The sequence below is a fragment of the Enterococcus sp. DIV1411a genome (genome assembly GCF_050531945.1).
In the GTDB taxonomy this organism is placed as follows: domain Bacteria; phylum Bacillota; class Bacilli; order Lactobacillales; family Enterococcaceae; genus Enterococcus_B; species Enterococcus_B faecium.
The window spans coordinates 1,765,344-1,823,014 of sequence record NZ_CP172892.1 but is presented as its reverse complement, the minus strand read 5'-3'; the positions used below and the strand labels follow the sequence as shown (position 1 = coordinate 1,823,014).

At 38.4% G+C, this 57,671-nt stretch carries 60 protein-coding genes, 1 tRNA gene and 1 pseudogene (1 of these 62 only partly in view); 53 read left to right on the top strand and 9 right to left on the bottom strand.

Annotated features, from left to right (window positions below):
• The first annotated feature begins 61 nt into the window (after positions 1 to 61).
• The 17 genes from IGJ87_RS08835 (at position 62) to recN (ending at position 16,097) form a co-directional block, all read left to right on the top strand.
• Entirely contained in the window at positions 62 to 2,869 is a 2,808-nt protein-coding gene (locus IGJ87_RS08835; RefSeq protein ID WP_002320929.1) for a sigma 54-interacting transcriptional regulator, read from the top strand.
• 190 nt (positions 2,870 to 3,059) lie between these two features.
• Complete coding sequence (locus tag IGJ87_RS08830) at positions 3,060 to 3,551, top strand: mannose/fructose/sorbose PTS transporter subunit IIB (protein WP_002289455.1); 492 nt, start codon at positions 3,060 to 3,062, stop codon at positions 3,549 to 3,551.
• A gap of 102 nt (positions 3,552 to 3,653) precedes the next feature.
• A complete protein-coding gene (locus IGJ87_RS08825; RefSeq protein ID WP_002289456.1) occupies positions 3,654 to 4,643 on the top strand; it encodes a mannose/fructose/sorbose PTS transporter subunit IIB in 990 nt (329 codons plus the stop codon).
• Between the two features lie 32 nt (positions 4,644 to 4,675).
• Positions 4,676 to 5,479, top strand: coding sequence for a PTS mannose/fructose/sorbose transporter subunit IIC (locus IGJ87_RS08820; protein ID WP_002294546.1), 804 nt, complete (start codon positions 4,676 to 4,678; stop codon positions 5,477 to 5,479).
• 20 nt (positions 5,480 to 5,499) lie between these two features.
• Complete coding sequence (locus IGJ87_RS08815) at positions 5,500 to 6,414, top strand: PTS system mannose/fructose/sorbose family transporter subunit IID (protein WP_002286670.1); 915 nt, start codon at positions 5,500 to 5,502, stop codon at positions 6,412 to 6,414.
• An 82-nt stretch (positions 6,415 to 6,496) separates the two neighbouring features.
• Positions 6,497 to 6,871 (top strand): DUF956 family protein, encoded by a 375-nt coding sequence (locus IGJ87_RS08810; protein ID WP_002286668.1) that lies wholly within the window; start codon positions 6,497 to 6,499, stop codon positions 6,869 to 6,871.
• Between the two features lie 138 nt (positions 6,872 to 7,009).
• Entirely contained in the window at positions 7,010 to 7,255 is a 246-nt protein-coding gene (locus tag IGJ87_RS08805; RefSeq protein WP_002286666.1) for a GlsB/YeaQ/YmgE family stress response membrane protein, read from the top strand.
• Between the two features lie 171 nt (positions 7,256 to 7,426).
• Positions 7,427 to 8,491: a M24 family metallopeptidase gene (locus IGJ87_RS08800; RefSeq protein WP_194178001.1), complete on the top strand. Its 1,065-nt coding sequence runs from the start codon at positions 7,427 to 7,429 to the stop codon at positions 8,489 to 8,491.
• Between the two features lie 245 nt (positions 8,492 to 8,736).
• Positions 8,737 to 9,162, top strand: a complete 426-nt coding sequence (locus IGJ87_RS08795) for an Asp23/Gls24 family envelope stress response protein (protein ID WP_002286664.1) — start codon at positions 8,737 to 8,739, stop codon at positions 9,160 to 9,162.
• Positions 9,155 to 9,604 (top strand): transcription antitermination factor NusB, encoded by a 450-nt coding sequence (gene nusB, locus IGJ87_RS08790; protein ID WP_002286662.1) that lies wholly within the window; start codon positions 9,155 to 9,157, stop codon positions 9,602 to 9,604. Before IGJ87_RS08795 ends, nusB begins: the two co-directional genes overlap by 8 nt.
• Positions 9,605 to 9,700: 96 nt before the next feature.
• Positions 9,701 to 10,555, top strand: coding sequence for a bifunctional methylenetetrahydrofolate dehydrogenase/methenyltetrahydrofolate cyclohydrolase (locus tag IGJ87_RS08785; protein WP_002286660.1), 855 nt, complete (start codon positions 9,701 to 9,703; stop codon positions 10,553 to 10,555).
• Entirely contained in the window at positions 10,556 to 11,893 is a 1,338-nt protein-coding gene (gene xseA / locus IGJ87_RS08780) for an exodeoxyribonuclease VII large subunit (RefSeq protein ID WP_409536734.1), read from the top strand. It begins immediately after the preceding gene.
• Positions 11,894 to 11,897: 4 nt separating this feature from the next.
• Positions 11,898 to 12,122, top strand: a complete 225-nt coding sequence (locus IGJ87_RS08775; protein ID WP_002336923.1) for an exodeoxyribonuclease VII small subunit — start codon at positions 11,898 to 11,900, stop codon at positions 12,120 to 12,122.
• Between the two features lies 1 nt (position 12,123).
• The gene (locus IGJ87_RS08770; protein WP_002286656.1) at positions 12,124 to 13,014 is read left to right on the top strand and encodes a polyprenyl synthetase family protein; all 891 of its coding nucleotides are present in this window, start codon (positions 12,124 to 12,126) and stop codon (positions 13,012 to 13,014) included.
• 8 nt (positions 13,015 to 13,022) lie between these two features.
• Complete coding sequence (locus IGJ87_RS08765; RefSeq protein ID WP_002286655.1) at positions 13,023 to 13,841, top strand: TlyA family RNA methyltransferase; 819 nt, start codon at positions 13,023 to 13,025, stop codon at positions 13,839 to 13,841.
• Between the two features lie 106 nt (positions 13,842 to 13,947).
• A complete protein-coding gene (locus tag IGJ87_RS08760) occupies positions 13,948 to 14,397 on the top strand; it encodes an arginine repressor (RefSeq protein ID WP_002286653.1) in 450 nt (149 codons plus the stop codon).
• A 17-nt stretch (positions 14,398 to 14,414) separates the two neighbouring features.
• Positions 14,415 to 16,097, top strand: a complete 1,683-nt coding sequence (gene recN / locus IGJ87_RS08755; protein WP_002326038.1) for a DNA repair protein RecN — start codon at positions 14,415 to 14,417, stop codon at positions 16,095 to 16,097.
• Positions 16,098 to 16,151: 54 nt separating this feature from the next.
• Here recN and IGJ87_RS08750 read toward each other — a convergent pair whose 3' ends face one another.
• On the bottom strand, positions 16,152 to 16,268 hold the full coding sequence (locus IGJ87_RS08750; protein ID WP_002291876.1) for a DUF4044 domain-containing protein: 117 nt from the start codon (positions 16,266 to 16,268) through the stop codon (positions 16,152 to 16,154).
• A gap of 72 nt (positions 16,269 to 16,340) precedes the next feature.
• On the bottom strand, positions 16,341 to 17,297 hold the full coding sequence (locus tag IGJ87_RS08745) for a magnesium transporter CorA family protein (protein WP_002286649.1): 957 nt from the start codon (positions 17,295 to 17,297) through the stop codon (positions 16,341 to 16,343).
• Between the two features lie 170 nt (positions 17,298 to 17,467).
• Between IGJ87_RS08745 and IGJ87_RS08740 the strand changes: the two genes are divergently transcribed.
• From IGJ87_RS08740 to ileS, 17 genes are all read left to right on the top strand, one after another.
• Positions 17,468 to 17,836, top strand: a complete 369-nt coding sequence (locus IGJ87_RS08740; protein WP_002286647.1) for a DUF3397 domain-containing protein — start codon at positions 17,468 to 17,470, stop codon at positions 17,834 to 17,836.
• Positions 17,837 to 18,005: 169 nt separating this feature from the next.
• Positions 18,006 to 18,437 carry a division/cell wall cluster transcriptional repressor MraZ gene (gene mraZ, locus IGJ87_RS08735; protein WP_002326039.1) on the top strand — a complete coding sequence of 144 codons (432 nt, stop codon included), beginning with the start codon at positions 18,006 to 18,008 and terminating at the stop codon, positions 18,435 to 18,437.
• Between the two features lie 20 nt (positions 18,438 to 18,457).
• Positions 18,458 to 19,417, top strand: a complete 960-nt coding sequence (rsmH, locus tag IGJ87_RS08730) for a 16S rRNA (cytosine(1402)-N(4))-methyltransferase RsmH (RefSeq protein WP_002297994.1) — start codon at positions 18,458 to 18,460, stop codon at positions 19,415 to 19,417.
• A gap of 4 nt (positions 19,418 to 19,421) precedes the next feature.
• Complete coding sequence (gene ftsL, locus IGJ87_RS08725) at positions 19,422 to 19,823, top strand: cell division protein FtsL (RefSeq protein WP_002294542.1); 402 nt, start codon at positions 19,422 to 19,424, stop codon at positions 19,821 to 19,823.
• A complete protein-coding gene (locus tag IGJ87_RS08720) occupies positions 19,824 to 22,016 on the top strand; it encodes a penicillin-binding transpeptidase domain-containing protein (protein WP_002286640.1) in 2,193 nt (730 codons plus the stop codon).
• A 25-nt stretch (positions 22,017 to 22,041) separates the two neighbouring features.
• Positions 22,042 to 23,004 (top strand): phospho-N-acetylmuramoyl-pentapeptide-transferase, encoded by a 963-nt coding sequence (gene mraY, locus IGJ87_RS08715; protein ID WP_002286639.1) that lies wholly within the window; start codon positions 22,042 to 22,044, stop codon positions 23,002 to 23,004.
• 13 nt (positions 23,005 to 23,017) lie between these two features.
• The gene (gene murD / locus IGJ87_RS08710) at positions 23,018 to 24,379 is read left to right on the top strand and encodes a UDP-N-acetylmuramoyl-L-alanine--D-glutamate ligase (protein WP_038809218.1); all 1,362 of its coding nucleotides are present in this window, start codon (positions 23,018 to 23,020) and stop codon (positions 24,377 to 24,379) included.
• A 25-nt stretch (positions 24,380 to 24,404) separates the two neighbouring features.
• Positions 24,405 to 25,493: an undecaprenyldiphospho-muramoylpentapeptide beta-N-acetylglucosaminyltransferase gene (murG, locus tag IGJ87_RS08705; RefSeq protein WP_002326042.1), complete on the top strand. Its 1,089-nt coding sequence runs from the start codon at positions 24,405 to 24,407 to the stop codon at positions 25,491 to 25,493.
• 14 nt (positions 25,494 to 25,507) lie between these two features.
• Positions 25,508 to 26,728, top strand: a complete 1,221-nt coding sequence (locus IGJ87_RS08700; RefSeq protein WP_002339623.1) for a cell division protein FtsQ/DivIB — start codon at positions 25,508 to 25,510, stop codon at positions 26,726 to 26,728.
• Between the two features lie 155 nt (positions 26,729 to 26,883).
• Positions 26,884 to 28,209 carry a cell division protein FtsA gene (gene ftsA, locus IGJ87_RS08695; protein ID WP_002286631.1) on the top strand — a complete coding sequence of 442 codons (1,326 nt, stop codon included), beginning with the start codon at positions 26,884 to 26,886 and terminating at the stop codon, positions 28,207 to 28,209.
• 22 nt (positions 28,210 to 28,231) lie between these two features.
• The gene (gene ftsZ, locus IGJ87_RS08690; protein ID WP_002286629.1) at positions 28,232 to 29,473 is read left to right on the top strand and encodes a cell division protein FtsZ; all 1,242 of its coding nucleotides are present in this window, start codon (positions 28,232 to 28,234) and stop codon (positions 29,471 to 29,473) included.
• A 16-nt stretch (positions 29,474 to 29,489) separates the two neighbouring features.
• Entirely contained in the window at positions 29,490 to 30,167 is a 678-nt protein-coding gene (locus IGJ87_RS08685) for a YggS family pyridoxal phosphate-dependent enzyme (protein ID WP_002286628.1), read from the top strand.
• 13 nt (positions 30,168 to 30,180) lie between these two features.
• Positions 30,181 to 30,780 (top strand): cell division protein SepF, encoded by a 600-nt coding sequence (locus IGJ87_RS08680; protein ID WP_002286627.1) that lies wholly within the window; start codon positions 30,181 to 30,183, stop codon positions 30,778 to 30,780.
• Between the two features lie 23 nt (positions 30,781 to 30,803).
• A complete protein-coding gene (locus tag IGJ87_RS08675) occupies positions 30,804 to 31,082 on the top strand; it encodes a YggT family protein (RefSeq protein ID WP_033602988.1) in 279 nt (92 codons plus the stop codon).
• Between the two features lie 48 nt (positions 31,083 to 31,130).
• On the top strand, positions 31,131 to 31,913 hold the full coding sequence (locus IGJ87_RS08670; RefSeq protein ID WP_002346598.1) for an RNA-binding protein: 783 nt from the start codon (positions 31,131 to 31,133) through the stop codon (positions 31,911 to 31,913).
• A 20-nt stretch (positions 31,914 to 31,933) separates the two neighbouring features.
• On the top strand, positions 31,934 to 32,641 hold the full coding sequence (locus tag IGJ87_RS08665; protein ID WP_002286622.1) for a DivIVA domain-containing protein: 708 nt from the start codon (positions 31,934 to 31,936) through the stop codon (positions 32,639 to 32,641).
• 261 nt (positions 32,642 to 32,902) lie between these two features.
• Positions 32,903 to 35,701 (top strand): isoleucine--tRNA ligase, encoded by a 2,799-nt coding sequence (ileS, locus tag IGJ87_RS08660; protein WP_002286621.1) that lies wholly within the window; start codon positions 32,903 to 32,905, stop codon positions 35,699 to 35,701.
• Between the two features lie 48 nt (positions 35,702 to 35,749).
• Here ileS and zwf read toward each other — a convergent pair whose 3' ends face one another.
• From zwf to IGJ87_RS08645, 3 genes are all read right to left on the bottom strand, one after another.
• Positions 35,750 to 37,276: a glucose-6-phosphate dehydrogenase gene (gene zwf, locus IGJ87_RS08655; protein WP_002286618.1), complete on the bottom strand. Its 1,527-nt coding sequence runs from the start codon at positions 37,274 to 37,276 to the stop codon at positions 35,750 to 35,752.
• Positions 37,277 to 37,290: 14 nt separating this feature from the next.
• Positions 37,291 to 37,938: a metal-dependent transcriptional regulator gene (locus tag IGJ87_RS08650; RefSeq protein WP_002286616.1), complete on the bottom strand. Its 648-nt coding sequence runs from the start codon at positions 37,936 to 37,938 to the stop codon at positions 37,291 to 37,293.
• A gap of 181 nt (positions 37,939 to 38,119) precedes the next feature.
• Positions 38,120 to 38,461 carry a DUF4828 domain-containing protein gene (locus IGJ87_RS08645; protein WP_010721704.1) on the bottom strand — a complete coding sequence of 114 codons (342 nt, stop codon included), beginning with the start codon at positions 38,459 to 38,461 and terminating at the stop codon, positions 38,120 to 38,122.
• 164 nt (positions 38,462 to 38,625) lie between these two features.
• Here IGJ87_RS08645 and sfsA point away from each other — a divergent pair, with 164 nt between their 5' ends.
• The 11 genes from sfsA to IGJ87_RS08590 all read left to right on the top strand — a co-directional run bounded on the left by sfsA (position 38,626) and on the right by IGJ87_RS08590 (position 49,031).
• Entirely contained in the window at positions 38,626 to 39,354 is a 729-nt protein-coding gene (sfsA, locus tag IGJ87_RS08640) for a DNA/RNA nuclease SfsA (protein ID WP_002286614.1), read from the top strand.
• 15 nt (positions 39,355 to 39,369) lie between these two features.
• The gene (locus IGJ87_RS08635) at positions 39,370 to 40,383 is read left to right on the top strand and encodes a Gfo/Idh/MocA family protein (RefSeq protein WP_002326049.1); all 1,014 of its coding nucleotides are present in this window, start codon (positions 39,370 to 39,372) and stop codon (positions 40,381 to 40,383) included.
• Positions 40,383 to 41,660 (top strand): DEAD/DEAH box helicase, encoded by a 1,278-nt coding sequence (locus IGJ87_RS08630; RefSeq protein ID WP_002297978.1) that lies wholly within the window; start codon positions 40,383 to 40,385, stop codon positions 41,658 to 41,660. The genes IGJ87_RS08635 and IGJ87_RS08630 overlap by 1 nt, the downstream gene beginning before the upstream one ends.
• A 62-nt stretch (positions 41,661 to 41,722) precedes the next feature.
• The gene (locus IGJ87_RS08625) at positions 41,723 to 44,425 is read left to right on the top strand and encodes a sigma 54-interacting transcriptional regulator (protein WP_010721705.1); all 2,703 of its coding nucleotides are present in this window, start codon (positions 41,723 to 41,725) and stop codon (positions 44,423 to 44,425) included.
• Between the two features lie 151 nt (positions 44,426 to 44,576).
• Complete coding sequence (locus tag IGJ87_RS08620; protein ID WP_002286606.1) at positions 44,577 to 44,894, top strand: PTS sugar transporter subunit IIB; 318 nt, start codon at positions 44,577 to 44,579, stop codon at positions 44,892 to 44,894.
• A 29-nt stretch (positions 44,895 to 44,923) separates the two neighbouring features.
• Positions 44,924 to 45,244 (top strand): PTS lactose/cellobiose transporter subunit IIA, encoded by a 321-nt coding sequence (locus IGJ87_RS08615; protein ID WP_010721706.1) that lies wholly within the window; start codon positions 44,924 to 44,926, stop codon positions 45,242 to 45,244.
• A gap of 107 nt (positions 45,245 to 45,351) precedes the next feature.
• Positions 45,352 to 46,812, top strand: coding sequence for a PTS sugar transporter subunit IIC (locus IGJ87_RS08610; protein ID WP_010721707.1), 1,461 nt, complete (start codon positions 45,352 to 45,354; stop codon positions 46,810 to 46,812).
• 67 nt (positions 46,813 to 46,879) lie between these two features.
• The gene (locus IGJ87_RS08605) at positions 46,880 to 47,101 is read left to right on the top strand and encodes a hypothetical protein (RefSeq protein WP_002286598.1); all 222 of its coding nucleotides are present in this window, start codon (positions 46,880 to 46,882) and stop codon (positions 47,099 to 47,101) included.
• A 30-nt stretch (positions 47,102 to 47,131) separates the two neighbouring features.
• On the top strand, positions 47,132 to 47,314 hold the full coding sequence (locus IGJ87_RS08600) for a DUF3188 domain-containing protein (RefSeq protein ID WP_002286596.1): 183 nt from the start codon (positions 47,132 to 47,134) through the stop codon (positions 47,312 to 47,314).
• Positions 47,314 to 47,727: a DUF3284 domain-containing protein gene (locus IGJ87_RS08595; protein WP_002286592.1), complete on the top strand. Its 414-nt coding sequence runs from the start codon at positions 47,314 to 47,316 to the stop codon at positions 47,725 to 47,727. The genes IGJ87_RS08600 and IGJ87_RS08595 overlap by 1 nt, the downstream gene beginning before the upstream one ends.
• Positions 47,728 to 47,849: 122 nt before the next feature.
• Positions 47,850 to 49,031: a GNAT family N-acetyltransferase gene (locus IGJ87_RS08590; protein WP_002297967.1), complete on the top strand. Its 1,182-nt coding sequence runs from the start codon at positions 47,850 to 47,852 to the stop codon at positions 49,029 to 49,031.
• Positions 49,032 to 49,188: 157 nt separating this feature from the next.
• Here the strand turns inward: IGJ87_RS08590 and IGJ87_RS08585 are convergent, their stop codons facing one another.
• The gene (locus IGJ87_RS08585; RefSeq protein WP_002286676.1) at positions 49,189 to 49,353 is read right to left on the bottom strand and encodes a hypothetical protein; all 165 of its coding nucleotides are present in this window, start codon (positions 49,351 to 49,353) and stop codon (positions 49,189 to 49,191) included.
• Positions 49,354 to 49,506: 153 nt separating this feature from the next.
• Between IGJ87_RS08585 and IGJ87_RS08580 the strand changes: the two genes are divergently transcribed.
• Positions 49,507 to 49,580, top strand: a tRNA-Arg gene (locus IGJ87_RS08580).
• Positions 49,581 to 49,625: 45 nt separating this feature from the next.
• Here the strand turns inward: IGJ87_RS08580 and IGJ87_RS08575 are convergent.
• Positions 49,626 to 49,739 (bottom strand): annotated as a pseudogene (locus tag IGJ87_RS08575) (tyrosine-type recombinase/integrase); the annotation flags it as partial.
• A 382-nt stretch (positions 49,740 to 50,121) separates the two neighbouring features.
• Positions 50,122 to 51,354, bottom strand: a complete 1,233-nt coding sequence (locus IGJ87_RS08570; protein WP_010721708.1) for an aminopeptidase — start codon at positions 51,352 to 51,354, stop codon at positions 50,122 to 50,124.
• A 257-nt stretch (positions 51,355 to 51,611) separates the two neighbouring features.
• Here IGJ87_RS08570 and IGJ87_RS08565 point away from each other — a divergent pair, with 257 nt between their 5' ends.
• Positions 51,612 to 52,181, top strand: a complete 570-nt coding sequence (locus tag IGJ87_RS08565) for a TetR/AcrR family transcriptional regulator (RefSeq protein ID WP_002286467.1) — start codon at positions 51,612 to 51,614, stop codon at positions 52,179 to 52,181.
• A 177-nt stretch (positions 52,182 to 52,358) separates the two neighbouring features.
• Here IGJ87_RS08565 and IGJ87_RS08560 read toward each other — a convergent pair whose 3' ends face one another.
• The gene (locus IGJ87_RS08560; protein WP_430609157.1) at positions 52,359 to 52,799 is read right to left on the bottom strand and encodes a flavodoxin; all 441 of its coding nucleotides are present in this window, start codon (positions 52,797 to 52,799) and stop codon (positions 52,359 to 52,361) included.
• Positions 52,800 to 52,956: 157 nt separating this feature from the next.
• Between IGJ87_RS08560 and map the strand changes: the two genes are divergently transcribed.
• The 6 genes from map to IGJ87_RS08530 all read left to right on the top strand — a co-directional run.
• A complete protein-coding gene (gene map / locus IGJ87_RS08555; RefSeq protein WP_002294533.1) occupies positions 52,957 to 53,721 on the top strand; it encodes a type I methionyl aminopeptidase in 765 nt (254 codons plus the stop codon).
• Positions 53,722 to 53,752: 31 nt separating this feature from the next.
• Complete coding sequence (locus IGJ87_RS08550; RefSeq protein WP_002286461.1) at positions 53,753 to 54,676, top strand: YihY/virulence factor BrkB family protein; 924 nt, start codon at positions 53,753 to 53,755, stop codon at positions 54,674 to 54,676.
• Between the two features lie 75 nt (positions 54,677 to 54,751).
• On the top strand, positions 54,752 to 55,891 hold the full coding sequence (locus tag IGJ87_RS08545; RefSeq protein ID WP_002286457.1) for an MraY family glycosyltransferase: 1,140 nt from the start codon (positions 54,752 to 54,754) through the stop codon (positions 55,889 to 55,891).
• On the top strand, positions 55,884 to 56,684 hold the full coding sequence (locus tag IGJ87_RS08540; protein ID WP_002377108.1) for a glycosyltransferase: 801 nt from the start codon (positions 55,884 to 55,886) through the stop codon (positions 56,682 to 56,684). Before IGJ87_RS08545 ends, IGJ87_RS08540 begins: the two co-directional genes overlap by 8 nt.
• Positions 56,684 to 57,511 (top strand): glycosyltransferase, encoded by an 828-nt coding sequence (locus IGJ87_RS08535; RefSeq protein ID WP_010721709.1) that lies wholly within the window; start codon positions 56,684 to 56,686, stop codon positions 57,509 to 57,511. Before IGJ87_RS08540 ends, IGJ87_RS08535 begins: the two co-directional genes overlap by 1 nt.
• A 4-nt stretch (positions 57,512 to 57,515) precedes the next feature.
• A protein-coding gene (locus tag IGJ87_RS08530) for a glycosyltransferase family 2 protein (protein ID WP_010721710.1) crosses the window boundary here: on the top strand, positions 57,516 to 57,671 show its 5' portion. The gene runs 552 nt beyond the window's last position; the window shows 156 of its 708 coding nt (coding positions 1–156); the start codon lies at positions 57,516 to 57,518; its stop codon lies off the right edge, out of view.

Genomic DNA, 57,671 nt, shown 5'->3' with positions numbered 1-57,671 from the left:
AAGTACAACAGTCTATAGAAAAGGAGCGATACCATTGGCAAAACGCATTGACCGAATTTATATGTATGTCAAAGAAAAAACCGCTCATTTAACAAAGGCAGAATATGATCAAGGAGTAACAACACAGGAAATTGCTGAAGTGTTAGGGATTCAGCGAACAAATAGCAGTAAAGATCTGAATCAGCTAGTGCGCGAAGGAAAACTGATAAAGACAGACGGACGACCAGTACGTTACATATATCAAACACTCGTTACGCACGTAAAGCCAGTTACAAAACATGTAGTCAGTTACAAAGAAACGCCGGTCTCTGAAGAAAAAAATACACTCCAAATAGATACTAAGGATATCTTTGCAAAAATCATTGGAGCTAACGGCAGCATGAAAAATTCAGTGGAACAGGCAAAAGCTGCGATTTTGTATCCGCCAAGAGGATTAAATTGTTTGATTACAGGACCTACCGGATCAGGAAAAACTTATTTTGCACACGCGATGTATCATTTTGCAAAAGCGCATCATGTAATAGATGAGGAAACGGAACTGATTGTTTTCAATTGTGCTGATTATGCCAATAACCCTGAGCTTTTGATGAGTCATTTATTTGGGTACGCAAAAGGTGCTTTTACAGGCGCAGATGAAGAAAAAATGGGGATTATCGATCAAGCGGATGGCGGTATGCTGTTTTTGGATGAGATTCACCGGTTGCCGCCTGAAGGTCAAGAAATGATCTTTTACTTTATGGATCATGGAACTTACAGTCGTCTTGGGGAAACAACGAAATCCCATGAAGCAAATGTACGGATCGTAGGTGCGACCACAGAAGACCCAGGTTCTTCTCTATTAGAAACTTTTGTTCGGCGTATCCCAATCAATATCAAACTTCCGGCTTTTGAAAAACGTCCTGCAAATGAGAAAGTCGATTTAGTAAAAATCATGATTGCCCACGAAGCAAACCGCACGCAGCGAAAGATTTCTTTGACAGAAGATGTAGCAAAAGCATTGATCGGCAGTGTGACCTATGGAAATATAGGACAATTGAAGTCAAATATCCAGTTAGTATGTGCACGAGGATTTCTAAATCATATGCAATCACCCGAAATCTCGATCACAATCGATGATTTGACAGAAGGGATTCGTAGCGGATTGATTCAATTAGCAAGCAACCGCAGTGCAATGGCAGAGCTTTCTAAAATATTGGAGCCAAAGATAACTGTAGCACCAAATGATACGATCATGAAAATCCAATCGGACTCCTATGAGTTACCTTATAATCTATATGATATCATCGGAGATAAAGCAGCTTTACTGAAGTCGGATGGTTTGGATCAAGAAGCAATCAATCATTTCATTTCTACAGATATCAACATCCATCTGAAGTCTTTCTATAAAGACCATGGTTTTTCTTTTAATGCAGACAGCAAATTAGCAGAATTTGTAGATCCGAAAATCATAGAAGTGACCAATCAGATTTATGTAATGGTCAAAAGATCTTTACCATATGAGTTTCAGCAAAACTTTATTTATGCTATGAGCTTGCATATCAGTTCTTTTTTGAAAAAAATCAACTTAGGAGAAGAACGGCATACGAATGATAACATCCGTGAGATGGCTTTTGATTTTCCAGATGAATATGCTGTTGCGAAAGAAGTGCGTAGTTATATCGAAACGTATTTTCAAGTGGAGATTCCAGAAAGTGAAGACTATTACTTGACCGTTCTACTCGTCTCGTTACGGGCAAATCAAGCAAGCGGCAGAATCGGTGTAGTCGTTGCAGCTCACGGAAACAGCACAGCAAGCAGTATGGTCCAAGTTGTCCAACAGTTGTTAGATGCAGAGAACGTACGAGCAGTAGACATGCCTTTGGATATGGATCCGAAAACAGCATTGGACCGAATTGAACGCAATGTACAAGAAGTAGATGAAGGAAGCGGGGTCATACTCTTAGTAGATATGGGGTCCCTTGCGTCGTTTAATTCGCAAATTCAAAGAGACACTGGAATTCCAGTACGTACTGTTGATATGGTAACAACTTCTCTAGTTTTGGAAACTGTACGAAAGGTCTCAGTATTAGGGACAGATCTAGATATGTTGCATGAATCATTGAAAAATTTTCGAGGTTACGCAGAAATATCTTCTGTAGAATCTGTTCAGGAAGCAAAACCTATTCATAAGAAAAAAGCTGTTTTGGCTATCTGCGCATCTGGCGAAGGTACAGCACAAAGAATCAAAGAATTGATCGAACGAGCGGTAAACAAGCGTCAAGAAACAGAATTAGAAGTTCTAGCTTTGTCGATTGTGGAAGTGAAAGAAGAACTGCCAGTTATCCAAAAAGAATATCAGATCATAGCTACTACTGGGATTACTGATTTGAATATCCAAGCCCCATTTATTCCTTTAGAACGTTTTATTGATCAAAATATCGAAGTCATTTTGGATCAGTTGCTGATGGAATCAGAATTGGAGGAAACTGAATTCATCTCCCTAGATGAAGAGTCAGCTAAAAATACGTGTGTTGAGTTTATCTCTGATAACTTCATCTTTATTAATGGTAGTAAGTTAATCGATCCAATGTGGCAATTTTCTACACAAATCTCTCAGACGACGGGAATCGGCGATGAAGAATATGGATTCAAAATCAACCTAGTGATGCACACAGCAGGAATGATCGAACGTATTATTCGGAATGAACCATTGACTGTGGAAGAAAACGAATTGACAAATACAACGAATGATCCTCTTTATAGCCAATTGGCAGCCTCAGTTGTTCTGTTGGAAGATCAGATAAAAGTAAAAGTGCCGATAGAAGAAATGTATTATCTGCTACGTCTAGTCCATAATCAGTTAGATAAAAAAGAATACACTGTGCCATGAATACACAAAAACGATACACTTTTATAGTGTATCGTTTTTGTGTATTGGTTAAGAATCCTTTAAATTCAATTAGTGTATCGTAAAAAAGTTGGCACGCTTTTTGCTTATAGTAGTGTGTGCTAGGAGGTGGTTGTTCACACAGAAATGATAGGGGTTTCTGTGAAGTAGTGAGGAAGAAGGAGTTTTGCAGATGGATATTCGATTGGCACGTATAGATGATCGTTTAATCCACGGGCAAGTCGCAACAGTTTGGTCGAAGCAAACAGGTGTTGAACGTATCATTGTGATCAGCGATGTAGTCGCTCAAGATAAATTGAGAAAGTTTCTACTAAAAGAAGCTGCACCGCCGGGGATCACAGCAAATGTAATAACCGTGCAGAAAATGATTCAAATCTATCATAGTGGATTATTATCACGAGCAAAAGTGATGCTTTTATTCACCAATCCCCAAGATGTTGAAGCGGTTGTCCGCTGCGGTGTACAGTTGAAGTCGTTGAATATCGGCGGTATGAGTTTTACTGAAGGCAAATCAATGATTACCAATTTTGTTTCAGTAAATCAACAAGATATTGATTCCTTTCGTTACTTGAACAGTCAAGAAGTGGAGTTAGAGATTCGAAAAGTACCTGCTGACAGGAAAATCCTTTTGATGGAACTACTAGCGAAAATCAAAAAGGTGTAGCAAGAATGGTTGTTGGAAAAGGTCAAATAATTCTGTTGTAATGGTTAGCAATTATTAATATTTTTGAATTTGTTACAACAAAAGTAAATAGGAGGTATAAATATGGTAGGGATTATCCTAGCAAGTCATGGACAATTTGCTGAAGGAATCTTACAATCCGGTTCAATGATCTTTGGCGAACAAGAAAACGTCAAAGCCGTGATTTTGAAACCAAGTGAAGGTCCAGATGACTTGAGAGCCAAATTGGAAGAAGCGGTTGCTTCTTTTGATAATCAAGACGAAGTGTTATTCTTAGTTGATTTATGGGGCGGAACACCGTTCAATCAATCAAACACATTATTCGAAGAGCACAAAGATAAATGGGCAATCGTCAGCGGTTTGAATTTACCAATGTTGATTGAAGCCTACGCATCACGGTTTTCAATGGAATCTGCTCATGAAATTGCAGCACACATCATTGAAACAGCAAAAGACGGTGTAAAAGTAAAACCGGAAGAATTAGAACCGGCAGAAGCACCGAAAGCAGCAGTTGAAGACGCACAACCTAAAGGAGCACTTCCAGAAGGAACTGTGGTCGGAGACGGAAAAATCAAATATGTATTAGCACGTGTTGACTCACGTCTGTTACATGGACAAGTTGCGACAGCTTGGACAAAAGCAGTGCAACCAAACCGTATTATCGTTGTTTCAGATGCAGTATCAAAGGATGATCTGCGTAAGAGACTAATCGAACAAGCTGCTCCTCCAGGTGTAAAAGCAAATGTTATTCCTATTAGCAAAATGATCGAAGTAGCAAAAGACCCTCGTTTTGGAAATACCAAAGCATTGCTTTTATTTGAAAATCCTGAAGACGTATTGACAGCTGTTGAAGGTGGCGTAGACATCAAAGAATTAAATGTTGGGTCAATGGCGCATTCGGTTGGTAAAGTCGTTGTAAGTAAAGTATTGTCTATGGGACAAGAAGACGTTGAAGCGTTTGAGAAGCTTGAACAAAAAGGTGTGAAATTCGATGTACGTAAAGTACCTAATGATTCACGCGATAACATGGATGATATTTTGAAAAAAGCAAAAGCTGAATTAGCAAAAGCGTAATAAATAATATTAAAATTTATAGGAGGCTTATCATGTCTATTATTTCAATAATTTTAGTCGTATTAGTTGCCTTTCTAGCTGGTATGGAAGGTATTCTTGATGAATTTCAATTTCATCAACCACTAGTGGCATGTACATTGATCGGTTTAGTTACCGGTAACCTCGAAGCTGGTATCGTACTTGGCGGTACGCTTCAGATGATCGCTTTAGGTTGGGCAAATATCGGTGCCGCTGTAGCACCAGATGCTGCATTAGCATCAGTAGCATCAGCAATTATTTTAGTTTTAGGTGGACAAGGTGTTAAAGGTGTTCCTTCTGCGATCGCGATTGCCGTTCCTTTGGCTGTTGCAGGGTTGTTCTTAACAATGATCGTACGTACAATCGCTGTTCCAATCGTTCATTTGATGGATGCGGCTGCTGAAGAAGGAAACATCCGTAAGGTTGAAATGTGGCACATCATTGCTGTATGTTTACAAGGGGTTCGTATCGCGGTCCCAGCAGCAGCGTTGCTATTTATCCCAGCACAAACTGTGCAATCATTCCTTGAATCAATGCCAGCATGGTTAACAGATGGTATGGCTATCGGTGGGGGAATGGTCGTAGCTGTAGGTTACGCTTTGGTAATCAACATGATGGCTACAAAAGAAGTATGGCCATTCTTCGTTATTGGTTTCGTTGTAGCTGCAATTTCTCAATTAACATTGATTGCTCTAGGTGCTTTAGGTGTTGCATTAGCTCTTATTTACTTGAACCTTTCTAAAATGGGTGGTTCATCAAATAATGGAGGCGGAAGCAACTCTGGTGACCCTTTAGGCGACATTTTGAATGACTATTAATCTTGAAGGAGGAAAATAAAATGGCAGAAGAAAAAATCAAATTATCAAAAAAAGATCGTTTAGCTGTTGCGTGGCGCTCTACCTTCATTCAAGGTTCATGGAACTACGAACGTATGCAAAACGGTGGCTGGGCATTTTCTATGATTCCAGCAATCAAAAAATTATACAAAACAAAAGAAGAACGTTCTGCAGCATTAAAACGTCACTTGGAATTCTTTAATACACACCCATACATTGCTTCTCCAATTTTAGGGGTTACATTGGCTCTGGAAGAAGAACGTGCGAATGGCGCGCCTGTTGATGATGTAGCGATTCAAGGGGTTAAAGTAGGTATGATGGGTCCTTTAGCTGGTGTTGGTGACCCAGTGTTCTGGTTTACAGTACGTCCAATGCTAGGTGCACTAGGTGCTTCATTAGCTATGGGAGGAAATATCCTTGGACCAATCATCTTCTTCTTAGGTTGGAACATTATTCGTTGGGCATTCATGTGGTATACACAAGAATTTGGCTACAAAGCTGGTTCTAAAATTACTGATGACCTTTCTGGCGGATTGTTACAAGACGTAACAAAAGGTGCTTCAATTTTAGGGATGTTCGTATTAGCTGCCCTTGTACAAAGATGGGTATCAATCAAATTCTTACCAGTTGTATCAACTGTAAAATTAGATAAAGGTGCTTACATCGAATGGGATAAATTGCCTTCAGGTGGTGAAGGAATCAAGAGTGCATTTGAACAAGTTAATAATGGCTTAGCCCTTTCTCCTGAAAAGGTAACAACATTACAAGACAACTTAGACCAATTGATTCCTGGTTTAGCTGCATTAGGATTAACATTGTTATGTATGTGGTTGCTTAAGAAAAAGGTTTCTCCAATCGTTATCATCCTTGGTTTATTCGTAGTCGGTGTTGTTGGACACGTCATCGGACTTTTATAATCCATAAAAATATAGCTCGGGCGTTGTCCCGAGCTTTTTTTATATAGTATACTGTTCATAAACAAATATCTGGAGGGAGAAAATGGTTCAATCAATCAATACAAAAGTAGACTTGGTAATTGATGCTACTTCGTTTACGGGTCTGACAGATTACGGGCAAATCATGATAGGTGATAATGGTTTTGAGTTTTACCATGCGCGAGATAGACGCAAATATATCCAAATTCCATGGGAAGAAGTGGATTATGTACTAGCATCAGTCATGCTAAAGGGAAAATGGATTCCTCGATATGCCATTCAAACGAAAAAAAATGGTACATACACATTTTCTTCCAAAGAACCTAAAAAAGTGCTTCGTGCGATCAGAGAATATGTAGATGAAGATAGAATGGTACAATCATTGAGTTTCTTTGATGTAGTGAAACGTGGTATTCGTAGTATGTTTAAACGCAAGTAAAAAATAAAGAAAACTTCTAAGAGGAGGTTTTCTTTATTTTTTTACTTTGCAGAAGAAAATATGAAATAGCAAAACCAATTATTTGTCCCCTTTAAATCCCATATGCTAAAATTGATTAGCAAAGAAGGAGGTTATATTATGAGTTGGTTATGGACATTGATTGTTGGAGCCGTGATCGGAGCAATTGCAGGTGCGATCACCAGTAAAGGAAATTCGATGGGCTGTGTAACGAATATCATTGCTGGACTAGTCGGTTCAAGTATTGGACAAGCGATTTTCGGCGAATGGGGACCAAAAGCTGCAGGTATGGCACTTATTCCATCTATTTTAGGCGCAGTGATTTTGGTAGCAGTTGTCTCATTTTTCTTTGGAAAACGATCATAAGTTTTTACAAAATAGTAAACTAAAAGGAGTTGCAGCGAGACTGTGACTCCTTTTTGGCTTTATTTATTTAAAATAAAAAGAAGTTTTCCGGAAATTTTTATTTAACTGTCGTGTACGAAGAAAAGTTTGCTATAATGGAAAAAAGCGTGCAAAGAAAGAGGGAGTTTCATTATGATGCTACGTGTAGAAAAATTGCGCAAAAAAATGCAAGAAGAAAATTTGGATTCATTTTTGGTTACCAGTCCGTACAATCTTCGTTACTTAACGAACTTTACAGGTACGACAGGATTAGCTGTTATTACTTTGGAAAAAGCATTTTTTATTACTGATTTTCGTTATACCGAGCAGGCGGCAGCGCAGGCTCAAGGGTTTGAAATTATTAAAAATGTCGGACCTATTTTTGATGAGGTAGCAAACTTAGTACGCAAAGAAGAACTGCACTCATTAGCTTTTGAGGAAACAACAGTCTCATTTTTAGAATATTCGGTTTTAGAAGAAATCATCGATGCGGAATTAGTACCTGTTTCACAGATGATCGAAGAACTCAGAGAAGTGAAAGATGAAGAAGAAATCGCTATTATCGAAAAAGCATGTCATATTGCGGATATGGCATATAATCACATCCTGAAAATGATCCAACCGGGCATGACTGAGATTGAAGTCGCAAATCAACTAGACTTTTATATGCGTTCTCTTGGCGCTTCAGGTGTTTCTTTTGATACGATCGTTGCTAGCGGATTGCGTTCGGCTATGCCGCATGGTGTAGCAAGCAAAAAAATCATCGAACAAGGCGACTTGATCACATTGGACTTTGGTTGCTATTACGAAGGGTACGTTTCCGATATGACACGTACATTCGCTATTGGTGATCCTGGGGAAAAATTAAAAGAAATTTATCAAATAGTCTTAGATGCTCAATTAGCAGTTATTGATGCTGCAAAACCAGGAATGACTGGTGTCCAATTAGATGCAGTTGCTAGAGATTATATTTCAAAACATGGTTACGGGGAAGCATTTGGACATTCTACAGGACATGGGATCGGTTTAGAGATCCACGAAGGACCAAACGTTTCTTCTCGTGCAGAAAAGCAATTTGTACCAGGAAATGTGATCACTGATGAACCAGGGATCTACTTACCAGGAATCGGTGGAGTACGTATTGAGGATGACTTGTTGATCACAGAAGATGGAAATCGTGTGTTGACTCGTTCACCAAAAGAATTGATCATCTTATAGTTTCATCAATAGAAGAAGTAAGCGTAAAAATCAGTGTTCACAGACTTTGTTATAGAAAATCACTCGATTTAATGATACACTATAGAAGAACTTTTAAGCTGTAAGAGATAATAAAGTTGGGTGTTTTCTCCAATTCATAGCAGTTTGCAGCTGATCGGCGGCAGTTTTCTTACCACGTGATCACTATGCCGCATCATAGAGAATTCGGATGTATCTCGTGCTTAGGCAAAGGGAGGAATAAATAAATGGCAGATGAAAAAAATTTGATTTTAAACGCAAACCAAGATTTAGGAGAGATCGTGATCGCTCCTGAAGTCATCGAAGTAATTATCGGGATTGCAGCTTCTAAAGTAGAAGGCGTATACGGAATGCGCGGAACTTTTGCCAGCAATGTCACTGAATTATTAGGACGTGCAGCTCACGGAAAAGGTGTTTACTTAGCAAACGAGGAAGATGGCTTGAAAGTAGATCTTTACTGTTATCTAGAATATGGTGTTTCAGTTCCTAAAGTAGCAATGGAAATGCAGGAACGGGTCAGCCAGCAAGTCCTTTTCATGACGGATATCGATTTATCTGAAGTCAATATCCATGTAGTAGCTGTTGTTCCTGAAAAATTAGAACAACCAACAATCGAAGAACTTTTTGAAGATGAAGAGGAAGAGAATGAATAAAGAATTATCAAGACACGAGATTCGGGAAATGGCATTGCAGGCTTTATTTCCATTAGACTTCAATGCAGACCTAACAAAAGAAGATGCGATTTTCAACGCAATCGAATTAGACCACCGCGACATGATCAACGAAGATGAATCAGAGTTTGTTCCTGTTTATCTTGATACGCTAGTTGGCGGTGTCTGTGCAAAAAAAGATGAATTGGATAAAGTGATTGAAAAACATTTAAAAAACAATTGGCACATCAATCGGATCTCAAAAATGGATTTGGTGATCTTGCGTATCGCGATTTTTGAAATGACTTATGTGACAGATGTACCAGCGGCTGTTGCTTTAAATGAAGCAATCGAGTTGGCAAAAACATTTAGTGATGACCGTTCACGTAAATTCGTCAACGGTGTTTTATCCAATGTATTGAAAGAATTAGAAGCTGGGGCGTAAGTCCTAGCTTTTTTCTATGAATCATCATAAACCTGTTATAAATCGGGAAAATTCTATGGTAGAATGAAAACACAAAAAATATCTGGGAGTGGTTAGATGGCAGAATTGATTAACGGAAAAGAATTAGCTGAAAAAATGCAGGCAGAGATTGCTGAAAAAATCCAAAAATTGAAAGATAATGGTATCCATCCCGGATTAGTCGTTTTATTGGTAGGGGAAAATCCAGCCAGCCAAATCTATGTAAGAAATAAAGAACGTGTAGCAAAAGAAATCGGAATCCATTCATTGGTAGAGCGTTATCCTGAGACGATTTCTGAAGACGAACTACTTGCAGAAATTGAAAAATACAATCAAGATCCTAGTTTTCATGGTATATTGGTCCAATTACCATTGCCAAAGCATATAGATGAAGAAAAGATCCTGTTAGCTATCCGCCCTGAAAAAGACGTAGACGGTTTTCATCCGATGAATTTAGGCAGACTCCTTGCGGGTAAACCGGACAAGATTCCTTGTACTCCATACGGCATCATGAAAATGTTTGAAGCTTATTCTATCGATCCGGCGGGTAAACGAGCAGTAGTTATCGGACGAAGCAATATCGTCGGTAAACCGATGGCTCAGCTACTCTTGATGGCAGATGCAACTGTTACTGTTGCTCATTCTAAAACCGAAAATCTGGCTGAACTGGCACAAGAAGCAGATATTTTAGTCGTAGCAATAGGACGTGGACATTTTGTCACAAAAGAATTCGTAAAACCAGGTGCTGTAGTGATAGATGTAGGGATGAACCGTGATGCTAACGGTAAGCTGATCGGTGATGTGAAATTTGATGAAGTGGAGCCTATTGCAGGCTGGATCACTCCTGTGCCAAAGGGTGTAGGGCCAATGACTATCACGATGCTGATGTATCAAACCGTAAAATCTGCCGAAGCTTTTGGAGCAGGTGAATAGATGGCACAAGAATATTTAACTGTCACTACATTAACGAGGTATTTGAAACGTAAATTTGATGCCGATCCTTATTTAGAACGCGTATATTTAACAGGCGAAATATCGAATTTCCGTTTACGTGCCAATGCCCATCAATATTTCAGCTTAAAAGATGACCATGCAAAAATATCTGCCATTATGTTCAAAGGAGCATTCCAAAAATTACGATTCCAGCCAAAAGAAGGAATGAAAGTCCTTGTCGTTGGGCGTATTTCATTATATGAAGCGGGAGGTTCTTATCAAATCTATGTAGAGCACATGGAGCCTGATGGAATAGGTGCTTTATATCAAGAATTGGAAGAACGAAAAGAAAAGCTGATGAAGGAAGGCCTTTTTCAAGGGCCTAAAAAAATGCTGCCACGTTTCCCAAAGCGAATCGCGGTCCTTACCAGTCCAAGCGGAGCGGTTATCCGCGATATCATCACGACGGTGAAAAGAAGATATCCAATTGTCCAATTGGTTTTGTTCCCAACAGTTGTACAAGGAAACCAAGCAGCGGACAATGTTGTCAGGAATATCCAGAGAGTAGAAGAGATGGGCAATTTCGATACAATGATCATCGGTCGTGGGGGTGGTTCGATTGAGGACTTATGGCCGTTTAATGAAGAGCGGGTTGCTCGGGCGATTTATCAAGCTAATACGCCGGTGATTTCATCTGTAGGACATGAAACAGATACCACGATCGCTGATTTAGTAGCAGATGTTCGGGCTGCCACTCCAACAGCAGCTGCAGAATTAGCTGTTCCTGTTTTGTCAGAAGAGTTGATGCGCATTCAAGAACGGCAAGCTAGATTGCAGCAGGCGTTTGTACGCCAGATCCAGCGCAAACAAGAACGGTTCGAGCGTGCTCGACGTTCCTATGTATTTCGGCAGCCTGAAAGATTGTATGAAGGTCAGACCATCAAATTAGACCAGTTGAAACAGCGATTATATCAAGCTACACAGCAAATTTATCATGCGAAAGAAAAACAAACGATCGCATTAAGCCACCAATTGGAACAAGTGGCTCCGCTTTATCGAGTTAAAGCAGCTCGCCAAGAAACTGCTTATCTAGAAAAACACTTAGAAGAGAAAATCCAACAATATATGAAACAACAGCAGCAGCGTTTTGCTCAAGCTGTTCAATCTCTTGATTTGTTGAGTCCATTGAAAATCATGGGAAGAGGCTACAGCTATACGACGTTAAATGATCAAGTAGTAAAAAGTGTCTCCGAGATTCATCAAGGGGATTTGCTGACGATCCATTATCAAGATGGAATCGTTAAAGGACAAGTACAAGAGATAGACAAAGGAGAATAAAAATATGGAAAATCCAACTTTTGAAGAGTCACTGCAAGAATTAGAAAAAATTGTCATGCAGTTAGAACAAGGAGACGTTCCATTAGAATCAGCTCTAGATTCGTTTAAACGAGGAATGGAATTAAGCAAACATTGCCAAGATACATTAGCTAAAGCAGAAGAGATCTTGACGAAAATGATGACAGAATCAAATGAAGAAGTTGATTTTGACGGAAACGAGGAAAGCTGAGATGAGATTAACTGACTTTTCAGCTATTCATCTACCTGCTGTAGAAAAAGAAATCTTGTCTTTTTTAGATGAACATACAACGGATAGAGGACTCTATGATGCGATGAGTTATTCAGTGAAAGCAGGCGGGAAAAGAATACGTCCCTTATTACTTTTAACGGCCGTTGCTTCCTTTGATGAGCCTATCGATGTTCCCGTCTATCAAGTAGCAGCTGCTTTAGAAATGGTGCATACGTATTCCTTGATCCACGATGATTTGCCTGCGATGGACAATGATGATCTTCGTAGAGGAAAACCTACCAATCATAAAGTATTCGGCGAAGCATTAGCTATATTGGCCGGAGATGGTTTGCTTACAGGAGCATTCCAGCTAATCAGTATGGCACACTTAGGTAATTCTCCTAAGCTTCTGCTGCTTCAGCAATTAGCTGTTTGTGCGGGATCACAAGGTATGGTTGCTGGGCAAGCTGCAGATATCGAGGGCGAATCGAAAAAGCTTTCTTTAGAAGAATTAGCATTTATTCATGAAAGAAAGACAGGGCATTTGATTCGTTATGCCTTGCTGGCTGGTGGCATATTAGCGAAGCAACCTGAAGAAATCTTATTGCTACTTCAACGATTAGCCGAACATTTAGGTTTAGCTTTTCAGATAAGAGATGATCTACTCGATGTGATTGGTACAACGAAAACATTAGGGAAAACAGCTGGTAAAGATGAACGTATGGAAAAAAATACTTACCCGCGTTTATTAGGCCTAGAAAAGACACGTGAGGCGTTGGAGATTGAGCTGTTATCCGCCAACAAGATCATAGACAAATTAGAAGAGGACGTTTTTTCTTTTGATGGCGGGCTGATGCGCCAGATGATCAAGCAATTTGATGTGGAGAAATGAGGGAAAGAATGGAAAAAGAACGCGTAGATGTATTAGCGGTCAAACAAGGATTATTTGAAACAAGAGAACAAGCCAAACGTTCAGTGATGGCTGGTTTGATTTACAACGAAAAAAACGAGCGGTTTGATAAACCGGGAGAAAAAATTCCAGTGAGTAGTGAATTAAGAGTCAAAGGTAAAAAACTTCCTTATGTTTCTCGGGGGGGATTAAAATTAGAAAAAGCACTCAAAGCATTTGATCTATCTGTTGAAGGAAAAACATTGTTAGATATTGGTGCTTCCACTGGCGGATTTACTGATGCAGCTTTGCAAAATGGCGCAAAAATGAGTTATGCTTTAGACGTTGGCTACAATCAGCTAGCTTGGAAAATAAGACAAGATCCTAGAGTCGTCGTAATGGAAAGAGTGAATTTTCGTTATGCAAAACCCGAAGACTTTACCTTAGGAATTCCAGAAGTTGCTGTTATCGATGTTTCTTTTATTTCACTAAAACTGATGCTGCCTCCATTACATGCTATTTTAAAAGAAGAGGGAGAAGTGATTGCTTTAATCAAACCCCAATTCGAAGCAGGCAGAGAAGCTGTAGGGAAAAACGGAATTGTTCGTGACCCTCAGACCCATCAAAAAGTTTTAGAAGACATTTTGTCATTTGCGGCACAAGGTGGATATGATGTGCTGGAATTAAGTTATTCTCCGATCACGGGGGGAGAAGGAAATATCGAGTTCTTGGCTCACTTGAGGAAAGTACCCGAAAGCGGAACAATCAATTCAGCTATTAATATGGCAGAAGTGGTTTCAAATGCACACGAACAGTTTGACCATAAATAAATTGTAACTGTGAAAGTCAAGTGAGAAGTATGCGGATTCTTCTTTATTATACCAAGGAAATAAGCTATCATTGATTAAGAAGAATATGCTAAGGAGCGAAGACGTAATGAGAAAAAAAGATCGGCATCGTTTGATTACTCGATTGTTGAGTGAGCAAGATATCCGAAAGCAGGAAGAATTTGTTGAAATCCTGAAAAGCAAAGGAATATCTGTTACTCAAGCTACGATTTCCAGAGATATAAAGGAGCTGAAACTGATCAAGGTACCGGCCTCAGATGGCGGCTACCGTTATAGCATACCAGCTGAAACAAACGAAGATGTAAATACTAAATTGGAAAAACTATTAAAAGACGCTTTCGTGGCAGTTGACCAAATGGAAAAATTTGTTATTTTGAAAACATTGCCGGGAAATGCTTCGGCAGCAGCAAATTTGATTGATAAACGTTACAAGAAAGAATTATTTTCGATTATCAATGATGACGATAATGTTTTGATGATTACACGAACTGAAGACCAGGCAGTTTTATTGAAGAAAGACTTCCTGCATTACCTTTAAGTTGAGGAGCGAATGTGATGCTACAAGAAATCAGTATTACTAACTTTGCGATTATTCCCGAATTGCGGCTTTCTTTTCACGAAGGAATGACCGCGCTGACCGGAGAGACTGGTGCGGGTAAATCCATTATTATCGATGCTTTAGGTCTGTTAGCAGGAGGAAGAGGTTCAAGCGATTATATACGTCAAGGAGCAGAAAAATGTGTGCTTGAAGGGTTGTTTGAACTACCAAAACAAGAAGGATTCTCTGAACTGATGGTTGAATTAGGGATCGAAACAGATGAGGACAATCTGATTGTTCGACGGGATATGTCCTTAACTGGAAAAAATGTTTGTCGAGTGAATGGTCATATCATCACATTAGCTAATTTAAGAAGAATCGGCAGTTATTTAGTAGATATCCAAGGACAAAACGAACATCAGGAACTGCTCCAGCCTGAATCACATCTTGCTTTATTGGATCGTTTTGGAGATGTAGCTTTCCAACAGAAGAAAAAGAGTTATCAGCAAGAATATATCTCTTATCGTGAGCTGGAAAAAAGGGTACGAAAAGTGCAGCAAAATGAAAAATCCTATGTTCAGAGAATAGATATGCTCCATTTCCAGCAAGAAGAAATAGCTTCTGCTGATTTGCAAGTCGGAGAAGAAGAGAAATTAAAAGAAGAAAGAGAAAAACTTAGCAATTATCAAAAAATTGCTGATGGATTAGCTGCAGGTTACGGAGCACTGACGAATAATGAACAAAACAGTGTAGATGGTGTTGGCTTGGCCGTTTCAGAACTGCAAGGGATCGCCCATCTAGATGTGGAGTATGAAGCAATTTATGAAAATATCCAAAGTGCTTACTATTTGCTGCAAGATGCAATCGGCGATATGAGTCGTCAGATTGATTTATTGGAGTTAGATGAGAGTCGTTTAGAAGAAGTGACGCAACGTTTAGAATTAATCCGACAGTTGAAACGTAAATACGGCGAATCCATTGAGTCAATATTGGCTTACTATGACGAAATCACCGAAGAGCTAGCTTCTTCTGATTTTTCAGAAGGTCAATTGGACAAAATGAAAGAGGAACTAGAGCAAAAAGAGCTTCTACTTCAGCAACAAGCCGCAGATCTTCATGAAGCGCGTAAAAAAATCGCAAAAGAATTGGAAAAATCCATTCTGCATGAATTGAAAAGTCTGTATATGGAAAACACTGAGTTTGAGGTACGTTTCTTAAAAGAAGAAAATAGACAATTGAATCATGATGGATTTGACCAAATCGAATTTTACATTACGACCAATCCAGGAGAGCCACTGAAGCCTTTGGTGAAAGTCGCTTCTGGTGGCGAACTGTCTCGGATGTTGCTTGCTTTGAAAACTATTTTTTCTTCTGAGCAAGGTGTGACAAGTATTATTTTTGATGAAGTGGATACAGGTGTGAGCGGAAGAGTTGCACAAGCCATCGCAGATAAAATTTCTCAAATATCGAAATACTCTCAAGTTTTGTGCATCACTCATCTGCCTCAAGTTGCTGCAGTCGCCGACTATCAATATTATATTGTGAAAGCAGTGATTGATGGACGTACGCAAACTTCTGTTTCAGAGTTGAAAACAAAAGAAAGAGAAGAAGAAATTGCACGTATGCTGGCTGGAAGTGAGATTACAAAACTCACACTCGAACATGCAAAAGAACTATTGAAACTCGCAAAAAGGACCTGAGCCACCTCGCAGTGGTTCAGGTCCTTTTCAGCAGCTGATAGCTATATTTTATTTTTACATGACACTCATTACAGCAGTCAATACAACAGATCCAATCGTTAAAATCAGCATTGTCCAAATGACAAATTTTGTTACTTTAGCAAAAGTACTTGTTTGTTTTTTTTCACGCATTGTTTTCAACCTCGTCATTAATTAGTTGATTCAAGTGTACAATCTTTTTGCCATTTCCACAAGAGGGCTTTTTTATAAAAACTTCCCTTTTTTTAAATAATAGGTAGTTACGATACAAATAAATAATGTTAATAGAACTAGCCATATAAAGGCATCATCCCTTTCAGCAATAGGTAACTTAATGTTCATTCCATAGATACTGCCGACGATTGTCGGTATAGTTAAAATAATCGTTAAAGAAGTTAAAATTTTCATAATATTATTCAGATTATTCGATACGATTGCTGAAAAAGTCTGATTCATTTGTTCTACTAGTTTTAATTGAATGCGAGAAGTAGTCATTGCCTGCTCTGTTTCCACCAATACATCACGTAAATGATTTTTCAAAGCATGATTTTCTTGGAAAAGTTTATTTTGCGCTAGTTCTTTCAATGCATCTAAATTAGCAGAAGTCGCTTCTCTGAAATAAACGAGGCTTTTTTGGATATCCATGATTTGATAAAGTTGTTTGTTTTCAGTGGATACTTGAAGTTTGGCTTCCAAAGTATCGCATTGAGATTGAAGCGTAGCTAAATAACTGTTGTAAGAGAGTGTGACCTGCCAAATGAATTGAAAGAAGATATTGAGATTAGGTGAAATATCACTTTTTGGAAAGGTCTGGCTAAAGACTTTCTTTAAAAACAGTGGTTCATGATTCGTAATTGTGATAAGCTTCTTTTTGGGCGTCAAAATGATAGAGAGCGGGTATGTATCCACTTGAAAATAACCGCTAGGACTTGTTTTAGCAAAAGGATATTGTAACAATAATAACGCTGGCTTTGTCAACTTTGATTGATTGAATTCTTCTGTACGGGAATTTTCTGCATCGTCCAATATGGAAGTGATGTAATCTGACGGAATTTCAAATTGATGTGTCAGCTGATGAATCTCTTCTTGATTAGGACGTTCTACACAATACCAGATCGTTTGGTCAGTTTCCTTTCCGGTATTACGCAGTTTCTCATTATCTAATGTAAAATATTTGATCATGATTTTCCTCCTGTTGCCTGTTTCTTTTATTATAACGGATAGGGAATTGGAATACATGGAATGTGTTTGTAAGATATAGAATATAACTGCATAAATTTAAATAAAATGAAACAGTTGTGTAAAGTATATACAGTATACTTGAAGCAACGATAAAAAAGGAGTTTACGTTCATGGGCACATTCACACCACTTATCTTGTTTTGGTATATTTACCCGGTAATCGTTTTGTTTGGTTGCCAATTTCTTGTAAAATTATTTTCGTTAAATCGTCGTTTTAAAATAAAAGCCCCTGATTTGGCGATTCCTTTTTTGTGGGGCGGTATGCATGCATTGTCTAGAAATACAGGGACAATTTCTATCTTGCCGTTTTTCTTTATTTCTGTTTTGCTAATGGGAATTTGTATTGCTGTTTTTCAAGCATATTATTATGAAGAAATTATTTATCCGCGTTATTTCAAGATGACTTGGCGTTTGGTTTTTCTGTTGACAATCGTCTTGTACGCTGTCTTGATCATTGTGAACATACTTTCTTACCTATGAAAAAAATAGAAAAGCTGTAAAAAGTCTTTTAAAAGGCTTTTTGCAGCTTGATTTTTAAAAAAATGTTTATGAATAAAAAAAGTTGTTCCCGGATTTCCCAGAAAAGGTGGTAGAAAGTGGGGGATTGTGGTAGACTAATTTTAGTTAGTGGAGGAATGGGGGGCTTTCAATGTTGATGGGTGAATTCCAACATAATATTGATGCAAAAGGACGTTTAATCGTTCCCTCAAAACTTCGTGAAGAACTTGGCGAAAAGTTTGTTCTGACACGCGGATTGGATGGTTGTCTTTTCGGCTATCCGATGAGCGAATGGGAAAATCTGGAAGCTAAGCTGAACGAAATGCCGTTGGCTAAAAAAGACGCACGTACTTTTGTGCGATTCTTCTATTCGGCTGCCACTGAATGCGAACTTGATAAACAAGGACGAATCAATATACCCAGCACGTTAAGAAATTATGCAGCTTTGACAAAAGGTTGCGTAGTCATCGGTGTATCTAACCGAATTGAAATTTGGGATGAGACACGATGGCAAGATTTTTCTGCAGGAGCAGAAGAGAACTTTGACGAAATTGCTGAAAGTATGATTGATTTCGGACTATAAGAATAGGAAGAGGCTGACTAATGACTGAAACATTTCAACACTATACAGTCATGTTGAAAGAAACGGTAGATGGATTGAACATCAAACCGGATGGCGTTTATGTAGACTGTACACTCGGCGGTGCCGGACATAGTGAATATTTATTAAGCCAACTAAGTTCTAAAGGGCATCTGTATGCGTTTGACCAAGATCAAAAAGCAATCGATCACGCCAAGCTGCGTTTAGCTTCTTATGTCGAACAAGGTATGGTCACATTTATCAAAGCGAATTTCAGAGAATTAGAAGAACGCTTGAGTGAGCATGTAGATAAGGTAGACGGCATTTTGTATGATCTAGGGGTTTCCTCTCCTCAGCTAGATGAAGCAGAACGTGGATTTAGTTATCATCAAGATGCACCGTTGGATATGCGCATGGATCAGTCAGCTCCTTTATCCGCTTATCACGTAATTAATGAATATTCCTACCATGAATTAGTAAAGATTTTCTTCCGCTATGGCGAGGAGAAATTTTCCAAACAAATTGCTCGTGAAATCGAACGAGTACGAAAAACAAAACCAATCCAAACAACTGGTGAGCTTGTCGAAATCATTAAACAAGTCATCCCAGCTCCCGCAAGAAGAAAAGGCGGGCATCCTGCAAAAAGAATTTTTCAAGCTGTGCGGATTGCAGTAAATGACGAACTCGGTGCCGAAGAGGCCTCTTTAGAACAGGCAATCCGGTTATTGAAAGTCAATGGAAGAATCAGCGTAATCACATTCCATTCATTGGAAGACAGAATTGTCAAAAGTATGTTTAAAGAATATAGTACGGTACAAGATCTACCACCGGGACTTCCTGTCATACCTGACGAATTCCAACCAGAACTGAAAGTCATTACTCGTAAACCAATCCTTCCTTCAGAGGAAGAGCTAGCAGAAAACAATCGATCACGCAGTGCAAAGTTACGTATTGCAGAAAAAATAAGAATGAAAGAGGAGTAGAATGATGGCAGAATTAAAGAAAATGCAAGATTACGAATATGATTTACCTGAATTGGTGGATCAGCCAGAACAACAAATGCCTGATTCTTCTTCGAATCAAGAAATCATTCTTCCACAATCACCGGCAAAACGATTGAAGCAGATTTCTGCTTTGGAAAAAATTGCTGTGGCAAGCGTGGCGATTGCTATTGTTGCTTTATGTGTTTTAACAGTTATGCTGCGCACAAATATCAGCGGAGCTGAAAAAGAAATCACGTCAATACAAACAGAAATCAATGATAAAAAGCAAGAAAAAACGAGTTTAGAACAAGAAAAAAACGAACTTTCTCGTACTGAACGGATTAAACAAATCGCAGAAGAAAAAGGATTGTCTATTAATGACGACAATTTAAGGAAAGTGAAGTAAATGAGTCTTAAAAATAAAATTCGGCGGTTTATGGAAAAGAAAAATCTAAATCCGATGAACAATCGCAAAAAAGTAGGTATCATTTTATTTGCTACGAGTATTGGATTGTTCTTTTTATTTGCCGTCCGTTTCTCGTATATCGTTATTGGAGGTCATGTTGCTGGTACCTCGTTAGCTGAAAAAACAAAACAGTTGTACCAAGGAAGTGAAGTAGTAAAAGCAAAAAGAGGAACGATTTATGATCGTAACGGTGTGGCGCTCGCAGAAGATGCCTCCTCTTATTCAATTAAAGCGATACTCTCAAAAACATATACCTCTGGGGATAAAAAACTGTATGTTGAAGAAAAGAATTTTGATAAAATAGCAGAAATCCTGCATAAGAATCTTTCTATAGACAAAAAAGATGCACTGAATATTTTAGAAGACGGCGCAAAAAAAGAGCTGTATCAAGTTGAATTTGGTAGCTATGGGAAAAATATCTCCCAAGAAACCAAGCAAAACATCGAAGCGGACATGAAAAAAGAAGGTGTCGCTGGTCTTTACTTTGTCGACCATCAGGCTCGGATGTATCCAAATGGCGTCTTTTCTTCTCATTTTATTGGATACGCAGTTCCAGACAAAGATGAGAATGGCTTAGTTGGTAAACTAGGTTTGGAGTCTGCTTACAATGATATCTTGAGCGGTAAAGATGGTAAGATTATTTATCAAAAAGATAATTTTCAAAATCCTCTGCCAGGTACAGTGGCAGAAGAAGAAAAAGCTGTCGACGGACAAGATATCTACACGACTTTAGACAGCAGACTACAAAGTTATTTAGAAACACTGATGGATCAAGTAAATGAAGAATATCAGCCAGAAGAATTGACAGCAGTCCTGATGAAAGCAAAAACCGGAGAAATCTTGGCAATGGGACAACGACCTACTTTCAATCCTGAAACAATGGAAGGATTGACTGGAAAAGATGCTATCTGGCGTAATTTCTTGGTACAAGATAGTTATGAACCAGGATCAACCATGAAAGTTTTCACTACTGCAGCTGCTATCGAAGAAGGAGAATTCAACGAGAATGAAACCTTCCAATCTGGAAAAATCCAAGTAGAAGATGCTACGATCAATGACCATGACTTTGGTGAAAAAGGTGTGCTGACCATGCGTCAAGCTCTTTCATGGTCAAGTAACGTCGGGATGGTCATACTGGAACAGCGATTAGGCGGACGATGGTATAACTATTTACAAAAACTGGGATTTGGACAAAGTACTCATTCTGGATTAGATGATGAAGTAAACGGTGCTTTACCTACATCAAATATTGTCGACCGAGCAATGAGTGCTTATGGACAAGCGGTAGGTGTGACGAATTTCCAAATGATGAAAGCTTTCACTTCTATTGCGAATAACGGTACAATGATTCAACCTCGATATATCAGCAAAGTGGTGGATCCCCAAACTGGAGAAGAGCGAACAACTCAAACAGAAGTTCTAGGGCAACCTTTTTCAAAAGAAACAACAGAAAAAGTCCGTGAATATATGAGAGATGTTGTCGAAAGCGAAAACTACGGTAGTGCTTATGGTGTATATAGTGTACCTGGATACAATGTATCGGCAAAAACCGGAACAGCCCAAATCGCTTCTGATACAGGGGGATATCAAACAGGAGATACAGCCTACCTGTATTCGATTGTGGAGATGGTTCCTTCTGAAGATCCAGACTATGTCTTGTATCTAACAATGAAACACCCTAAGACATATGATCGAATGGCCTTGGCTAAAATCGCAAATCCATTGATGAAACGGGCAATGGATTTTAAAGAAACTGAAGAAGATTCAGATACAGAAACAAAAACAGAAAAAGTATCCGTAGCCGATTATCGTAATCTTGAAGCGGACGTTGCAGCAGCTGATGCTCAAAAAAGTGGACTGCAACCTGTAGTGATCGGTAATGGTAAAAAAGTACAAAAACAATCTACTGCCAACGGTGATCAGTTGATCTCTGGAGAAAAACTGATCCTATACACTGGTGGTGATAAGCTGATGCCTGACGTAACAGGATGGTCAAAAGCAGATATCATGAAGCTGGGGAAAATCCTCGGTATTGAAGTTAGTTTTGATGGAGATGGTTATTGTGTCAAACAAGAACTTGCTCCATATGAAAAAATCACTGAAGACAAACTTAGTTTTACTTTAGAAGAATAAGAAGAGAAATAGGAGAGAAAAGAGCATGGAATGGACACAAGCATTGATTCCCATTGTCAGCAGTTGTGCAATGACAATTGCCGCAATGCCGCTATTTATTGGTTACTTTCAAATGAAAAAGCAAGGTCAGGCGATTCGTGAGGAGGGACCAAAGTGGCACAATAGCAAAGCCGGAACTCCTACAATGGGCGGCTTAGTGTTTCTGATCGGCTCTATTTTGACAGGAATTTGGGTTGGAGCTTGGCAAAAACAGCTAACTCCTACTCTTTTCATCTTGCTTTTTGTATTAGCGTTATACGGAGTAATCGGCTTTCTTGATGATTTTATAAAAATATTCAAGAAAAGAAACATGGGACTGAACTCGAAGCAGAAATTGATTGGACAAATTCTAGGGGGAATCATCTTTTATCTTGTTTACCGTTCTGAAGGTTATCCAGGTGTATTGAATTTCTTCGGACTAGATCTACCTTTAGGAATCATTTATGGTATTTTCGCTCTCTTCTGGCTTGTTGGATTTTCAAATGCAGTAAATCTGACAGATGGCATCGATGGATTAGTTGCTGGCTTAGGAAGTATCTCTTTTGCAGCTTACGGTCTAATTGCTTGGCATCAGCATCAGTATGATGTATTAATCATTTGCTTAAGTGTTTTAGGAGGTTTACTGGGTTTCTTCGTCTACAACAGAAAACCTGCCAAGATTTTTATGGGAGATGTCGGTTCATTAGCGTTGGGCGGACTTTTAGCGGCAATTTCTATAATGCTAAACCAAGAATGGACATTGCTTTTGATTGGTTTGATCTATGTTATGGAAACAGCAAGTGTGATGCTTCAAGTTACTTCCTTTAAGCTTACAGGAAAACGAATTTTTAAAATGTCTCCAATTCATCATCACTTTGAAATGTGCGGATGGTCGGAGTGGAAGATTGATACAGTTTTTTGGTTGATCAGCATTGTGACTTCGTTGATCACATTATGGATCGTTTGGTAGGAGATGACGGGAAATGAAAAAAATATCAACATATGAAAATAAGAAAGTGCTTGTCTTAGGACTCGCAAAAAGCGGAGTAAGTGCGGCCAAATTATTACATGAATTGGGCGCACTTGTCACCGTTAATGATGGAAAACCTTTTGACGAAAATCCGGAAGCACAAGAGCTGCTTTCTTTAGGGATAAAAGTAATAACAGGCAGTCATCCAATCGAATTGTTGGATGAAGAATTTTCATTGATGGTCAAAAATCCAGGGATTCCCTACAGTCATTCTTTAGTAGCAAAAGCCCAAGAAATGGGTATTCCGGTAATTACGGAAGTTGAGCTAGCTTACGAAGTAGCGGAATGCCCAATTATTGGGATTACAGGAACGAACGGAAAAACAACGACAACAACGATGACAGGACTACTACTGAATGCAGGAGCAGATCAAGGAATTGCACGTTTAGCAGGAAATATTGGGTATCCAGCAAGTGGTGTCGCGCAAGAAGCGAAACCAGAAGATAAAATCGTGATGGAGTTATCTAGTTTTCAACTCATGGGAATCACAGATTTCCGCCCTCATATAGCGGTGATTACCAATATCTATGAAGCACATATTGATTATCATGGTACAAGAAAAGAATATGTCAAAGCTAAATGGAACCTTCAAAAAAACATGACAGAAAAAGATTATCTGATCCTTAACTGGAATCAGTCAGAACTACAAGAATTAGCGCAAAGAACAAAAGCACGTGTACTGCCTTTCTCGACAAAAGAAGTGTTGGCAGACGGTGTGTATGCTGACGATTACTCAATATACTATAAAAAAGAAAAAATAATGGAAATATCTGAACTTGGCGTACCAGGTAAGCATAATGTAGAAAATGCACTAGCTGCTATTTCTGTAGCAAAATTGTATGGTATATCAAATGAAGCTATACGAGAAACGTTGAATTTATTCCATGGCGTACCACATCGTACGCAATATGTAGGAGAAATCCAAGGCAGAAAATTTTATAATGATTCAAAAGCAACCAATATTTTAGCGACTAAAATGGCTCTAAGTGGATTTGAAACGTCTAAGGTCGTGTTATTGGCTGGCGGATTAGACAGAGGAAATACATTTGATGAATTAATTCCTTCATTAAAAGGAATCAAAGCAATGGTCGTATTTGGCCAAACAAAAGAAAAGTTGATGGATGCTGGAAAAAAAGCAGGCATCGAGACAATAGTAACAGCCGATTCTGTAGAACAAGCAGTTCCTTTAGCATTAGAAAACAGTACAGATGGTGATGTAGTTTTATTATCGCCAGCGAATGCCAGCTGGGATCAATACCCAAATTTTGAAACTAGAGGAAACAGATTCATGGAAGCTGTGAACCGATTAAAATAGAAAAAGTAGAAGCGAGCGATAAAAAATGAAAATTTTGGTTACAGGCGGAGGAACAGGGGGACATATTTATCCAGCTCTTGCCTTTGTCAATTATGTAAAGACTCAAGAACCGAATGCTGAATTCATGTATGTGGGAGCAAAACGAGGTCTAGAAAACAAAATCGTCCCTGATACAGGAATGCCTTTCCATACCTTGGAGATTCAAGGATTTAAACGAAAAATTTCCATGAATAACATCAAGACGGTCCGATTGTTTCTTAAGAGTATCCGTCAAGCAAAAAAAATCCTCAGTGATTTTCAACCAGATATCGTTATCGGTACTGGAGGATATGTTTCCGGAGCGGTAGTGTACGCTGCAGCCAAAATGGGTATTCCAACAATTATCCATGAACAAAACAGTGTACCAGGTGTTACCAATAAATTTTTAAGCCGATATGTGGATCGGATCGCTCTTTCATTTAAAGATGCGGCTTCCTTTTTTCCTGAAAACAAAGCAGTTCTTGTAGGTAATCCTCGAGCACAAGAAGTAGCAGATACTAAAAAATCAGATATTTTGAAAACATTTGATTTGGATCCAGAAAAGAAAACAGTCTTGATTTTTGGCGGTAGTCAAGGAGCACTTAAAATCAATCAAGCAGTATCAGTTTTTTTAAGTGAATATATTCCTTCTTCTTACCAAGTTTTGTATGCTTCAGGAGATAGATATTATGAAGAGATCCTAAATAAAATAAATCCTGAAATACAAAATATTAGTGTCCAGCCTTATATCAAAAATATGGCAGAGGTCATGGCTTCCAGTGATCTGCTGGTGGGGCGTGCTGGTGCAACTTCGATCGCAGAATTCACAGCTCTGGGGTTACCGGCAGTGTTGGTTCCCAGCCCATATGTTACGAATGATCATCAGACTAAAAATGCAATGAGTCTTGTTCACGCAGGAGCAGCAAAAATGATTGCAGATAATGAACTAACAGGTGAATCACTAAGTCAGACAGTCAACGAAATCATGGGTGATGAAGAATTGCAAAAGCAAATGTGCCGAGCTTCTAAAGAACAAGGAATCCCTGATGCTTCAAAACGTCTTTATGACTTAGTAAAACAAATAATCAAAAAATAAAGGCGGTGGTCTTAGTGAGTAAGAAAAAAGAACCAAAAAAATTGTCTCATCCGTCTTCTGATGAAAACAATTTGACTCCTTGGCAAAAGGCTAACCGAAAATATCTGGCAGAACAAGAGATGAAAAACCAAGAGCCAAAAAAAGAAGACATAACATTAGATACACCCCTTTCAGATTCTGAAGAAGAAAAAACGGTTCAAGAGGAACAGCAAGAAGAAAGCCAGTCCGAGAAAAAAATCGAATTTTTTGAAGAGATCAAGCAAAAGAAAAACGGTGGACCATATAACGGTTCTTTTTTGAACCGGCTGCCCAATTTAAAAAGTCAACGGCACAAAGTACTATTTCGTCGGTTAGCTTTGATCATCACTGTATTGGGTATACCGCTGATTTTTTTGATCTATTATGTTTCTCCTTATAGCAAATTACAAGCAGTTGCAGTATCAGGCAATAAGACAGTCAACAGCCAAGAAATCATCTCTGATACAAAATTGTCATTAGGAGAAAATGTTTGGGGACAGTATTTTCATCGATCTACTTATATCGATCGCCTTAAAAAAGCACAGCCAAGAATCGAAACAGCAAATATACATTTCAAAGGAATGAATGAATTCGATTTGGATGTAACAGAATATAAAGAGATTGCTTTGATCGCAAAAAACAATCAATACTACCCAGTGATTGAAAATGGAACAGTATTAGATGAAAAAGTAGCAAATCCTACAAAAAATCTCCCTATCTTGGAAGAGTTCAAAGACTCTGCAAAAATCAAAGAATTAACAAAGCAATACAATCAGTTATCATCAGAATTACAAAAAGCAATTTCTGAAATCAAGTACACGCCAAGAGCAAGCAATAAAAATCTGATCCAATTGAATATGAATGACGGCAATCAAGTTATTGTAAATATCAATAATCTTGCGAACCAAATGAAATATTATTCGCAAGTAGCCAAAGATATGGATGAAAAAGGTGTGATCGACATGGAAGTTGGTATCTTCTCGCATCCTTACGGTAGCACTCAAGAAACGGAAGAATCGGGCCAATCGGAAGAAACAACTGAAAGTGAAGAAAATGCGGATCAAACAAACGAATCAAGTGAAGAGGCAGAAACGCAAGCAGCACAAACACCTGGATCGTCTAACACAAACGGATCATCTGATTCAAATGATTCAAGTGAAACAAGTCAAATAGAAGATAATCCAAGTACAACTCCGTCAAGTTTAAATGAAAATTGATAAAACAACTTTAAAAAGTAAGAATGTACTTTCTAAAAACCAGTAATTTATGGTAGAATTGGAAGCAGTGAATATATCTATTAATAAGTATATTTTAAAACGGACGCTAGTTGTTCGCTTGTATATGGAATAGTAAGTAGGAGGGAATCCCATTCATGGCAAAAACAGGAATGTATGTAGGCCTTGATATTGGAACGACATCTGTTAAAGTTGTCGTGGCTGAATATATCGACAGCCAAATGAATATTATTGGAGTAGGAAACGCAAAATCAGAAGGGATTAACCGAGGCATTATCGTTGATATCGATAAAACGGTCCAAGCGATACAACGAGCAGTACGACAAGCAGAAGAAAAAGCAGGTATCCAGATCAAAGGCGTAAGTGTCGGTTTGCCAGCAAACATGCTTGAAGTAGAAAATTGCCAGGGAATGATTGCAGTTAACGGAGATTCAAAGGAAATCACCGATGAAGATGTCAGAAATGTGGCTTCAGCTGCCCTTGTTCGTTCAATACCTCCTGAACGTCAAATCGTGTCAATATTGCCACAAGATTTTACTGTCGATGGGTTCGAGGGAATCAAAGATCCTCGTGGAATGATCGGCGTAAGATTAGAAATGTACGGTCTGTTGTTTACAGGACCTAAAACGATCATCCATAACATACGTAAATGCGTGGAAAATGCCGGATTAATCGTCAACGAAATGGTGATTACTCCTTTAGCGCTGACTGAATCAATTCTTTCTGACGGAGAAAAAGATTTTGGTACGATCGTCATTGATATGGGTGGCGGCCAAACAACAACGGCTGTTATGCATGATAAGCAATTGAAGTTTACCAATCTTGACCAAGAAGGTGGCGAATTTGTCACTAAAGATATCTCTATTGTATTAAATACGTCATTTAACAATGCAGAAGCGTTGAAAATAAACTACGGTGATGCATACCCAGAACGGACATCACCAGATGAAGAATTTCCAGTAGATGTGATTGGTCAGTCAGAACCAGTGAAAGTCGATGAACGCTACTTGTCAGAAATTATTTCAGCTCGAATGGAACAGATTTTCAACAAAGCAAAAGATGCATTGGACCAAATCGAAGCATTAGAGTTGCCAGGTGGCGTCGTATTGACAGGCGGAGCTGCTAGTCTTCCTGGTGTTGTGGACTTGGCACAAGAAATCTTCGGCGTAAATGTAAAATTGTATGTTCCAAATCACATGGGACTGAGAAACCCGGTATTTACAAATGTAATAAGTATCGTGGATTATTCAGCAAACTTGAGTGAAGTGTATCAATTGGCAAAAATTGCTGTTACGGGTGAAACCTCAGCAGCTCGTCAAATGGTAGTTGAACAAGAAACAACAAACACATATGAGAGCTATGAAGCACCTGAAGAAACAATCTACGATGAGCCGGAACCAAAAGAGTCCGGAGAAAATGTAAAAAATAAAATCAAGGGTTTCTTTACAAATATTTTTGATTAATTCATCCTGGGAGGAATAAGATATGGAATTCTCAATTGATAATAATATCAATGACGGCGCAGTAATCAAAGTCATCGGAGTCGGTGGTGGCGGTGGAAATGCTGTAAACCGAATGATTGAAGAAAACGTTAAAGGTGTTGAATTCATTACAGCCAACACAGACGTGCAAGCATTAAAAAATTCAAAAGCTGAAACAGTTATCCAATTAGGCCCCAAATATACTCGTGGTTTAGGTGCTGGTTCTCAGCCAGAAGTTGGACAAAAAGCGGCAGAAGAAAGTGAACAATCCTTACGCGAAGCTTTAGACGGTGCAGATATGATTTTCATCACTGCAGGAATGGGTGGAGGAACCGGTACAGGTGCTGCACCAATCGTTGCAGGTATCGCTAAAGAATTGGGCGCATTGACTGTTGGTGTCGTGACACGTCCATTCACTTTTGAAGGACCGAAACGTGGCCGTTTTGCTGCAGAAGGTATCGCTCGTTTGAAAGAAAATGTGGATACATTATTAATTATCTCAAATAACCGTTTATTAGAAGTTGTAGATAAAAAGACACCGATGCTTGAAGCTTTCCGTGAAGCAGATAATGTTTTACGACAAGGTGTACAAGGTATCTCTGATTTGATCACAGCGCCAGGTTACGTTAACCTTGACTTTGCTGACGTGAAAACAGTGATGGAAAACCAAGGTACAGCATTGATGGGGATCGGTGTGGCTAGTGGAGAAGATCGCGTAGTAGAAGCAACGAAAAAAGCAATCTCCTCTCCATTGCTTGAAACATCTATTGATGGAGCTGAACAAGTACTTCTTAACATCACAGGCGGTTTGGATATGACATTGTTCGAAGCACAAGATGCTTCAGATATCGTAGCAAATGCAGCAACTGGCGATGTAAATATCATTCTAGGTACATCTATCAATGAAGAAATGGGCGATGAAATCCGTGTGACGGTCATCGCAACAGGTATCGATGAATCAAAAAAGGAACGCAAGTCTAGCCGACCAGCTAGACAAGCACAAATGCAATCACCTGCTCAAAAGACTGTATTAGATATGGATCAAGCTAAACCAACTTCTTCAGAAGAAGAAAACAGTTTTGGCGATTGGGATATCAGACGTGAACAAAATGTTCGTCCTAGAGTTGATGATTCCAATTTTGACAATATCGAAAAAAAAGAATTTGATACATTCAACCGCGAAGAAACAAAATCTCATGGCGATGATGAATTAAATACGCCACCGTTTTTCCGTCGTAAAAAATAAAGGAGAGGAAGAGCACATGATTGCTGACAACTTGCAGAAAATCAAGCAAGAAATTCAGGATTCGTGTGCTCTTGTTCATCGTGATCCGAAAGAAGTTACATTAGTAGCTGTAACAAAATCTGTTGAATCCGCTCAAGCTGAAGAATTGGTTAGAGCTGGCGTTATGAATTGTGCAGAAAACCGAGTAGATAAATTATTAGAAAAGAAACAAGATTTATTTGATTTTCCTGAAATAAAGTGGCATTTAATTGGTAATTTACAGCGCAGAAAGGTAAAATTGATTGTAAATGAAATTGATTACTTTCATGCGTTGGACAGTTTAAGATTAGCAGAAGAAATCCAGAAGCGGTTAGAGAAAGAATTATCCTGTTTTATTGAAGTAAATGTTTCTGGTGAGGAATCAAAACATGGAATTTCACCAGATGAGCTTTTACCGTTTGTGGAATCTTTAGCTGCCTGCACAAAAATCAAGGTTGTTGGGTTAATGACTATGGCGCCTAAAGAAGCTTCTGATGAGCAAATCCATAAAGTGTTTGGTACGCTGAAAGAATTGCGTGATCTTGTTCAAGCAAAAGGTTATGCCCATGCACCATGTAGTGAATTAAGTATGGGGATGAGTCAAGACTTTCAAATTGCGATTGAAGAAGGTGCAACATTTATCCGTGTAGGAACAGCGCTATTCAAAGACGAATAAAGGAGGAACAAAAATGCCGCTTTTAAACAGAGGAGCAATTGCTAATTTTTTCGGATTAGCTGATGAGGAAGAGTACGAATACCAAGATTATCCTGAAACAACAAAAAAGGCTGTACAGCCAACTAAAAAAAATACAACACAGAATCAATCAACTCATTCTGTATCTGCTGCGAATACTCATGAAAAACAAAAAACGGCGACTTCACGTCCTGTAACGCATGAAAGTATTCAGCCGGCTGAAAAGAAAAAAGTAATTGAACTACATCAATCACCTACAAAAACTGTAGCGAAAGAAAGAACAGCTTCAAGAACCTCTACACAACCTAAAGCAAATCTTGCTGGAAAAATCACTGTAATGGAACCAAGAGCTTATTCTGAAGCTATGGCGATTGCTAAACGAATCATTGCTGGAGAAGCAACCTTAGTGAATTTTCATTTAGTAGAAGAAAAACAAGCGAGAAGAATCGTTGATTTTCTAACAGGAACAGTTTATGCACTAGATGGAGATATCAAACGTGTTGGAGATGAGATTTTTCTTTGTACACCGACTGGGATGGAGATTGACAGTTCAACCGCTCAATCTTTTGCAGATGCGAATTTGTTTGATCTGTAAGAGGAGGAACTACGATTTATACTATTGTACTATTACTTCATTTACTTCAACGGGCAGCCTATTTCTATAGCATTATCTTGATGGTATATGCATTGCTCTCTTGGTTTCCAGGCGGGTATCAATCAGGGCTAGGACGATTATTAGCTAAGATCTGCGAACCGTATATCAGTTTGTTCGATCGTCTGCCTTTGAGGATTGGACCCTTGGATTTCACAATTTTAGGGGCAATCCTGATCTTGAACTTAGCCGTACAAGGTTTAGCACAGATCGTTATATGGATAACTGTCCATTTAGTTTATTGATTGAAGCAACAAAATCTTTATTCTCAGAATAGATAGGAGGGGAAAATTTTGGATGCAAATGTATACCAGCACTTTCGGGCAGATGAACGTACATTTATCGATTCGGTAGGCGATTGGATTGAACAAGTTCAAGGACAATATGCACCCTATCTGACCGAATTTCTTGACCCAAGACAATCCTATATTTTAGAAACACTGATTCGACAAAGCAGTGATTTGCGTTTCATGTTTTATGGCGGATATGAACAGGCAGAAAGAAAAAGATGTTTGATTTTCCCCGATTATTACGAACCTGTAAAGGAAGATTTTGAAACAGCATTGTATGAAATCCATTATCCTAGCAAATTTGCCAGCCTAAGTCATGGGAAAATCCTTGGAACTTTAGTGGGAACGGGGATCAAACGCTCTTACTTTGGCGATATCATCTCGGACGGTGATCGCTGGCAAGTATTTATTGCAAATGAGGTGGATCATTTTGTTGCTGCACAAGTAACAAAGATTGGAAAGGTTGCTGTACGCTTGGAACCAATCAAATACACAGAAATGATTATGCCGAAAGATAGCTGGACACAAGAAAGAGGAACAGTTAGTTCCATGCGACTAGACAGTGTGATCTCTGAGATTTATAATATTTCCAGACAGCGGTCCAAGCAGCTGATCGAAGCTGGTAAAGTAAAAGTGAACTGGACAGAAAATACAAGACCTGATTTTGTACTTGAACTATTAGATATTATTTCAGTCAGAGGTTATGGCAGAGTCCAGATCCAAGAACTTGAGGGGAAGACGAAAAAAGAAAAGTACAGGGTACTGTTCGGTGTATTACGTAAATAAAATAAAAAGGTGGTTTACTCATGGCTTTAACTCCATTAGATATCCAAAATAAGACATTCCCGACAAAAATGCGGGGATATAATCAAGACGAAGTAGATGATTTCTTAGATTTAGTTGTTCGTGACTATGAGGAATTGACTCAAAGAAATCGAGAATTAGAAAAAGCAGTCAAACATTCTGAAGAAAAACTTGAGTACTTCAATGAATTAAAAGATGCTTTGAACCAATCAATCATCGTAGCTCAAGATACGGCTGATAAAGTAAAAACAAGTGCAAGCAAGGAATCCGAAGTGATCGTTACTTCTGCACAAAACAAAGCAGATGAGTTAGTTGCGAACGCTGAAAAACGTGCACATCAATTAACAACTGATGCAGAAGAAAAAGCAAGAAAAATCTTGACAGATGCAACAGAAAAAGCAAGACAGCTTGCGACAGAAACTGAAGATCTTAAGAAAAAAACACGAGTATTCCATCAACGTATCAGCTTGATGCTTGAGTCTCAATTAGAACAAGTGAAAAGTCCGGAATGGGATGAAATTTTACAACCATTCTCCAGCTACGTGACTGACAGCCATGAAGTGATCAAAGAAGTTTTAGCAAAACAGCTTGACAATGAAAATGATACTGATGTAAACTCAGACACAGGAGTCATAGAAGCACCTATGACGGCATTTGATACACAGGCTATTGATATCTCGATCGTGCCTGGTGAAAATGAAAACGAGTAGAACAGAAAAGCACTTTGTTATTCTTAAAGCGAGCCGATGAGGGTGGAAGTTCGGTAAGACACTGCATGGTGAAAGATCCTCTACTTGAGACCTGCTTTTCCGAAATTAGAGTAAGAAGCAGCGGCTGACCTCGTTATTGGTCACAGAGAGTTTGCACTAGATAGATGCAACTAAATTTGGGTGGTACCACGGCATGTTCGTCCCTTGCGGCTGAACATGCTTTTTTGTGTCCGGAAAACAAATAAAGGAGTGTATGGTTGAATGAAAATGAAAGAAACCTTGCAATTAGGAAAAACAAAATTCCCTATGCGTGGTAATTTGCCAAACCGAGAAGGCGAGTGGCAAAAAGAATGGGAAGAAAATCGAATCTACCAAAAAAGACAAGAGTTGAACGAAGGAAAACCTAGCTTTGTTCTTCATGATGGACCTCCATATGCCAATGGTAATATCCATTTAGGACATTCATTGAATAAAATCAGTAAAGACATTATCATTCGTTCAAAATCAATGTCTGGCTATCGTGCACCATATGTTCCAGGATGGGATACACATGGATTGCCGATTGAACAAGTATTGGCTAATAAAGGCGTGAAACGTAAAGAAATGTCCATGGCAGAATACTTGGAAAAATGTCGTGAATATGCACTTTCCCAAGTAGATAAGCAACGAGCAGATTTCAAACGCCTAGGAGTTGCAGGAGATTGGGAACATCCTTATGTTACATTAGATCCTTCTTATGAAGCTGCACAAGTACGCGTATTTGGTAAAATGGCTGAAAAAGGCTATATTTACAAAGGATTGAAACCAATTTACTGGTCTCCGTCAAGTGAGTCTTCTTTAGCGGAAGCTGAAATTGAATATAAAGATGTAAAATCTCCATCTATTTTTGTAGCTTTCAATGTCAAAGACGGCAAAGATATTCTTGATGAAGATACAGCTTTTGTCATTTGGACGACAACACCATGGACATTGCCAGCAAACCAAGGTATTGCTGTAAATCCAAAATTTACGTATGTATTGGTGGAAGCCGATGGCCGTAAGTTTGTCGTAGCGAAAGATTTGCTAGAAACAGTCCAATCAGAAATCGGTTGGGAAAATGTAACAGTTCTAAAAGAATTTGCTGGACAAGAAATGGAATATATGACTGCAAGTCATCCATTCTATGAACGTGAATCACTTGTGATTTTAGGCGATCATGTTACTTTAGACGCTGGTACTGGATTAGTCCATACTGCTCCAGGACATGGGGAAGATGACTATATCGCTGGTAGCAAATATAAACTATCTGTAGTGTCACCTGTAGACTCAAAAGGATTGTTTACAGAAGAAGCACCTGGATTTGAAGGAATCTTTTATGACAAAGCAAATCCTATGATCACTGATCTATTAAAAGAAAAAGGAGCTTTGCTGAAGCTAGATTTCTTTACTCATAGTTATCCTCACGATTGGCGGACGAAAAAGCCTGTGATCTATCGGGCAACTCCACAATGGTTTGCATCTATCGATAAATTCCGTCAGAATATTTTGGATGAAGTAGAAAAAGTAGAGTGGGTTATCCCATGGGGTAAAACACGTTTGTATAATATGATCCGTGACCGCGGCGATTGGGTAATTTCCCGTCAGCGTGCATGGGGAGTACCACTTCCGATTTTCTATGCTGAAAATGGAGAAGCAATCATCACACCAGAAACAATCGAACATGTGGCAAAATTATTTGCTGAACATGGATCAATTATCTGGTTTGAAAAAGAAGCGAAAGAACTTCTTCCTGAAGGATTTACCCACCCAGGTTCTCCTAATGGCGAATTTACAAAAGAAAAAGATATCATGGATGTCTGGTTTGATTCTGGTTCTTCTCATGAAGCTGTTTTACGTCAGCGACCAGAATTATCATTCCCAGCAGATATGTATTTAGAAGGATCAGACCAATATCGTGGCTGGTTCAACTCAAGTATCACGACTAGTGTGGCTATCAATGGTGTAGCACCATACAAATCAGTTATTTCTCAAGGATTTGCTTTAGATGGTGAAGGCCGTAAGATGAGTAAATCTTTAGGAAACATCATTGCACCAGAAAAAGTGATCAAACAATTTGGTGCAGATATCCTTCGCTTATGGGTATCTAGTGTAGATTATGAAGCAGATGTTCGTGTTTCTATGGATATCTTAAGTCAAGTGGCAGAAGTATATCGTAAAATCAGAAATACGATGCGTTTCTTATTAGCGAATACAGAAGATTTCGATCCTAAAAAAGATACTGTTTCTTACAATGATTTACGTTCTGTAGACAAATATATGACCGTTCGATTGAACCAAGTAATCAAAGAAATCCGAGAAGAAGGGTACGACAAATATAACTTCATGCATATTTACCGTACAGTTATGAACTTCTTGACGGTTGATCTATCGTCATTCTACCTGGATTTTGCTAAAGATGTAGTTTATATTGAAGCAGAAGATGATTATCAACGTCGTTGCATGCAAACTGTTTTCTATCAAACAGCTGTAGCTTTGACAAAATTATTGACTCCTATCATTCCGCATACAGCAGAAGAAATCTGGTCATTCCTGAAAGAAGAAGAGGAGTACGTTCAGTTAAGCGAGTTTCCTGGTTATGAAGAGTTTGCAAACCAAGAAGAATTGATGGATACCTGGACTGCTTTCATGGACTTCCGTGATAATGTCTTAAAAGCATTGGAAGAAGCAAGAAACAGCAAATTGATTGGTAAATCTTTGGAAGCAAAACTAACTGTTTATCCAAAACAACAAGTTCGTGAAATGTTAAAAGCTTTGGATGCAGATATTGCACAATTATTGATCGTTTCACCAGACTACTTTGAAGTTATGGCAGCAGATGAACAAGTGCCAGATAACGCTATGGTATTTGATGATGTTGCTATTACAGTGGAAAAAGCAGACGGGGAAACTTGCGATCGCTGTCGCCAAGTTCGTAAAGATGTAGGAGTAGATGAAAAACTTCCTCATCTATGCGGTCGTTGTGCAAAAATCGTTGAAGACTTCTATCCTGAAGCTGTAGCTGAAGGATTCGAAGAAAAGTAAAAGGGAAAAGGGGGTGTGACATGTTCTTTGTCACACCCCCTTTTGTTATCAATCGTTTAATTTTCCACGTTCACGATACCAGTTATCTGGTTGCCAGATCCATTCGAATCCGTCTTTTTCAAGTAGTTCGAAAGCTGCTTTAGGTCCCATTGATCCAGCTTTGTAGTTGGGAAAATCCGGTTGTGTTTGGTCCCAAGCTTTTCGAATGACATCCACGATATGCCAAGATTGAGCGACTTCTTCCCAATGAGAGAAGTTCGTTCCATCACCATTCAACGCATCTAATAGTAATTTTTCGTAAGCTTCTGGGCTATTTTCAACCATTTCTGCACTATTTCTAAATTCCAATTTGATTGGTTCCGTTTCAAATCCTTGCCCTACTTCTTTCCCATTCAAGGATAAAGAAAATCCTTCAGTTGGCTGAATATAGATCGTTAGAACATTAGGTGGAAGTGTCGTATCGTCACATGGTTCATCGACAGATGTTTTGAATACATTAACAGGAACTTGTTTGAATACGATGTTGATCCGAGTCCCTTTTTCAGTCAAACGTTTGCCTGTACGTACATAGAAAGGAACACCTGACCAACGGAAGTTATCGATAGTGAATTTGCCTGCGACGAATGTTTCAGTCTCTGATTGAGCATCCACTTTGTCTTCTTCGCGATAGCCCTTGAATTGTACACCATCCAATTCACCTTGAGCATATTGCCCGCGAACGAAGTTTTCTAACACTTCTTCTTCGTTATAAATGCGGATAGCTTTCAATGCTTTGATCTTTTCTGTACGGATTTCTTTTTCGGAAAATGCTACTGGCGGTTCCATTGCAAGTAATGCTACAACCTGTAAAATATGATTTTGCACCATATCTTTAAGTGCGCCACTATGATCGTAGTAACCCCCGCGATCTTCTACACCGAGGTTTTCGCCAAAAGTAATTTGGATATTGTCGATATAGCGATTGTTCCATTGAGCCTCAAAAATATTATTGGCAAAACGGATAGCTGAGATGTTTTGGATCATTTCTTTTCCTAAATAATGATCAATCCTAAAAATATCTTGTTCTGGGAATACTTCTCTGATTTGCTGGTTCAATTCAAAAGCAGACTGGTAATCAGAACCGAACGGTTTTTCTATGATCAAACGATTGAAGCCATTTTTTGTCATAATATTTTGTGATTTCAAATGAGAAACGATCGTTCCAAAAAATTGAGGTGCCATAGCCAAATAATAGACACGATTACCGTTTAATTGATAGTGTCCATCTAATCGGTCAGACAATTCTTTTAATGTCTGATAATGCGTTGAATCATTTACATCATGGGATTGATAGTAAAAATGGCTTGCAAAGGTAGTTGCTTCTTCATCTGAAGGATTCAATGCACGGATTGTTTCTTTGACAACTTCACGGTAGTGCTCATCGCTCCAAGGACGGCGAGCGGTTCCGATTACAGCAAAATGCTCGCCTAAATTTCCTTTTCTGTAAAGGCGGAACAAAGACGGGTACAATTTACGCTGGGCTAGGTCACCTGTACCGCCGAATATCGTAAACAATACATTTTTTTCATTAGACATGTGGATACACTCCTTTATATTTTATCGACAAAAATCGTGCTGGCCGCCTTGAAGCTGACGGGGATTTTCTTTCTATCATTTTGGATAGTGATCGGTCCTTCATAAGCTGCGATGTCAACGATCTCATATTCTTCGTTGATATTCAGGTCAATAGTGACTAAGTAATCCAACAATTCTTTTTCATCAAGCACTCGTGCGATACGCACTTTTGTACCCACAGGATAGGACTCCAATGTTTGTCGGCGTTCTTCATGGACGACTTCCTCTTTTTTAGGAATCGATCCTCCATGAGGACAATGTTCAGGATGATTCAAATAGTTTTCTAAATGATCTGCAAGATGTTCCGAAGTCACATGTTCCAATACTTCAGCATCATCATGGACTTCATTCCAGCTATAGTCTAAATGTTCAACTAAAAAAACTTCCCATAAGCGATGTTTGCGAATCAGACTGCTAGCTTTTTGCAGTCCGCTTGCAGTCAATTGTACACCTTGATAAGGGGAATGTTCTACAAGCTCTTCTTTCACAAGTTTAGAAATCATTTCACTGACAGATGCAGCTGAGACATCTAGACTAGATACGATTTGTTTATTGTTGACTTTCGTTGTATCTCCACCTAGTTCTAAAATGATTTTCAAATAATCTTCTCGATTTGGTGTCATATTCGATCATCCTTTCATGGTAAAAAACCATCATTAGTAAGTGTAACAAAAAAAACGTTAATTGACTATTTTTCTAAATAAAAAACAAAGGATTTTTAGACGTTTTTACAACAAAAAACGAAAGATGATAGAGAAGACTCATTCTTTCGTTTATAAAGGATATATATACATTGGGAGGGATCTATTTTTCAGATAACAACTTATATGAAGTGTCTGCAGATTCGTCATAAAGAGTTTGTTCGGGACAAGAAAAGATAAGATAAAAACCATACTGATCACGTACGACTAAACGATATTCATCTATTTCTACCACAGATGTGCCAAGAGACTGACCGTTGATCAAAAACGTGTAATCAGATGTAATCTGTAATTGTTGTTTTTGCTGGCTATCACTAAAGAACCATGTACCTTGATACTTTGAGAGTCCTTCTGACTTTTCCGCTTGTTTTTTCTTTTTCAAGTAAATAAAACTTGAGAGAACGGTAATGAGTGAACCAAGAAAATAGATCATTTTTTTTATCACCAAATCACTCCTTTATGAGAAAATAATCGCATAGACATATTCTTTCTTCTTTATTTCATTGTACCGAATAAAAGCTAAAATTTCTCTAAGACTTTCGACTGGTTTTTTTACTGTTTTTCTACAAATTATGATAGGATACATAGTAGGAAGAAAGGTGACATAATTTGAAGTATCAGCAAGTGGAAATAGCTTTTTTTATTGACCGCCCGAATCGGTTTATAGCACATTGTATGAAAAAAGACGGAGAAATAATTATTGCGCATGTCAAAAATACAGGTAGAGGAAAAGAGGTCCTGATACCAGGCGCTGAAGTGGCTATTGTATTTGCTCCTGGACCTAAACGGAAAACCGCCTATGATCTGATTGCTGTAAAAAAGAAGGGTGACTGGTTTAATATCGATAGTCAATTGCCTAATCGGCTGGCAATTGATGGTATTTTAGACGGCACGATCCTTTTACCAGGATTAACTGGTCCATTTACGGTATACAAGCGTGAAGTAACTTATCTTCACTCCAAATTTGATATTTATTTAGAGACGGTGGTCGGACAAAAAGCATTTGTTGAAGTCAAAGGTATGACACTTGAAAATAAAGCGATTGGTGCTTTTCCTGATGCGCCCACACTCAGAGGATTGAAACATATAGGAGAATTAACGTATGCCGCACAAGATGGTTATGCCGCTTATGTCTTGTTTATTGCTCAATTCGAACATCTTCATCTGGCAACGATCCATGAAGAAATGCAACCAGCACTAGCTGATATGGTTCGACATGCGCAGCAAAGCGGAGTTCAAATCCTCGCCTATAATTGTCAAGTATCGGCAGATGAGGTAACTGTCAAGCAGGCCATTCCATTTGATGTAGATATCCCTTTTGAAGATCCTATACAATAGAAAGAAGGTAAAATAATGATCAACTTAGGTATTATCGGAACAAATTGGATTACTCATCAATTTGTCCAAGCAGCTTTAAGCACAAAAAAATATGAATTGACAGCGGTATATTCTAGACATTTGGAAAAAGCACAGGAATTTGGTTCTCATTATGAAGGGGATATCGAATTCGCAACAGATTTGAAGACTTTTTTCAATATTACTCATATGGACACCATTTATATTGCTTCTCCGAATAGTCTTCACTTTAGTCAAGCTAAGCAAGCAATTTTGGCAGGAAAAAATGTGATAGTTGAAAAGCCAGCTTTTTCGACGCCAAAAGAAATGGATGAAATCATCCATTTGGCAAATGAACACAATGTGTATTTTTTTGAAGCAGCAAGAAATATCCATGAATCAGGTTTTAAAAAGATTGCCGATTACTTACCATTAAAAGACGAGATAATCGGTGCAAATTTCAGCTATATGAAATATTCTTCGCGCTATGACCAGGTATTAGATGGAGAAGAACCGAATATCTTCTCGACTCATTTCTCAGGTGGTGCATTGATGGATTTAGGTGTTTACCTTGTATATGCAGCTGTTGCTTGGTTTGGAATGCCAAAAGAAGTCCATTATTTCCCAAGAAAGATTTCTACTGGTGTAGATGGTCTTGGATGGGGGATCTTACGTTATGAGAATTTTGATGTATCGATCCAGCCAGGTAAAATCGGTGATTCTTATTTACCGTCAGAGATTTATTTTGACTCAGGAACGCTAGTGATGAATGGAGTCAATGCAATTGAACAAGCACAATTTCATGATCGCGCGCATAAAGAAATCATTGGTTTGGCGGTAACAGCTGCAGAAAATCCAATGGCAGATGAAGCAGAGGATTTTGCCAATGTCATGGCTCATCCGAAAGATCCAGCTTGGGGATTGTTGTATGAAGAGTGGATCGAGCTAGCTAGAAATGTGAACCAAGTGATTTATGATTTAAGAAAAAATGGCGGCATCAAATTCGATGCAGATAATGAGGAAGATTTTTAATGAACGAATTTGTACAAGTATTTCCCGAAAATTGGCAGAAAAAATATGAGGATAAAGGGTTTGTCTCACCTTCTCTTATTCAACGAGCAGTTTTTCAGCCACTAAGTAATAAACAAAGTATAGTAGCGGTTTCTCCTACAGGTTCAGGTAAAACACTGGCTTATCTTTGGCCTCTACTACTAAACGTGGAACCAGGTGAAGCAAGTGCGTTGGTCATTTTTGCTTCTTCTCAAGAACTAGCTATTCAAGTAGCAGATGTTGCACGTGAATGGGGAAAAGACAAAGAGTTGAAAGTCCAATCTTTGGTGGGCGGAGCCAACGTCAAACGTCAGATTGAGGGGTTGAAGAAAAAACCAGAAATCTTGATTGGTACACCAGGAAGAATATTGGAATTGATGAAAGCAAAAAAAATAAAAGCACATCAAGTGAAAACAATGGTATTTGATGAAGCAGACCAGCTATTTGACGCTGGGAACAGCCAAATCATTGATCAAATTCTTCATCAAGCTCCAACAGAGTATCAGCTAGCTTTTTTTTCAGCGACAGCAGATCGTTCCCTTGAAAGCATTGAAAAAATCACTGGGAAAACGTTTGAGACAATTGACGTGACAGCAGAGGACGATTCTCGAAAAGGACTGAGACATTACTTTTTACGTGTACCGATACGAAAGAAAGATGACTACTTGAGACGTCTCACGCATATAGAAGATTTTCATGGTCTGATTTTCTTTAATCAACTGACTGAATTAGGCGTGATGGAAGAAAAATTGCTGTATAGAGGTGTACCGGTAGGAAGTCTGGCCTCTGATCAGAACAAGCTACTCCGAAAAGCAGCGCTAGAACAATTCAAAAAGAAAATGGTCAGAGCACTTTTGACCACAGATGTGGCGGCTAGAGGTTTAGATATTACAGGTCTTCCTTATGTAGTGAATGCAGAAGTTCCGTTAAGTGAAGAAGCTTATTTGCATCGTTCGGGAAGAACTGGTCGAATGGGTAATGAAGGAATAGTAATTACACTCGTACAAGATAATAATCTAAGAGATTTAAAACGGCTTTTACGTCCATCAAATATAACACTTGAAGAGATTTTTTTATACGGAGGTAAGCTGCAAACTGAGCAGCCAACCAAAGAAGATGCAGCTCCTGCAGTAAATAAAAAGTATGCGAAAACTTTTTCTGGAAAGGAGCAGAACCCAGAATATAACAAAGAAAAAATAAGAAAAAAAGTTAAAAATAAATCAAAAAAAGAGAGAAATAAAGGAGCAAGGCGCAAATAGGCGCCTTTTTATGCTATGATTATGAAAACGGGAACAAAATTGGTTGCCAGAGGAGGGGTTATGTGAAAGAACGTCAAGAAGAGATCTTGCAGCTATTGACAGAAAACCAACAAGGATTGACAGCAAGTGATGTAGCTGAGCGCTTAACTATCGATCGAAGCAATGCAAGCCGATATTTAAGTGAACTATACAAGGCCCATCATATTGTAAAAACCGCTGGCCGACCAGTCGTTTACTCTTTGCCAACGGAAAAGTCAAAATCTGATGAAGTGCATGTCGACTCTTCTACGCAAGTGACTTTTGAAACACTCGTTGGAGAAAATGATTCTTTAAAAGTCAGCATACAGCAGGCAAAAGCTGCGATTCTTTATCCACCGCGGGGGTTGCATACGATTATTTTTGGAGAAACTGGTACAGGGAAGTCGATGTTTGCTGAATGTATGTATCATTTTGCAATCGATTCAGAGATGCTTTCTGCAGATGCGCCATTTGTTTCTTTCAATTGTGCGGATTATGCTCAAAATCCGCAACTGCTCTTTGGACACATCTTTGGGATCAAAAAAGGGGCTTACACAGGAGCAGCTCAAGATAGTCCCGGTCTAATAGCCAAAGCAGACGGCGGTATATTGTTTTTAGATGAGATCCACCGTTTACCGCCGGAAGGGCAGGAAATGCTGTTTACTTTCATTGATAAAGGTATTTACCGTCCGCTTGGAGAAAGTGCACAAGTACATGAAGCATCTGTTCAGATCATTGGGGCGACGACTGAATCTTCAGAAAGTTTCTTATCTACGTTCAATCGACGGATTCCTATGGCAATCACCTTGCCGAATCTTGCTTCACGTTCACTGGATGAGCGTTATGAAATCATCTCTCTTTTTATCAAACAAGAAGCGAATCGTTTGAATCAACGTATCGATATCGAAAAAGAAGCGATTATTGCCTTCATGCTTTATGATGCGGAAGGAAATATCGGTCAAGTGAAACGAGACTTGAAACTAGTCTGTGCAAAATCTTTTTTACATTACCGTACTCATCATGAGAAAAAGCTAATCATTCGAAAAGAAGAACTTTCCCTTCAAGTACAAAAAGGATTACTGAAAATCAAGGAAATACCGGAACGTCTCGACCGATTCATGGACAGCAAAAGTCAGTATTTGACATTTGAACCAGGATTTGCTGATGTTGTCTGGTCACAAGATCCAGAACGAAACATGCAGGTCTATAACGATATTGAGGAAAAAGTCACTTCTCTTTCCGAAACCGGTGTGGAGAACATTGATCTAGAGACCCTCATTTCAAAAGATGTGGATGCTTATTTCCAGACATATGTCAAAGAATTGACTAAAAGTTCGATTCCCAAAGATCTTTTGCCAGATGAAATCTGGCGGTTAACCAATCAATTGTATGATGTGGCTGAAAAACGGTTAGACCGTATTTATAATGAAAAAGCTCGTTTTGCTTTTGCTTTGCATCTGCAAAGTACATTGGATCGTGTGAGAGAAGGTCATATGATCGTCCACCCAGATTTGAATAACGTACGGAAAAATTTTAAGAAGGAATTTCAAGTAGCAATCGATCTTTCAACGATCATTGAAGAAGAAGAACAAGTTGAGATTCCTTTTGATGAAATCGGCTTTATTAGTATGTTTCTTTCTATCAATCTAGGAGAAAGTGAGCCTGTTAAAGAAAACAAAGTAGATGTTCTCGTATTGATGCACGGCAGACAGACTGCTTCAAGCATGTTGGAGATGGCACAAGAACTATTAGGAACAAAAGTAGGGAAAGCTTTTAATATGCCACTGGTTATGGAAGTTCAAACAATGTATGAAGAAGTGTTACAATATGTCAAAAACTATCAAGAGCATTTGACGAATGGCCTACTCTTGTTAACAGATATGGGATCATTAAACACCTTCAGTGATTTGATTTATGAAGAGACTGGCATTCGGACGAAAGCTATCACGATGACAAGTACCATGATTGTGATAGAAGCGATACGGATGGCAAGTGTTGGAAGAAGCTTAGAAGACATTTATCAAAATATCCAGCTTTCCTTTGAATCGATCGTACGTGATCAGTTCAAAGCGGAAAAATCTGAAACTTTACAGCGTAAAAAAGCCGTAATCGTGACATGCTTTACTGGTGAAGGAGTAGCTGCCAAATTATATCAGCGTATTATGCCAGTGATTAATCAAAATAAGGTAGAACTGATCCAGATGCAGTTTTTAGAACGTGAATCATTCAAAAAACACATCGATGCCTTATTGGAAGAATATGAGATCAAAGCAATTGCGGGAACAGTTGATGTTGATTATCAAAATATCCCATTTTTTTCAGCCTATGACGTTTTTGATGATGAAAAACTAAATATTTTAAAGCGTATAGCTGATGATGAGATCCCGACAGCTAAAATTGTCGATTCACTTTCTGGATCATTAAGCGATGTCTTTTCTATTGATGAACTGATCCGTTCATTGCAAAAGACAGTTCAGCAGATCCAGACCGATTTGTCGATTATCGTGGAACCTGGAGTAGATACTGGAATCGTTATCCATTTAGCCTTCATGTTAGACGGATTGATCAAACAAGAAAGCCATCGGCAATTTGAGAAACTGTCTATTTTCTCAAAAATTTATCGTTTGGAAATGGATATCGTTCGGGCAAACTTGATGGCACTAGAACGAAAATATCAGGTAAAAATTCCAGAAGATGATATCGCATTTCTTACACAAATGTTTCTTGAAAATAAAATAAAAAAATGAACACACTAATCATACTGATTACACACTAAACATCTGTGTGCGCACTATAAAAAAGAGCTAAAAAGCATGAAAACGCTATTTCAGCTCTTTTTTTTATTGGCATGCTTCTTGCGTTATATAAAAGTGTAAAAAAATAAAAGGAGTGTTAAAAATGGCAAAAAAAACAATCATGTTAGTTTGTTCAGCAGGGATGAGTACGAGTTTATTGGTCACAAAAATGCAAAAAGCAGCAGAAGAAAAAGGGATGGAAGCCGATATTTTTGCGGTCTCTGCCTCAGATGCAGATAATAATTTAGAATCTAAGAATGTCGATGTATTATTATTAGGTCCTCAAGTACGTTTCATGAAAGCTCAATTTGAACAAAAACTTGCGCCTAAAGGTATTCCATTAGATGTCATCAATATGCAAGACTATGGCATGATGAACGGAGAAAAAGTTCTTGCACAAGCAGAAAATCTAATGAAATAAATCAAGTATGCAGTTGGGGGTATAACAACGTGGAAGATCAACAAAATCTAGAAGCCATCATGGGGTTAATCATGTTTGGCGGTAATGCAAAGAGCGATGCAATGGAAGCGATTGCGGCTGCTAAAATCGGTGATTTTGAGTTAGCGGATAGGAAAATCGCTGATGCAGAAGAATCACTTATACAAGCGCATCATGCACAAACAGACATGTTGACACAAGAAGCACAAGGAAATTATATGCAAGTGACATTATTGACTGTTCACAGTCAAGATCACTTAATGACATCTATTGCGTTTACTGATTTAGCAAAAGAAATCATCGAACTTTATCGTCGCGTATACAGCGAATAAATACAACTTCTTTTTTGAACGGAAGAAGAAAAATTTTTGAACGGATTTTTTATTTTGTTATAAGGAGAACTCTCTTTATATAAAAAACTTATAGGAGGAAGTAAAAAATGAACGGACTATCAAGTTGGATGGAGAAATACATCCTGCCGGTTGCCGCAAAAATCGGAGCGCAAAAACATTTAGTTGCTTTGCGTGATGCTTTTATCGGCACACTGCCCGCAACAATGGCGGGATCAGTCGCTGTAATGATCAATGCAATTATTCGTGATTTACCGCAACAGTTTAACAGTACCTATGCTGACAGTTTAGCAGCAGACAAAGGAATTTTTGCCGTATTGAATGTCATCATCGGAATCAATGGTTTTGTCTGGAACGGTACACTAGCAATCGCCGGATTGATCTTTGCCTTTTCTTGGGGGTATAATCTTGCCCGAGCTTATGGAGTAAATGATCTAGCTGGGGGGATCGTTGGTTTAGCTACCTTGATTCAAGGTATTTCCTTTGGTCCAGCATTATCAGCAGCATTAGATGTGAATGTTCCTTCAAATGTCGCAGATGCAATCAATAGTTCTGAGATTGGTGCAATGATTGCAGATGGCACACTGTCAGTTGGATTATGGGGTTGGCTAAAACTAGATCATTTGAATGGAAACGCTTATTTTACAGTTATGATCATGGGAGCTATTTCAGTCATTATTTTTTGTAAATTGATGCTTGCCAACATTACGATCAAAATGCCTGATTCAGTACCACCAGCAGTATCTAAAGCATTTGCAGCCATTTTACCAGCGACGATCGCTTTATACGTCATTGCTATTATCAATTATATCGTAGGTCGTGTAGCTGATGGACAACTGATCATTGATTTGGTGCAAAAATATATTGCAGAACCATTCCTAGGATTATCTCAAGGGTTGGGAGCAGTATTGATCGTCACAGTATTTGTTCAAGTATTCTGGTTCTTTGGTATTCATGGACCAAATGTATTGGCACCAGTGCTAGAGGGAATCTGGGGACAAGCACAACTAATCAATATTGATATTTTCCAAAAAGGTTATAACGGAAAAACTGGTACACCAGCCGTGTTAGATGCAATCGAAGATGGAAAAGCTTATATGTGGGTCCGCGGATCGTTCGATGCTTTTGCATGGTTTGGCGGATCAGGCGGAACGATCGTCTTATTGATAGCTATCTTGATTTTCTCTAAACGTGCAGATTATCTAACAGTAGCTAAATTATCCATTGGGCCTGGTATCTTCAATATCAACGAACCAGTGATGTTTGGTCTGCCAATCGTATTGAATGCAATCATGTTTATCCCATTCTTGATTGCTCCAGTGGTAGCAACAGCAATTGGATGGACAGCTACTTATCTTGGCCTAGTCGCTCCGGTATCGCAGCAAGTCACATGGGTAGTACCGCCGTTCTTATTGTCATTCTTAGCAACAGGAGCGGATTGGCGGGCACCGATCGTAACATTAGTATGTATGGTCGTGACTTTCTTGATTTGGGCACCGTTTGTCATTTCTGCAAACAAAATGGACCCTGCCGCAGGCGAACAACAATAAGATGAATCTGAGGAGCGGGACGCTTTAAGTTTCGTTCCTCATAATGAATTTTCGAGGAGGAACTGAAATGATTACAATTGCCAGTGCAATGCAACAAGATGAAATCAAAGAATTGTTAGAAGGATACAATGAAGAAGGAATGACTTTTACATTTAAAGAAAAACAAGGAATCAAGCTGTTCTTTGAAACAAGTGCAGAAGATCCGGAAGTTGCGGCTAAAAAAGCAAAGGAACTAATCAAAGCACAGCCTTGGGGAACAGTCCTTTATTTTCAATCGACAGCTGTTTAGAAAATGGTTTAAAAAGATAGGATGGTTGAGATGATAAAAAACGGTTTATTTTTATGTAGTATTGGTTCTTTGATCGTGTTGTATAGTTTGAATCCACATTCGCAAAGGTATGATTTGTATAGTATGGTCACAGGTCTTTTTCTAACAGGATTAGGAATCTATTTCTTCATGAAGGGAAAAAAAAGAGAAGAAGCAAAGGAGAAAAATAACTAATGGAAATCACGAAAAAATTAAATATTCCAGCATCGTTTTTTTACGATAAAGTTATGGACTCTGTCCTTTTCGATGTACGTAAAGCGACCGGCAAATCAGTAACTAGAAAACAGCTGAAAAATTTGGAGTACGTCAAACAATTCTCGCAAAATAACCGGGCTCGCATAAAAATCGAAGAAGTCATTGAAAACCAGTCTTATAAGTTTCGTACATCGACAACGAAGAATGAATTCGTCGTTCATTATCAAATCAAACCATTGGACGATTCGACCTGTGAGGTTCATTACACAGAAAAAATGGAGTCTTATGGCATGCTTCAAAAGTTGAATGATATGCTTTTAGGAACAATCTTGATGTATTTTAAACGGAGACGTTTCAAAAAAATGCTAGATATGATCGAAGCAACGTATTAAATCAATGAAGCATGGTACTATTTAGTTATTGAAAAATGAAGTAAGCTAGAAGGAATTTTTCATAGGAAGATAGATCTTTCCTGCGAATCCTCACTAGCTTTTTTGTAGGAAGGGGCAGCAAAATGACAAACAAAGTAAGAGAGCTAGGTGTATCTTCGATTGAGGAAATGTTTGATTTAGCCACTTATGCATTTAATGGGGCAGATACACCTGAAAGGCGAGAACGTTTTCGTACACTTGCGGAGAATTCTTGGAATTACGGATTTTTTGATGAGGAGGATCGGCTAACAAGTCAAGTCATGGCGACCCCTTTTCCAGTGAATTTTTACGGACAAGAGTACCTAATGGCCGGCATTGGCTATGTTGCTTCTTATCCAGAAGCAAGGGGACAAGGCGGGATCAATCAGATCATGGAAAAGATCCTTGAAGATTGCCGTGATCGTAAAGTAAGCTTATCTTATCTGGCGCCATTCTCCTATCCCTTCTATCGGCGCTATGGCTATGAACAATCATTTGATAAAATCAGTTATCAACTAAACAGTCGTGATGTGCCGCTTATCAAAAAAAAATCTGGAAAAATAAAGCGTATGGATTTTGAAGATGCAAAAGCTGCAATCAGAAGAATTTATGAACAGATGCCGGAAAACCAACGAGCTGGTCTGAAGCGCGAAGACTGGTGGTATACGTATAAATTCAAGCAAAAAGGCAATTACCAGTTTGCTTTGCATTTTGATGATAATGAGGAAGCAACGGGATATATAGTTTATCAGCTTGCAACGTCTTCCTTTATTATTGCGGAGTGGGGATTTTTGGATCATGATGCTTTTTGCAGCCTTGTTCGCTTCGTAAGTTCTCACAATGGTGCTTTTGAAACATTTGAATATTCATGCGGCTACGGCGGTAATGATCAAAATTATCTATTAGAAAATCCATTTGCTTCTGTAATGATCACACCTTATATGATGGCGAGGATCGTAGATATTTCTTTGTTTTTGGAAAATTATCCATTTAAAAAGAGACAAGCTGCATTTGCCCTACAAATAGAAGAAGATCATTATGCGAAATGGAATGAAGGAATCGTGGAAGTAACAATCGAAAATGGAAAAAATCATCTCTCAAAAGTAGAACAAACAAAACTCCCAATCGTTCGAGGAAGTATCCAACATATCACGCAGCTATTATTAGGGTATCGTAAAGTGGAAGAGTTGGTATTCCAAGAAAGAATACAGGTGACAAAAGAATATGAAGAAACGTTAAGCTCAATCTTGCCACAGCAACAGCCAATTCTTAATGACTATTTTTGATAAAAAATAGAGCTTGTGGCAGAAATTGTATTCACTAAATTTTGTCTTATTTTTCGAAGAAGTTGCTTCTGAGACGCTTTTTATACGAAAAAAAGGGTTGTGACAAGACTTATGTCACAACCCGTTTGTTTTTTCGCTTGGCATTTGAAGGAAAGTGTTAAAGTAAATCCTCTTTTTTCGTAAATTTGAATTTTTTGTTTTCTTTTGTTTTAGGGTTTTCTTTTTTGTGGTCTTGGATTGCTTCTTTCGTAATCTTTTCCCGATTTTTTTTAGATGAATCTAAGCGTTCTGCGTATACTTTTTCTTTTGGCTTATCATTCATTGGAAAGAACCTCCCTGCATTATTTCATTCTACCTCTAGTTTATCATCTGTTAAGGACTAGTGGAAACGTTTTGCCTAACCTATAAGCTGATTTTTTTAGCAGATAAGCTTGCAAGTAAAAAACAAACAAGCTACAATTGATTTATTGAAATTGTTCCTGTAGCTCAGTAGGATAGAGCAATCGCCTCCTAAGCGATAGGTCGCTGGTTCAATTCCAGTCAGGAACGTACAAATAACCCCTGTATCCTTTGCGGTACAGGGGGTTATTTTGTATAAGTAGACATTGTAGTTTCTAAACTGCTATGTCCTAAACGTTTCGATACGCTAAGTATATTTACTCCTTGATAAAGTAAAATAGATGCATGCGTATGTCTTAGTCCCTCAATAAACAGTCGAAGAGAAAATAGGCAAAAATTGATTACTAAAGAAAAACTTACTAGGTCGACGGTGTAGTTGATTTTCATACTTCAACAGATTCGAATTAAACGATTTCGATTGGCTTATACCAGTCCTATCCGACGAAAGATATATCGTTCTTAACTCTAGCGGTATAACTTGAAGCTTTACGTAAAGCCAATGGGAATGAACTGGAGATGACTTTTTATTATTTTTAGTAATAGCTGATGGGTTAATACTTACAACTTTCCTTTTCAAAGTACCATATAAAAAAACGGTGGGGTTGTTTAGCGAAATAAAGGATCTAAGCCAATAGCTTAGATCCTTTATTCTATGCTTTATATTATTTTTTGCATGTGTGCGAAAGTATACTCAAGCCCAATCGCCATTTCGGAAAATCGGTACTGTAGAGCCATCTTCACGGATTCCGTCGATATCCATCTTGTCAGATCCTACCATGAAATCTACGTGGGTTTGACTTCTATTCAATCCAGCTTCTGCTAATTCTTCATCGGACATTTCTGTACCGCCTTTCACACTGAAGGCATAAGCAGAACCTAGTGCTAAGTGATTCGATGCGTTTTCATCAAATAATGTATTGAAAAAGATGATGCCAGATTGAGAAATAGGTGAAGGGTCAGGTACAAGTGCGATTTCTCCTAAACGACGCGCACCTTCATCTGTATCAAGCAGTTTTGCTAAGACATCTTCTCCTTGTTCGGCAGAAAAATCAATGACTTTTCCATCTTTAAAAGTAAATTTCATACCCGAGATGATGGTGCCAGCATAACTCAGTGGCTTTGTACTTGAAATGTAACCATCTACTCGATGACTGTCAGGTGCTGTGAACACTTCTTCCGTCGGCATATTTGCCATGAATTTTTCTCCACGAGCATTATAGCTTCCAGCGCCTTCCCAAAGATGGTTTTTAGGCAATCCGATAGTGATATCTGTACCGGGAGCAGTATAGTGCAGGGCAGAAAATTGTTCTCGATTCAATTCTTCTGCTTTTTTTGCTAATTTTTCATCATGCTTCTTCCATGCTAAGACAGGGTCTTCTTCATAGACACGAGTCGTTTTGAAAATCTGATCCCATAATGCCTCAACTTGTTTTTCTTCTGGCAGTTCTGGGAAGACTTTTGCTGCCCATTGTTTACCAGCCGCAGCCACGACAGTCCAACTGACTTTATTTGCTTGAGTTGCCTTGCGTAAATTCATTAGTGCTTTGCCAGCCGCTGATTGATAAGACGCTACTCGATGGCTATCTACACCAGCAAATGCATCGGGATCGGCAGAAACAACACTGATCCTGTTTGCTCCTTTTTCAAGCCATTCATCCGCTTGATCGATTTTAGATTGTGGTACATTCTCAATACGATCCGTTGCAGCATGTAAAAGAAATTCTCTTTGGATCTGGTCGTCAGTCCATTGAACGATAACCTCAGCGGCTCCTAGTTTATAAGCTTCTTGTGTGATCAATCGAGCAAGGGGTGCCTGTTCCACGCTGATCTGTAAAACAACTGTGTGTCCTTTTTCTGTGGCTACGCCAGTTTCTGCAATTAAGCGTGCATATTTTTTTAGAAGTTCATTAAAATCAGATAACATAATAAAAATTCCTCCTCACCATTTTTTTCTGGTAACTATTAGCATGATACCATTTAATTATGATTCAAACAATGAGGCCTTTAAATAAAAAAAGGAGGTTATTTTTTTAAGGTTAAGTTTCATGATATATGTTACTACTTGCTATTTCAGCTTGTGAAGAAAATCAAAAACTAATTTTGCATATCAAAAAAAACATGTTACAATGAAATTAATCAATGGTGGAAGCGTTATAAAAAAATTAAGGAGATTAAAAAAATATGGCAAGAAAAAAGACGATTACTAGAGAACAGATTTTGGCAGCTGCTTATGAAGTAGCTGCCACCGATGGATTTACACGATTTACTGCGAGAAACATCGCGAACAAAATGAATTGTTCCACGCAACCGATTTATCTTGAGTTTAAAAATATGGATGACTTGAGACAAGCTCTTTTTGAGCAGATCTATGATCATTTACAATATGAAGTGTTCACTGTTGAGCATACAGGGAATACGATTATCGATCTTGCTTTTAATTATATCCATTTTGCAAGAAGAGAGAAGAAGTTGTATCGTTCACTGTACTTAGAAGAATATGGTGGAGGAAAAGAGATGCAGAATTTCTCTTATACTTACTTTGTGAATACAGTGAAACGCGATCCAGCTTATGTGAATCTTTCAGAAGAGCAGATCGAATCTTTGTATAATGGGACATGGATCATAGCTACTGGGATCGCAGCTTTGATGTCTTCAAGCATCATCCATCCAACTGATGAACAGATTGAAAAGATGATCCAAGACAGTATAGATGCTATCTTGAAATTCAAAGAACCAATCGAAATCGATTGAATATACTCAAAAGTTCCACAAATCAGTAGATAACAAGAGATGTGTCAAAATAAGGAAAAGTTCTTTTTTCTTACAGCGTATGCATTTTTAACTCCCGAAGAACTCTTCCATGAATGCAATGAATAAAAGAGCCGTACAGATTGAATAAATCTGGATGGCTCTTTTATTGCAAGTATATTAAATTTTTGCGACTAGTTCTTTAGCGAAAGCTTCTAAATTTTCGATATCTTCTTCTTCAGCATTCAGATCCACTTTAACATTTTCGGCTCCTTTTGATGCGTCTGTTTTTGCAAAAGCAGCATCGAAATCATCCACCGATTTGCAGAATTCATCGTAAAAAGTATCACCAGATCCGCAGACACCGTAAATTTTTCCCGATAGATCCAATTCTTGCAAGTCTTCATAAAAGTCTACGATCTCATCAGGCAGATCGCCATCATCGTATGTATAAGTAGCTACTACGCAAATATCTGCCTCCTCGAATTCATCTGCATCTACTTGGGTACATTCGTTGATTTCGACTTCGATATCCAGATTTTCAAATGCTTCTGCAACAATATCGGCGATTTCTTCAGTGTTTCCTGTCATGCTAGCATATACGATTTTTGCTAAAGCCATGATGTGCCTCCTCGTTTATAATTATTTAACAATTATGAATTATACCAAAACATCATTGAAAAGAAAATAAAACCTAGAGACACCTGGGGAATGTCATTTGGCTAAATGTATGCCGCTATGTTAAAATGAGAGGGATTTGTAAAAAGGAGACGAAAATATGATTACTTTAAAATCAGCACGTGAAATTGAAATGATGGCAGAATCTGGAGCTTTATTAGCAGATGTACATAAAAATCTGCGTGATTTTATAAAACCAGGAATCACAAGTTGGGATATTGAGGTATTTGTCAGAAACTATATCGAGAGTCATGGCGGAATTGCTGCGCAAATTGGCTTTGAAGGGTATGAATATGCGACTTGTATCAGTATAAATGATGAAATTTGTCATGGATTCCCTCGTAAAAAGCCTTTGAAAAACGGTGATTTGGTAAAAGTCGATATGTGTATCGATTTGAAAGGCGGCATTTCTGATTCTTGTTGGGCCTATGTAGTTGGAGAATCTACACCTGAGATTGACCGATTGATGGAAGTAACGAAGAAAGCTTTGTACATCGGTATTGAGCAAGCACAAGTAGGGAATCGGATTGGTGACATCGGTCATGCTATCCAAACTTATGTAGAAGGCGAAAATCTAGCGATCGTTCGTGATTTTATTGGTCATGGCGTTGGTCCTACGATTCATGAAGAACCAGCAGTTCCTCATTACGGAGAAGCTGGAAAAGGGTTGCGGTTGAAAGAAGGCATGGTTATCACGATCGAACCTATGGTTAATACCGGAACTTGGAAAATGAAAATGGATCCTAACGGCTGGACTGCGTATACAAGAGACGGCGGACTTTCTTGCCAATATGAACATACATTGGCTATTACTAAAGATGGTCCAAGAATTTTGACATCACAAGGAGAAGAAGGCACTTATTGATCTAGCCAGTCAATAGGTACGGGAGAGGTACATGAAAGTTTGGAACAAAATAAAACAAAATGAAAATCTGATGCGCTTTATTGAGACGACTCAAAAGCGCATCACTGATTCAGAAATGAGTACGACCTCTGTCGTCGTTGCTTATTATTTACTCTTGTCTTTATTTCCATTGATTATTGCTTTTGGTAATATTTTACCGTTTCTCCACATCGATCAAGAGACTGTACTGACCTATTTACGAGAAGTGATTCCTGAGACCGTTTACCAGTTTATCGGTCCTGCAATCAAAGACCTTTTGACACAAAGTTCAGGAGGCTTGTTATCCGTTTCTGCATTAGCGGCTTTATGGTCTGCAAGTCAAAGTATCAATGCTTTGCAAATTGCGATGAATAAAGCGTATGGCGTAGAAAATAGAAAAAATTTTTTGATCGTCCGTTTCTTCTCACTAATTGTCATTGTCTTGTTCATGATTGCTATTAGTGGGGTAACTATCGTTCTTGGGTTGGGACAGCTGATTTTGGATGCTATTCAGCCAATCGTACAAATACCTGTGAACTTTATCGATCAGTTCCAAACTTTGAAGTGGCCAATCACATTGGTAGCTTTATTTGTCATCATGTTCTTGATTTATTTAATTGTCCCTAATGCTCAGTTGAAGTTGAAGACGATCATTCCGGGCACGATCTTCGCTACTGTCGGCTGGATGCTGTTATCACAAGTGTTTAGTATCTATGCTAGGTATTTTGCAACGAGGATCAGCGGTTATCAGATCATAGGAAGTTTTATTGTACTCATGCTTTGGCTTAATTTTGCTGCTACGATCATCATTTTGGGCGGAATCATCAATGCAGTTGTTCAAGAATACGTGACGGGTCATCAAATCAAAAAACGTCGAGATCCAAGCCGAAAATGGTTCAATAAATTGAAAACTAAATTTTCTCATAAAAAAAAGTAGAAACAAGAGTTCTTATTGTAAATTTATATCAGTAATTTATAATAATTATGACTCTTAATTAAAGTAGGTGCCCATATGCTTGTTTCTTTTAGTATGGTTATAAGATTTTTTCTGACAATTTTATTATCACTGATATTAACACCTGTATTCAAAATCATTTCAGTACAAACAGGTATGGTCGACAAACCAAATGAAAGAAGAATAAATAAAGTTCCAATGCCTTCAGCGGGCGGACTGCCTATCTTTATTTCATTTGTTATATCGACTTTATTCTTATTCCGTAAAATTATCCCTCAATCGTATATTGTACCGATCTTGATTGCTTCTTTAGTAATCATAGTCACAGGAGTGCTCGATGATAAATATGAGCTGACACCTAAACAAAAAAGTATAGGGATCTTGATTGCTTCTCTTATTATTTATTTTGTAGCAGATATACGTATTGATTCCTTCACGCTTCCTTTTATTGGATATATCCAACTAGGCTGGCTTAGTTTTCCCGTAACGATTTTTTGGATCTTCGGTATCACGAATGCGGTCAATCTGATTGACGGTTTGGATGGGCTGGCGGCAGGGATTTCATTGATCGGTTTAATTACGATAGGAATCATTGGATATTTTTTCCTCCATGCTTCTACAGTGTATATTCCAGTTGTTATTTTCTGTCTTGTAGCAAGTATTATCGGTTTTTTTCCTTACAATTTTTATCCGGCAAAGATTTATTTAGGCGATACAGGAGCTCTATTCCTAGGGTTTATGATGGCCGTCCTTTCACTACAAGGGCTGAAGAACGTGACTTTTGTTTCATCGATTTCTTTGCTGATCGTCATGGGAGTGCCGGTAACAGACACGTTTTTTGCTATCATTAGGAGAAAAGCAAACCGTGTTTCTTTTTCTACAGCAGATAAAAAACATCTTCATCACCGACTAATCAGTTTAGGCTTTACTCATAAAGGTGCTGTCCTGACGATTTATGCGATGGCTTTGATGTTTTCTTTCACAGCTATGGTCATGAATTATACTGGAAGAATCGGAACGATCATATTGATTATTGCCATGTTGTTTGCTGCAATTTTATTATTTGAATTGATTGGTCTGATCAATGAGAAACATCAGTTTATTTTAAAAACATTGCGATTTTTAGGGAATAAAGAGTACCGTACGCAAGTAAAACAGAAATATTTGAAGAAATGGAACCGTCATATAGATGAATAACAAATTAAACCAGCCGATCCTTATTAGTATTGTGACGGCAAACAGTGATAAAATTTTTCGGACACTAGATAATTTTATTTCAACTGTAAAAGATGAAACAGCAGTAAAAATCCGAATTTTTGACAACAATTCACTTCCCGAGTACAAAAAAAGACTAACAAAGTATAGGAAATATCCCTACATCGATATCTATTTTCATGATGAAAATTCCGGATTTGGTTATGGACATAATCACAATCTGATAGCTAGCGATTCTCGCTATGGCATTATTTGTAACCCAGATATTTTAGTGGATGAAGAGACAGTTACAGCATTGGTCTTGTTATTGAAAGAACATCCGGAATGTGCGATGTTAGCACCTAAGATTCTTAATGAAGATGGAACAACTCAGCACCTCATCCGTGAGCAGCTGGCTGTTTTTGATTACGTTTTGCGCTTTGTGCCTTTCAAATGGGTCAAAAAAAAGTTTGACAAACGACTGGCTGTGTTTGAATGCCGAGGATTGCCTACTGATGCTAATAGTTATGTACGGATGATCTCAGGTAGTTTTATGGTAGCTGATATTGATAAATTTAAAGAGATAAAGGGGTTTGATGAGCGTTTCTTCATGTACTTTGAAGACAACGACTTGTGTTTGAGTTTTGAAAAAGCAGGTTACAAGTTATTGTACACACCCTTTTATGCAGTTATCCATTTTTACGGGAAGGGTGCGCATCGAAATGCAAAACTGTTTCGCGTGTTTTTGACTTCTATGATGAAATTTTTCAATAAGTGGGGGTGGCGTTTTTTCTGATGAAACCAGAAATATTAGTAGTCGTTGTGCTTTATCAGCAACTATTCAGTCAATCTCCAGCTTATGGACCATTAAGCAAAGCACTTAGCGAAAAGCAAATTCAGCTTATTGTTTACGATAATAGTCCTCAAAGGCAGCAAAATGAGATGTTTGAAAAAGAAAATATCGTTTACCATCATGATCCGCAAAATCCTGGTTTAGCGGTGGCTTATAATTTTGCGTTGTCTCAAGCATATGAAGGAACACGTTGTCTCGTCACTCTGGATCAGGATACGAGGCTAGACGACGATTATTTTGAACTATTGCGTAAAGTAACCTTTACAGATGAATGTGTTGCTGCAGTTCCGATGATTTTTTCTGGGAGCCGACAAGTTTCTCCCCTATATTCAGATCGTTATATCAATCGTACAGCTCAAGCAGTAGAAGTTGAAGGCCCAACAGCTGAACGAATCATGGCAATCAATTCAGGTGTTGCCTGGTCTGTCAAATTTCTAAAAAAGATTGGCGGGTTTAATCCTGCTTTTTCTTTAGATTTTTTGGATCATTGGCTGTTTTGGAAAGTGGATCAGTTGGAAAAAACTGTGGAGATCCTTCCTGTACGAATGGAACATGATCTTTCGGTTTTAGACTATGAAAAAGTTTCAAGTAATCGATACCGTTCTATTTTACAAGCAGAAAATCGATTTTATCATGAATATGATCAAAGGCATTTATCCAGTCACCGACGACAATTATTGTTAAGAACAGCTAAACAGTTCTTGACCGTCAAAAACCGGCATATCTGGCGGATGACTTTGCGCTCATATGTTAAGAATTGGAAGGTGTGAATTCGTGCGTTCGGTTTGTATAGCTACCTTTAATGGAGGCAGATATTTAAGAGAGCAGTTAGATAGTATTTTATCTCAGCTTTCAGCAGAAGATGAAGTAGTCATTTCTGATGATGGGTCAGTAGATGATACATGGGATATATTAACTGAATACGCAGAA

What these genes read in the sequence shown, in the direction of transcription:
- IGJ87_RS08835 (WP_002320929.1), top strand. Translation starts at nt 62, where the DNA reads ATGTATGTCAAAGAAAAAACCGCTCATTTAACAAAGGCAGAATATGAT.
- IGJ87_RS08830 (WP_002289455.1), top strand. Translation starts at nt 3,060, where the DNA reads ATGGATATTCGATTGGCACGTATAGATGATCGTTTAATCCACGGGCAA.
- IGJ87_RS08825 (WP_002289456.1), top strand. Translation starts at nt 3,654, where the DNA reads ATGGTAGGGATTATCCTAGCAAGTCATGGACAATTTGCTGAAGGAATC.
- IGJ87_RS08820 (WP_002294546.1), top strand. Translation starts at nt 4,676, where the DNA reads ATGTCTATTATTTCAATAATTTTAGTCGTATTAGTTGCCTTTCTAGCT.
- IGJ87_RS08815 (WP_002286670.1), top strand. Translation starts at nt 5,500, where the DNA reads ATGGCAGAAGAAAAAATCAAATTATCAAAAAAAGATCGTTTAGCTGTT.
- IGJ87_RS08810 (WP_002286668.1), top strand. Translation starts at nt 6,497, where the DNA reads ATGGTTCAATCAATCAATACAAAAGTAGACTTGGTAATTGATGCTACT.
- IGJ87_RS08805 (WP_002286666.1), top strand. Translation starts at nt 7,010, where the DNA reads ATGAGTTGGTTATGGACATTGATTGTTGGAGCCGTGATCGGAGCAATT.
- IGJ87_RS08800 (WP_194178001.1), top strand. Translation starts at nt 7,427, where the DNA reads ATGATGCTACGTGTAGAAAAATTGCGCAAAAAAATGCAAGAAGAAAAT.
- IGJ87_RS08795 (WP_002286664.1), top strand. Translation starts at nt 8,737, where the DNA reads ATGGCAGATGAAAAAAATTTGATTTTAAACGCAAACCAAGATTTAGGA.
- nusB (WP_002286662.1), top strand. Translation starts at nt 9,155, where the DNA reads ATGAATAAAGAATTATCAAGACACGAGATTCGGGAAATGGCATTGCAG.
- IGJ87_RS08785 (WP_002286660.1), top strand. Translation starts at nt 9,701, where the DNA reads ATGGCAGAATTGATTAACGGAAAAGAATTAGCTGAAAAAATGCAGGCA.
- xseA (WP_409536734.1), top strand. Translation starts at nt 10,556, where the DNA reads ATGGCACAAGAATATTTAACTGTCACTACATTAACGAGGTATTTGAAA.
- IGJ87_RS08775 (WP_002336923.1), top strand. Translation starts at nt 11,898, where the DNA reads ATGGAAAATCCAACTTTTGAAGAGTCACTGCAAGAATTAGAAAAAATT.
- IGJ87_RS08770 (WP_002286656.1), top strand. Translation starts at nt 12,124, where the DNA reads ATGAGATTAACTGACTTTTCAGCTATTCATCTACCTGCTGTAGAAAAA.
- IGJ87_RS08765 (WP_002286655.1), top strand. Translation starts at nt 13,023, where the DNA reads ATGGAAAAAGAACGCGTAGATGTATTAGCGGTCAAACAAGGATTATTT.
- IGJ87_RS08760 (WP_002286653.1), top strand. Translation starts at nt 13,948, where the DNA reads ATGAGAAAAAAAGATCGGCATCGTTTGATTACTCGATTGTTGAGTGAG.
- recN (WP_002326038.1), top strand. Translation starts at nt 14,415, where the DNA reads ATGCTACAAGAAATCAGTATTACTAACTTTGCGATTATTCCCGAATTG.
- IGJ87_RS08750 (WP_002291876.1), bottom strand. Translation starts at nt 16,268, where the DNA reads ATGCGTGAAAAAAAACAAACAAGTACTTTTGCTAAAGTAACAAAATTT.
- IGJ87_RS08745 (WP_002286649.1), bottom strand. Translation starts at nt 17,297, where the DNA reads ATGATCAAATATTTTACATTAGATAATGAGAAACTGCGTAATACCGGA.
- IGJ87_RS08740 (WP_002286647.1), top strand. Translation starts at nt 17,468, where the DNA reads ATGGGCACATTCACACCACTTATCTTGTTTTGGTATATTTACCCGGTA.
- mraZ (WP_002326039.1), top strand. Translation starts at nt 18,006, where the DNA reads ATGTTGATGGGTGAATTCCAACATAATATTGATGCAAAAGGACGTTTA.
- rsmH (WP_002297994.1), top strand. Translation starts at nt 18,458, where the DNA reads ATGACTGAAACATTTCAACACTATACAGTCATGTTGAAAGAAACGGTA.
- ftsL (WP_002294542.1), top strand. Translation starts at nt 19,422, where the DNA reads ATGGCAGAATTAAAGAAAATGCAAGATTACGAATATGATTTACCTGAA.
- IGJ87_RS08720 (WP_002286640.1), top strand. Translation starts at nt 19,824, where the DNA reads ATGAGTCTTAAAAATAAAATTCGGCGGTTTATGGAAAAGAAAAATCTA.
- mraY (WP_002286639.1), top strand. Translation starts at nt 22,042, where the DNA reads ATGGAATGGACACAAGCATTGATTCCCATTGTCAGCAGTTGTGCAATG.
- murD (WP_038809218.1), top strand. Translation starts at nt 23,018, where the DNA reads ATGAAAAAAATATCAACATATGAAAATAAGAAAGTGCTTGTCTTAGGA.
- murG (WP_002326042.1), top strand. Translation starts at nt 24,405, where the DNA reads ATGAAAATTTTGGTTACAGGCGGAGGAACAGGGGGACATATTTATCCA.
- ftsA (WP_002286631.1), top strand. Translation starts at nt 26,884, where the DNA reads ATGGCAAAAACAGGAATGTATGTAGGCCTTGATATTGGAACGACATCT.
- ftsZ (WP_002286629.1), top strand. Translation starts at nt 28,232, where the DNA reads ATGGAATTCTCAATTGATAATAATATCAATGACGGCGCAGTAATCAAA.
- IGJ87_RS08685 (WP_002286628.1), top strand. Translation starts at nt 29,490, where the DNA reads ATGATTGCTGACAACTTGCAGAAAATCAAGCAAGAAATTCAGGATTCG.
- IGJ87_RS08680 (WP_002286627.1), top strand. Translation starts at nt 30,181, where the DNA reads ATGCCGCTTTTAAACAGAGGAGCAATTGCTAATTTTTTCGGATTAGCT.
- IGJ87_RS08665 (WP_002286622.1), top strand. Translation starts at nt 31,934, where the DNA reads ATGGCTTTAACTCCATTAGATATCCAAAATAAGACATTCCCGACAAAA.
- ileS (WP_002286621.1), top strand. Translation starts at nt 32,903, where the DNA reads ATGAAAATGAAAGAAACCTTGCAATTAGGAAAAACAAAATTCCCTATG.
- zwf (WP_002286618.1), bottom strand. Translation starts at nt 37,276, where the DNA reads ATGTCTAATGAAAAAAATGTATTGTTTACGATATTCGGCGGTACAGGT.
- IGJ87_RS08650 (WP_002286616.1), bottom strand. Translation starts at nt 37,938, where the DNA reads ATGACACCAAATCGAGAAGATTATTTGAAAATCATTTTAGAACTAGGT.
- IGJ87_RS08635 (WP_002326049.1), top strand. Translation starts at nt 39,370, where the DNA reads ATGATCAACTTAGGTATTATCGGAACAAATTGGATTACTCATCAATTT.
- IGJ87_RS08630 (WP_002297978.1), top strand. Translation starts at nt 40,383, where the DNA reads ATGAACGAATTTGTACAAGTATTTCCCGAAAATTGGCAGAAAAAATAT.
- IGJ87_RS08620 (WP_002286606.1), top strand. Translation starts at nt 44,577, where the DNA reads ATGGCAAAAAAAACAATCATGTTAGTTTGTTCAGCAGGGATGAGTACG.
- IGJ87_RS08610 (WP_010721707.1), top strand. Translation starts at nt 45,352, where the DNA reads ATGAACGGACTATCAAGTTGGATGGAGAAATACATCCTGCCGGTTGCC.
- IGJ87_RS08605 (WP_002286598.1), top strand. Translation starts at nt 46,880, where the DNA reads ATGATTACAATTGCCAGTGCAATGCAACAAGATGAAATCAAAGAATTG.
- IGJ87_RS08600 (WP_002286596.1), top strand. Translation starts at nt 47,132, where the DNA reads ATGATAAAAAACGGTTTATTTTTATGTAGTATTGGTTCTTTGATCGTG.
- IGJ87_RS08595 (WP_002286592.1), top strand. Translation starts at nt 47,314, where the DNA reads ATGGAAATCACGAAAAAATTAAATATTCCAGCATCGTTTTTTTACGAT.
- IGJ87_RS08590 (WP_002297967.1), top strand. Translation starts at nt 47,850, where the DNA reads ATGACAAACAAAGTAAGAGAGCTAGGTGTATCTTCGATTGAGGAAATG.
- IGJ87_RS08585 (WP_002286676.1), bottom strand. Translation starts at nt 49,353, where the DNA reads ATGAATGATAAGCCAAAAGAAAAAGTATACGCAGAACGCTTAGATTCA.
- IGJ87_RS08570 (WP_010721708.1), bottom strand. Translation starts at nt 51,354, where the DNA reads ATGTTATCTGATTTTAATGAACTTCTAAAAAAATATGCACGCTTAATT.
- IGJ87_RS08565 (WP_002286467.1), top strand. Translation starts at nt 51,612, where the DNA reads ATGGCAAGAAAAAAGACGATTACTAGAGAACAGATTTTGGCAGCTGCT.
- IGJ87_RS08560 (WP_430609157.1), bottom strand. Translation starts at nt 52,799, where the DNA reads ATGGCTTTAGCAAAAATCGTATATGCTAGCATGACAGGAAACACTGAA.
- map (WP_002294533.1), top strand. Translation starts at nt 52,957, where the DNA reads ATGATTACTTTAAAATCAGCACGTGAAATTGAAATGATGGCAGAATCT.
- IGJ87_RS08550 (WP_002286461.1), top strand. Translation starts at nt 53,753, where the DNA reads ATGAAAGTTTGGAACAAAATAAAACAAAATGAAAATCTGATGCGCTTT.
- IGJ87_RS08545 (WP_002286457.1), top strand. Translation starts at nt 54,752, where the DNA reads ATGCTTGTTTCTTTTAGTATGGTTATAAGATTTTTTCTGACAATTTTA.
- IGJ87_RS08540 (WP_002377108.1), top strand. Translation starts at nt 55,884, where the DNA reads ATGAATAACAAATTAAACCAGCCGATCCTTATTAGTATTGTGACGGCA.
- IGJ87_RS08535 (WP_010721709.1), top strand. Translation starts at nt 56,684, where the DNA reads ATGAAACCAGAAATATTAGTAGTCGTTGTGCTTTATCAGCAACTATTC.